This window comes from Inquilinus sp. 2KB_23 (assembly GCF_052115705.1).
In the GTDB taxonomy this organism is placed as follows: Bacteria; Pseudomonadota; Alphaproteobacteria; order DSM-16000; family Inquilinaceae; genus Inquilinus; species Inquilinus ginsengisoli_A.
Map to the genome: position 1 here is coordinate 113007 of NZ_JBFRHF010000012.1, position 55379 is coordinate 168385.

55 protein-coding genes (2 of these 55 cut by a window edge) are annotated in these 55379 nt (G+C 70.0%); 20 read left to right on the forward strand and 35 right to left on the reverse strand.

All coding sequences use genetic code 11. The features are described from left to right. A protein-coding gene (locus tag AB4112_RS17230) for a translocation/assembly module TamB domain-containing protein (protein ID WP_441721349.1) crosses the window boundary here: on the forward strand, positions 1-4262 show its 3' portion. 85 nt of this gene lie to the left of the window's left edge; the window shows 4262 of its 4347 coding nt (coding positions 86-4347); its start codon lies off the left edge, out of view; its stop codon occupies positions 4260-4262. A gap of 24 nt (positions 4263-4286) precedes the next feature. Here the strand turns inward: AB4112_RS17230 and AB4112_RS17235 are convergent, their stop codons facing one another. Beyond that, positions 4287-5261 (reverse strand): LysR substrate-binding domain-containing protein, encoded by a 975-nt coding sequence (locus AB4112_RS17235; protein WP_309791827.1) that lies wholly within the window; start codon positions 5259-5261, stop codon positions 4287-4289. Between the two features lie 135 nt (positions 5262-5396). On the opposite strand from AB4112_RS17235, the gene AB4112_RS17240 reads away from it, so the two are divergent. From AB4112_RS17240 to lepB, 3 genes are all read left to right on the forward strand, one after another. After that, positions 5397-5942 carry a peroxiredoxin gene (locus AB4112_RS17240; protein ID WP_441721352.1) on the forward strand — a complete coding sequence of 182 codons (546 nt, stop codon included), beginning with the start codon at positions 5397-5399 and terminating at the stop codon, positions 5940-5942. An 80-nt stretch (positions 5943-6022) separates the two neighbouring features. Then, positions 6023-6556, forward strand: a complete 534-nt coding sequence (locus AB4112_RS17245) for a carboxymuconolactone decarboxylase family protein (protein ID WP_309791826.1) — start codon at positions 6023-6025, stop codon at positions 6554-6556. A gap of 154 nt (positions 6557-6710) precedes the next feature. Continuing rightward, entirely contained in the window at positions 6711-7484 is a 774-nt protein-coding gene (gene lepB / locus AB4112_RS17250; RefSeq protein WP_309791824.1) for a signal peptidase I, read from the forward strand. A gap of 66 nt (positions 7485-7550) precedes the next feature. Here the strand turns inward: lepB and AB4112_RS17255 are convergent, their stop codons facing one another. The 10 genes from AB4112_RS17255 to AB4112_RS17300 all read right to left on the reverse strand — a co-directional run bounded on the left by AB4112_RS17255 (position 7551) and on the right by AB4112_RS17300 (position 17857). Next, positions 7551-7898, reverse strand: a complete 348-nt coding sequence (locus AB4112_RS17255) for a RidA family protein (protein WP_309791823.1) — start codon at positions 7896-7898, stop codon at positions 7551-7553. A gap of 29 nt (positions 7899-7927) precedes the next feature. Beyond that, positions 7928-8899 carry an adenosine deaminase gene (locus tag AB4112_RS17260; protein ID WP_441721357.1) on the reverse strand — a complete coding sequence of 324 codons (972 nt, stop codon included), beginning with the start codon at positions 8897-8899 and terminating at the stop codon, positions 7928-7930. A 28-nt stretch (positions 8900-8927) separates the two neighbouring features. Next, entirely contained in the window at positions 8928-9884 is a 957-nt protein-coding gene (locus tag AB4112_RS17265) for a DMT family transporter (RefSeq protein WP_309791821.1), read from the reverse strand. Between the two features lie 4 nt (positions 9885-9888). Beyond that, positions 9889-11214 (reverse strand): thymidine phosphorylase, encoded by a 1326-nt coding sequence (gene deoA, locus AB4112_RS17270; RefSeq protein ID WP_309791820.1) that lies wholly within the window; start codon positions 11212-11214, stop codon positions 9889-9891. Positions 11215-11369: 155 nt separating this feature from the next. Further along, positions 11370-11786: a cytidine deaminase gene (locus tag AB4112_RS17275; RefSeq protein WP_309791819.1), complete on the reverse strand. Its 417-nt coding sequence runs from the start codon at positions 11784-11786 to the stop codon at positions 11370-11372. A 4-nt stretch (positions 11787-11790) separates the two neighbouring features. Then, positions 11791-12759, reverse strand: coding sequence for an ABC transporter permease (locus tag AB4112_RS17280; protein ID WP_309791818.1), 969 nt, complete (start codon positions 12757-12759; stop codon positions 11791-11793). Then, positions 12756-13934 (reverse strand): ABC transporter permease, encoded by a 1179-nt coding sequence (locus AB4112_RS17285; RefSeq protein WP_309791817.1) that lies wholly within the window; start codon positions 13932-13934, stop codon positions 12756-12758. The genes AB4112_RS17280 and AB4112_RS17285 overlap by 4 nt, the downstream gene beginning before the upstream one ends. Then, entirely contained in the window at positions 13931-15514 is a 1584-nt protein-coding gene (locus AB4112_RS17290) for an ABC transporter ATP-binding protein (RefSeq protein ID WP_309791816.1), read from the reverse strand. The genes AB4112_RS17285 and AB4112_RS17290 overlap by 4 nt, the downstream gene beginning before the upstream one ends. 18 nt (positions 15515-15532) lie before the next feature. After that, positions 15533-16528: a BMP family lipoprotein gene (locus tag AB4112_RS17295; RefSeq protein ID WP_309791814.1), complete on the reverse strand. Its 996-nt coding sequence runs from the start codon at positions 16526-16528 to the stop codon at positions 15533-15535. A gap of 369 nt (positions 16529-16897) precedes the next feature. Beyond that, on the reverse strand, positions 16898-17857 hold the full coding sequence (locus AB4112_RS17300; RefSeq protein WP_309791813.1) for a transcriptional regulator GcvA: 960 nt from the start codon (positions 17855-17857) through the stop codon (positions 16898-16900). Between the two features lie 151 nt (positions 17858-18008). On the opposite strand from AB4112_RS17300, the gene AB4112_RS17305 reads away from it, so the two are divergent. After that, positions 18009-18221 carry a DUF1127 domain-containing protein gene (locus AB4112_RS17305; RefSeq protein WP_309791812.1) on the forward strand — a complete coding sequence of 71 codons (213 nt, stop codon included), beginning with the start codon at positions 18009-18011 and terminating at the stop codon, positions 18219-18221. Between the two features lie 142 nt (positions 18222-18363). Here AB4112_RS17305 and AB4112_RS17310 read toward each other — a convergent pair whose 3' ends face one another. Then, positions 18364-20274, reverse strand: coding sequence for a hypothetical protein (locus AB4112_RS17310; RefSeq protein WP_441721366.1), 1911 nt, complete (start codon positions 20272-20274; stop codon positions 18364-18366). A 571-nt stretch (positions 20275-20845) separates the two neighbouring features. On the opposite strand from AB4112_RS17310, the gene trhA reads away from it, so the two are divergent. Beyond that, entirely contained in the window at positions 20846-21502 is a 657-nt protein-coding gene (gene trhA, locus AB4112_RS17315) for a PAQR family membrane homeostasis protein TrhA (protein WP_309791810.1), read from the forward strand. Between the two features lie 79 nt (positions 21503-21581). After that, positions 21582-22646 (forward strand): DUF2333 family protein, encoded by a 1065-nt coding sequence (locus AB4112_RS17320; RefSeq protein ID WP_309791809.1) that lies wholly within the window; start codon positions 21582-21584, stop codon positions 22644-22646. A gap of 166 nt (positions 22647-22812) precedes the next feature. Here the strand turns inward: AB4112_RS17320 and AB4112_RS17325 are convergent, their stop codons facing one another. The 3 genes from AB4112_RS17325 to AB4112_RS17335 all read right to left on the reverse strand — a co-directional run bounded on the left by AB4112_RS17325 (position 22813) and on the right by AB4112_RS17335 (position 25473). After that, the gene (locus tag AB4112_RS17325) at positions 22813-23301 is read right to left on the reverse strand and encodes a hypothetical protein (protein WP_309791808.1); all 489 of its coding nucleotides are present in this window, start codon (positions 23299-23301) and stop codon (positions 22813-22815) included. A gap of 86 nt (positions 23302-23387) precedes the next feature. Then, positions 23388-24458: an FUSC family protein gene (locus AB4112_RS17330; RefSeq protein WP_309791807.1), complete on the reverse strand. Its 1071-nt coding sequence runs from the start codon at positions 24456-24458 to the stop codon at positions 23388-23390. A gap of 82 nt (positions 24459-24540) precedes the next feature. Then, the gene (locus AB4112_RS17335; protein ID WP_441721371.1) at positions 24541-25473 is read right to left on the reverse strand and encodes a LysR family transcriptional regulator; all 933 of its coding nucleotides are present in this window, start codon (positions 25471-25473) and stop codon (positions 24541-24543) included. A gap of 144 nt (positions 25474-25617) precedes the next feature. On the opposite strand from AB4112_RS17335, the gene AB4112_RS17340 reads away from it, so the two are divergent. From AB4112_RS17340 to AB4112_RS17350, 3 genes are all read left to right on the forward strand, one after another. Then, positions 25618-26667, forward strand: coding sequence for an aromatic ring-hydroxylating dioxygenase subunit alpha (locus AB4112_RS17340; RefSeq protein WP_441721374.1), 1050 nt, complete (start codon positions 25618-25620; stop codon positions 26665-26667). A 221-nt stretch (positions 26668-26888) separates the two neighbouring features. Beyond that, a complete protein-coding gene (locus AB4112_RS17345; RefSeq protein WP_441721377.1) occupies positions 26889-28136 on the forward strand; it encodes a molybdopterin-dependent oxidoreductase in 1248 nt (415 codons plus the stop codon). A gap of 14 nt (positions 28137-28150) precedes the next feature. Next, the gene (locus AB4112_RS17350; RefSeq protein WP_441721380.1) at positions 28151-28483 is read left to right on the forward strand and encodes a cytochrome c; all 333 of its coding nucleotides are present in this window, start codon (positions 28151-28153) and stop codon (positions 28481-28483) included. A gap of 56 nt (positions 28484-28539) precedes the next feature. Here AB4112_RS17350 and AB4112_RS17355 read toward each other — a convergent pair whose 3' ends face one another. Then, on the reverse strand, positions 28540-29493 hold the full coding sequence (locus AB4112_RS17355; protein ID WP_441721383.1) for a phytanoyl-CoA dioxygenase family protein: 954 nt from the start codon (positions 29491-29493) through the stop codon (positions 28540-28542). Between the two features lie 303 nt (positions 29494-29796). Here AB4112_RS17355 and AB4112_RS17360 point away from each other — a divergent pair, with 303 nt between their 5' ends. Then, entirely contained in the window at positions 29797-30660 is an 864-nt protein-coding gene (locus AB4112_RS17360) for a helix-turn-helix domain-containing protein (RefSeq protein WP_441721386.1), read from the forward strand. Positions 30661-30671: 11 nt separating this feature from the next. On the opposite strand, the gene AB4112_RS17365 is transcribed toward AB4112_RS17360, so the two are convergent. The 3 genes from AB4112_RS17365 to AB4112_RS17375 form a co-directional block, all read right to left on the reverse strand. Further along, the gene (locus AB4112_RS17365; RefSeq protein ID WP_441721389.1) at positions 30672-31760 is read right to left on the reverse strand and encodes a peptidoglycan-binding protein; all 1089 of its coding nucleotides are present in this window, start codon (positions 31758-31760) and stop codon (positions 30672-30674) included. A gap of 355 nt (positions 31761-32115) precedes the next feature. Further along, the gene (locus AB4112_RS17370) at positions 32116-32409 is read right to left on the reverse strand and encodes a GNAT family N-acetyltransferase (protein ID WP_441721392.1); all 294 of its coding nucleotides are present in this window, start codon (positions 32407-32409) and stop codon (positions 32116-32118) included. Positions 32410-32655: 246 nt separating this feature from the next. Further along, complete coding sequence (locus AB4112_RS17375; RefSeq protein WP_441721395.1) at positions 32656-33819, reverse strand: NADH:flavin oxidoreductase; 1164 nt, start codon at positions 33817-33819, stop codon at positions 32656-32658. Positions 33820-33875: 56 nt separating this feature from the next. On the opposite strand from AB4112_RS17375, the gene AB4112_RS17380 reads away from it, so the two are divergent. Next, the gene (locus AB4112_RS17380) at positions 33876-34286 is read left to right on the forward strand and encodes a winged helix-turn-helix transcriptional regulator (protein WP_309791796.1); all 411 of its coding nucleotides are present in this window, start codon (positions 33876-33878) and stop codon (positions 34284-34286) included. A 146-nt stretch (positions 34287-34432) separates the two neighbouring features. After that, positions 34433-35080, forward strand: a complete 648-nt coding sequence (locus AB4112_RS17385) for a glutathione S-transferase family protein (RefSeq protein WP_441721399.1) — start codon at positions 34433-34435, stop codon at positions 35078-35080. A gap of 39 nt (positions 35081-35119) precedes the next feature. Here the strand turns inward: AB4112_RS17385 and AB4112_RS17390 are convergent, their stop codons facing one another. After that, the gene (locus tag AB4112_RS17390) at positions 35120-35581 is read right to left on the reverse strand and encodes a GNAT family N-acetyltransferase (protein ID WP_441721402.1); all 462 of its coding nucleotides are present in this window, start codon (positions 35579-35581) and stop codon (positions 35120-35122) included. 151 nt (positions 35582-35732) lie between these two features. Here AB4112_RS17390 and AB4112_RS17395 point away from each other — a divergent pair, with 151 nt between their 5' ends. Then, the gene (locus AB4112_RS17395; RefSeq protein WP_441721404.1) at positions 35733-36872 is read left to right on the forward strand and encodes a hypothetical protein; all 1140 of its coding nucleotides are present in this window, start codon (positions 35733-35735) and stop codon (positions 36870-36872) included. Positions 36873-37017: 145 nt separating this feature from the next. Here AB4112_RS17395 and AB4112_RS17400 read toward each other — a convergent pair whose 3' ends face one another. Beyond that, positions 37018-37569, reverse strand: coding sequence for a PH domain-containing protein (locus tag AB4112_RS17400; protein ID WP_441721406.1), 552 nt, complete (start codon positions 37567-37569; stop codon positions 37018-37020). 108 nt (positions 37570-37677) lie between these two features. Here AB4112_RS17400 and AB4112_RS17405 point away from each other — a divergent pair, with 108 nt between their 5' ends. After that, positions 37678-38592, forward strand: a complete 915-nt coding sequence (locus AB4112_RS17405; protein WP_441721409.1) for a pirin family protein — start codon at positions 37678-37680, stop codon at positions 38590-38592. Positions 38593-38613: 21 nt separating this feature from the next. Here the strand turns inward: AB4112_RS17405 and AB4112_RS17410 are convergent, their stop codons facing one another. Continuing rightward, positions 38614-39123 carry a hypothetical protein gene (locus tag AB4112_RS17410; RefSeq protein ID WP_441721412.1) on the reverse strand — a complete coding sequence of 170 codons (510 nt, stop codon included), beginning with the start codon at positions 39121-39123 and terminating at the stop codon, positions 38614-38616. A gap of 93 nt (positions 39124-39216) precedes the next feature. After that, positions 39217-40131, reverse strand: a complete 915-nt coding sequence (locus AB4112_RS17415) for a LysR substrate-binding domain-containing protein (RefSeq protein ID WP_441721415.1) — start codon at positions 40129-40131, stop codon at positions 39217-39219. Between the two features lie 102 nt (positions 40132-40233). On the opposite strand from AB4112_RS17415, the gene AB4112_RS17420 reads away from it, so the two are divergent. Next, the gene (locus AB4112_RS17420) at positions 40234-40977 is read left to right on the forward strand and encodes a sulfite exporter TauE/SafE family protein (protein ID WP_441721417.1); all 744 of its coding nucleotides are present in this window, start codon (positions 40234-40236) and stop codon (positions 40975-40977) included. Here the strand turns inward: AB4112_RS17420 and AB4112_RS17425 are convergent, their stop codons facing one another. Both AB4112_RS17425 and AB4112_RS17430 read right to left on the reverse strand, forming a co-directional pair. Further along, positions 40978-41424 (reverse strand): hypothetical protein, encoded by a 447-nt coding sequence (locus AB4112_RS17425; RefSeq protein WP_441721418.1) that lies wholly within the window; start codon positions 41422-41424, stop codon positions 40978-40980. 67 nt (positions 41425-41491) lie between these two features. Continuing rightward, positions 41492-43024 (reverse strand): acyl-CoA carboxylase subunit beta, encoded by a 1533-nt coding sequence (locus AB4112_RS17430; RefSeq protein ID WP_309791783.1) that lies wholly within the window; start codon positions 43022-43024, stop codon positions 41492-41494. 135 nt (positions 43025-43159) lie between these two features. Here AB4112_RS17430 and AB4112_RS17435 point away from each other — a divergent pair, with 135 nt between their 5' ends. Then, positions 43160-44326 (forward strand): M20 aminoacylase family protein, encoded by a 1167-nt coding sequence (locus tag AB4112_RS17435; protein ID WP_441721420.1) that lies wholly within the window; start codon positions 43160-43162, stop codon positions 44324-44326. Between the two features lie 366 nt (positions 44327-44692). Here AB4112_RS17435 and AB4112_RS17440 read toward each other — a convergent pair whose 3' ends face one another. Further along, positions 44693-45388, reverse strand: a complete 696-nt coding sequence (locus AB4112_RS17440) for an ATP12 family chaperone protein (protein ID WP_441721422.1) — start codon at positions 45386-45388, stop codon at positions 44693-44695. Between the two features lie 153 nt (positions 45389-45541). Between AB4112_RS17440 and AB4112_RS17445 the strand changes: the two genes are divergently transcribed. Next, the gene (locus tag AB4112_RS17445; RefSeq protein ID WP_309791780.1) at positions 45542-45757 is read left to right on the forward strand and encodes a hypothetical protein; all 216 of its coding nucleotides are present in this window, start codon (positions 45542-45544) and stop codon (positions 45755-45757) included. Positions 45758-45930: 173 nt separating this feature from the next. Here the strand turns inward: AB4112_RS17445 and AB4112_RS17450 are convergent, their stop codons facing one another. Beyond that, positions 45931-46788: a 5'-nucleotidase, lipoprotein e(P4) family gene (locus AB4112_RS17450; RefSeq protein WP_441721425.1), complete on the reverse strand. Its 858-nt coding sequence runs from the start codon at positions 46786-46788 to the stop codon at positions 45931-45933. A 150-nt stretch (positions 46789-46938) separates the two neighbouring features. Here AB4112_RS17450 and AB4112_RS17455 point away from each other — a divergent pair, with 150 nt between their 5' ends. After that, on the forward strand, positions 46939-47559 hold the full coding sequence (locus AB4112_RS17455; protein ID WP_441721428.1) for a glutathione S-transferase family protein: 621 nt from the start codon (positions 46939-46941) through the stop codon (positions 47557-47559). Positions 47560-47619: 60 nt separating this feature from the next. Beyond that, entirely contained in the window at positions 47620-49314 is a 1695-nt protein-coding gene (locus AB4112_RS17460) for a dihydroxyacetone kinase family protein (RefSeq protein ID WP_441721431.1), read from the forward strand. A 197-nt stretch (positions 49315-49511) separates the two neighbouring features. Here AB4112_RS17460 and ureG read toward each other — a convergent pair whose 3' ends face one another. From ureG to urtE, 8 genes are all read right to left on the reverse strand, one after another. Beyond that, entirely contained in the window at positions 49512-50138 is a 627-nt protein-coding gene (gene ureG, locus AB4112_RS17465) for an urease accessory protein UreG (protein ID WP_441721434.1), read from the reverse strand. After that, a complete protein-coding gene (locus AB4112_RS17470) occupies positions 50135-50827 on the reverse strand; it encodes an urease accessory protein UreF (RefSeq protein ID WP_441721437.1) in 693 nt (230 codons plus the stop codon). Before AB4112_RS17470 ends, ureG begins: the two co-directional genes overlap by 4 nt. Next, the gene (locus AB4112_RS17475; RefSeq protein ID WP_441721440.1) at positions 50820-51281 is read right to left on the reverse strand and encodes an urease accessory protein UreE; all 462 of its coding nucleotides are present in this window, start codon (positions 51279-51281) and stop codon (positions 50820-50822) included. The genes AB4112_RS17470 and AB4112_RS17475 overlap by 8 nt, the downstream gene beginning before the upstream one ends. Positions 51282-51473: 192 nt before the next feature. Then, positions 51474-53183: an urease subunit alpha gene (gene ureC / locus AB4112_RS17480; RefSeq protein WP_441721443.1), complete on the reverse strand. Its 1710-nt coding sequence runs from the start codon at positions 53181-53183 to the stop codon at positions 51474-51476. A gap of 12 nt (positions 53184-53195) precedes the next feature. Then, on the reverse strand, positions 53196-53516 hold the full coding sequence (locus tag AB4112_RS17485) for an urease subunit beta (protein ID WP_309791771.1): 321 nt from the start codon (positions 53514-53516) through the stop codon (positions 53196-53198). Positions 53517-53526: 10 nt separating this feature from the next. Further along, entirely contained in the window at positions 53527-53829 is a 303-nt protein-coding gene (locus tag AB4112_RS17490) for an urease subunit gamma (RefSeq protein ID WP_309791770.1), read from the reverse strand. An 18-nt stretch (positions 53830-53847) separates the two neighbouring features. Next, positions 53848-54663 carry an urease accessory protein UreD gene (locus AB4112_RS17495; RefSeq protein ID WP_309791769.1) on the reverse strand — a complete coding sequence of 272 codons (816 nt, stop codon included), beginning with the start codon at positions 54661-54663 and terminating at the stop codon, positions 53848-53850. 28 nt (positions 54664-54691) lie between these two features. Further along, positions 54692-55379: the 3' portion of an urea ABC transporter ATP-binding subunit UrtE gene (gene urtE, locus AB4112_RS17500; RefSeq protein ID WP_309791768.1), read on the reverse strand. The gene runs 8 nt beyond the window's last position; only the last 688 of its 696 coding nucleotides appear in the window; its start codon lies beyond the right edge, outside the window; the stop codon is at positions 54692-54694.

The window sequence follows — 55379 nt, forward strand, 5'->3', positions numbered from 1 at the left end:
CCCAGACCGGCCCCGGCAAGCGCCTCATCGCCGACCAGGCCGGCGGGCTGGCCAGCACGCCCGAGATGCAGGTGTCGATCGGCGCGATCGAGGGGCTGGTGCCCTTCGACATGACGGTGCGCGACGTCGCCGTGTCCGACCCCGCGGGCCCGCTGGTCACCGTCGACCATGCCCGGCTGGCCTGGAGCCCGACGGCGCTGTTCGGCCGCGTGCTGCAGATCGATGCGGTGGAGGCTGGCACCATCACCGTCGACCGGCTGCCCGCCGGCGGCACCACCGAATCCGAGCCCAGCTCCGGCGGCTTCTCCCTGCCCCAGCTGCCGGTCGACATCCGCCTCGACCGGCTGCGGATCGACCAGATCGCGCTGGGCCCCGACGTGGCTGGGATGGCGGCGAAGCTGAGCGTGGCCGGCGACGCCAGGCTGGGCAGCCCGTCGCAGGGGCTGCGGGCCAATTTCGCCGTCCACCGCCTCGACGGCACCGCCGGCGATGTCACGGCGAAGCTGGCCTTCACCCCGTCGACCGAACAGCTCGATGTCGCGGTGTCGGTACAGGAGCCGCAGGGCGGCGTCATCGCCAGCATGGCCCAGCTGCCGGGGCAGCCACCGGTCGACCTCAAGCTCGACGGCACCGGCACCCTGTCCGACTGGCGTGCCACCCTGACCGGCCGCGCCGGCGACCTCGGCGGCATCGACGGCACCGCCCGGATCGAGCCGGGCCAGGGCAGCCGCCGCCTGACCCTGGACCTCAACGCCGATGCCGCCCGGCTGGTGCCGGCCAGCATCGCCCCGCTGCTGCAGGGCAGGACCACGCTGAAGGCCGAGGCCACGGTTGCCGATGCCGGACCGATCACGATCAGGCAGTTCGACGCCGCCACCGCGGCCGGCAGCGTCTCGGTCAACGGCAGCGCCAATCCCGTCGGCAACACGGTCGACCTGGCCTATCGCGTCCAGGCCGGCGCCGCCGCCGGCTTCACCGCCCTGCTGCCGCCCGGCACCGGCTGGGAATCGCTGACCGTCAGCGGCACCGCCAAAGGTGCGCTGGATGCACCAGTGGCCACCGCCGCGATCCAGGGCACCGGCCTGCGCCAGGGCGTCTACGGCGCCCAGACCGCCGCCTTCGACCTGACGGCGACGCCGCAGGGCAAGCTGTCCGACCCCGAAGCGCCGATCGGGCTCAGCGCCACCGGGTCGGTCGGCGGCATCGTGCTGGGCGACCCGCAGCTGGAGGCCGCCGCCGGCCGGACCGTCGACCTGCAGCTGGCCGGCAGTGCCACGCAATCGGGCAAGGTGGTGATCGACCGGCTGGAGACCAGGCTCGACGGCGCCGTGCTGACCGCCAGCGGCCAGGGCGACGCGATGGCGCCCGCCGGCGCCGGCACGCTGCACCTGAGCGCCATTGATCTCGGCCGCGTGTCCGGGCTGGTCGACCAGCAGATCTCAGGCACCCTCGACCTGACCGTCAAGCCGGCGCTGCAGGCGGATGGCTCCGGCAGCATGGAGTGGGCCGGCACCATCGGCGAACCCAATGCCGAGGCCACGCCGACCGCCGCCGTGCTGGGCAAGCAGGCGACGCTGAGCGGTCGGATCGAGCGCAGCGCCGCGGGCAAGATCACCATCTCCGATGTCAAGATCGACGGCGACAAGGCCTCGCTCGCCGCCTCCGGCACGCTGGACGGCGAGGCGATCACCGGCGCGATCAAGGCGTCGCTCGGCTCGATCGCCGCGGTGTCGCCCGGGGTCGAGGGCGCGGTGTCGGTCGACGCCATCCTGTCCGGCAGCATCGGCGCGCTGGGCGTCCGCGGCCAGGTCGTGGCCAAGGGGGTGAAGAGCGCCGGGCACACCATCGAGACCCTGACTGCCGACATCGACGCCACCGGCCTGCCCTCTGCCCCCGCCGGCACGCTGAAGCTGGCCGGCACGGTCGACGGCAAGCCGGCCACCGGCAACGCCACGCTGGGCCAACGGCCGGATGGCGGCTTCGACATCAAGGGCCTGGCGCTGGATGTCGCCGGCGTCAAGGCGGACGGCGACGCCACCATGGCGGCCAATGGCGGCCCGATCGGCGGCACCATCAAGCTCGCCGTCGCCGATCTTGGCGTCGTCGGCGCCTTCATCGGCCAGACCCTGCGCGGCCAGGTCGACGCCACCCTGGCGCTCGACCCCGCCAGCGGCGCCAGGATCGACCTGACCGCCCGGCGCGTCGCCTATGGCGCCACCGCCACGGTCGACGAAGCCCGGCTGACCGGGCTGGTGGTCGACCCGATGGCGGATGGGCGCCGCATCCAGGACGGCAAGCTGGTGATCACCGGCGCCAATGCCGGCGGCACCCCGATCAGCCGCGCCGAGTTGAATGTCGCCGGCACCATGCAGCAGCTGGCGCTGCAGCTGCAGGCCGCCACCGGATACGGCACCGCCGACATGGCCGCCGATGTCGGGCTGGGCGGGGCCGAGACGGTGGTCGGCCTGAAGCGCCTGACGGTCCGCCAGGCCGGTCAGTCGGTCACGCTGTCCAGGCCCGCCACCATCCGGGCCGGCGCCGCCGGCGTCGACCTCGGCACCATCGACCTCGCGGTCAGCGGCGGCGGCAGCGTCACCCTGTCGGGCAAGGCCGGCGACACGCTGGACCTGCGCGCCAGGATCGCCCGGCTGCCGCTCGGCCTGGCCGAGATCGCCAGCCCCGGCCTGGGCCTGCAGGGCCAGCTGAACGGCGATGCCACCATCACCGGCAGCGCCGCGGATCCCGAAGGCAAGTTCTCGCTGAAGGTCACCGGCGCCAGGATGGGCGGGTTGGACACCGCCGGGCTGCCGCCGGTGGACGCCACCGCCGACGGCACCATCGCCGGCCAGCGCGTCACCGTCACCAGCCGGGTCACCGCCGGAAAGGCGCGGCTGGACCTGCAGGGCGCGGTGCCGCTGGGCGGCGGCGCGATCTCGGCCTCGGCCAAGGGCCAGGTCGAGCTGGGGATGTTCAACGACCTCCTCGGCGCCGGTGCCGACCGTATCGGCGGGCCGCTGTCGCTCGACGTCAAGGTCGAGGGCACGGCCGACAAACCCCAGGCCTCCGGCACCATCACCCTGCGCAACGGCATCTACCAGAACTCGCAATACGGTGTGCGGCTGCAGAACATCGACGCCACCGTGACCGGCGCCGGCGACAGCTTCCGCCTGACCAGCCTGGCGGCGAAGACGCCGGGCGGCGGCACCATCAGCGGCAGCGGCAGCGTGACGCTGGGCCCCCGCGGCAGCCTGCCGGTCGACATCCGGCTGCAGACCAACAATGCCCTGCTGGTCTCCAGCGACCTCGCCACGGTCCATGCCGACAGCGATCTGACGATGTCCGGCGACCTGTCCGCCGACGCCCTGCTGAAGGGCTCGATCAAGATCCGCAATGCCATCCTGCAGATCCCGGACAGCTTCCCGGTGTCGGTGACGCCGATCCCGGTGCGCCAGATCAATGTGCCGCCGGAGATCGCCGCCCGGCTGAAGGCGAACGCGCCGGCCGCCCGGCCGGCGCCGAAGCGCACCTCAAACCAGCCGCAGCGGCCGCCGTCGCAGATCGCGTTGGACATCGCCGTCGACGCGCCGAACCAGATCTATGTCCGCGGCCAAGGCATCGATGCCGAGTTGCAGGGCCAGTTGCACATCGTCGGCACCACCTCGACCCCCGACATTCAGGGTGACTTCGAGATGAGGCGCGGCTACATCGCGAAATTCGGCCAGCGGCTGGATTTCGAGCATGGCCGCATCACCTTCGACGGCGGCGTGATGGACCCGCGGCTGGACTTCCTCGCCTCGTCCAAGGCCGGCGACGTCACCGCCCACATCCAGGTCGCCGGCTATGCCTCGAAGCCGGAGCTGACTCTGAGCTCGTCGCCCGAACTGCCGCAGGACGAGGTGCTGTCGCGGTTGCTGTTCGGCCAGGCCACCGGCCAGCTGAGCCCGACCCAGGCGATCCAGCTGGCCCAGGCGGCGGCGGAGCTGGCGGGCGTGGGCACGCCGGGCTCCGGCCTGCTCAGCGGCATCCAGAAGTCGCTCGGCCTCGACCAGCTCGACTTCAACACCAATGCCGCCGGCGCGTCCTCGGTCGGCATCGGCCGCTACTTGACCAAGGGCGTCCGCGTCGGGGTGGAGCAAGGCATCGATGCCGGCGACACCAAGGCCACCGTGACCCTCGACATCACCCCCAACATCAAGGCCCAGGCCGAGGCCGGCGGCCAGAGCGGCGGCGGCCTCGGCGTGACCATGGAGTGGGATTACTGACGGCTGGTGCGAACGGCAGCGGCCTCAGCCGGCCGCCGCCTTGCCGACCGCCAGTTCGGACAGATCCGGGGCATCCTCCCGCGCGATCGGCACGGCCCCTTCCGGCAGGTGCTGGCGCAGGAATTCGGCCAGCATCTCGATCTCGCCGCGCCGAGCGGCGCCGCGCCGCCAGACCAGGCCGATCCGCCGCGACGGCACCGGCGCGTCGAACGGCCGGACCGCGATGTCGCCGTCGGCCGTGGTCGGCGCAGTGCAGGCCAGCGCCGGCAGCAGCGTGATGCCGATCCGCCCGGCCACCATCTCGCGCAGGGTCGACAGGCTGGTGGCGCCGAAGGTGTCCGTCTCGGTTCGTGCTGCGCTGCGGCACACCTCCAGCGCCTGGTCGCGCAGGCAGTGTCCGTCCTCGAGCAGCAGCAGATGTTCGCCCGAGAGGTCGCCGGGCGTGACCCGGTTGGCCCGGGCCAGGCGGTGGCCGGTCGGCACCGCCAGCAGGAAGGGCTCGTCGAACACCGCCAGCGATTCCAGCTTGGGGTCGTCGGCCGGCAGGGCCAGCAGCGCCGCCTCCAGCTCGCCCCGGCGCAGCCTTTCGACCAGCCGGTCGGTCAGGTCCTCCCGCAGGTACAGCCGCAGGTCGGGATAGGTGCGGCGCAGCGCCTGCATCAGCCGCGGCAACAGGTAGGGGCCGAGCGTCGGGATGACGCCGAGCCGGAAATCCCCCGCCAGCGGCGCCGCCTGGTCGCGCGCGGCCAGCAGCAGGTCCTGGGTCTCGGCCAGGATGCGCCGGGCCCTGGCGACGATGGCCTCGCCCAGCGGGGTCAGGATGATGCGGCGCTTCGACCGTTCGAACAACGGCCCGCCCAGCATCTCCTCCAGCGCCTGGACCTGGGCGCTGAGCGAGGGCTGGCTGATATGGCAGGCCGTGGCGGCCCGGCCGAAATGGCGCGTGTCGGCGACGGCGACGACATAGCGGAGCTGCCTCAGGGTGATCGGCTGGTTCATAGGCTCAGCCTATCATAATTGTCAGAACAATCGATTTGATTGTCGGACTTAGGCTTGCTATCCCCTTGCTGCACTGCGGTAGCAACCCTGTTGCGCCGCACAAAAAATCCCACGAAGAACCCCACGGAGCTTCCCATGCCCATGCTCACCATTGGCGACACCTTCCCGGACTTCTCGCTCCAGGCCGTCGTCTCGACCAGCCCGAAGGACGCCTTCACGCAGATCGACCGCACGGCCAGCAAGGGCAAGTGGAAGATCGTGTTCTTCTGGCCGAAGGACTTCACCTTCGTCTGCCCGACCGAGATCGCGGCGTTCGGCAAGCTGGCCGGCGACTTCGCCGACCGCGACGCGCTGACCTACGGCGTGTCGACCGACAGCGAGTTCGTGCACCTGGCCTGGCGCCAGAACCACGCCGACCTGAAGGACCTGCCGATCCCGATGCTGGCCGACATCCGCAAGGATCTGAGCCGCGCCCTCGGCATCCTGGAGAAGAACGAGGAAGTGTGCCTGCGCGCCACCTTCATCGTCGACCCCGAGAACATCATCCGCTTCGTCTCGGTCAACGACATGTCGGTCGGCCGCAACCCGGCCGAGGTCCTGCGCGTGCTCGACGCGCTGCAGACCGACGAGCTGTGCCCCTGCAACTGGCAGAAGGGCGAGGAGACCCTCAAGGCCGCCTGATCCAGGCCCCTTGATCTTCTTCCCACGGCCGACCCGAAAGGGTCGGCCGCCTGTCTTTTCCCTGTCCGCCGGAGCACCCGATGTCGATTGACACGCTGAAGGCCGCCCTTCCCGACTACGCCAAGGACCTGAAGCTCAACCTGTCCTCGGTCCTGACCCCGCCCGGCGTGACCGCGCAGCAGATCTGGGGCACCGCGCTGGCCAGCGCCTTCGCCTCGCGCAACGTCACGGTGATCAAGGCGATCGCCGCCGAGGCGGCGCAGCATCTGTCGCCCGAGGCGCAGACCGCCGCGAAGACCGCCGCGGCGATCATGGGCATGAACAACATCTACTACCGCTTCACCCATCTGGTGTCCGAGAAGGATTACGCGACGCTGCCGGCGCGGCTGCGCATGAACGCGATCGCCAATCCCGGCATCGATCATGTCGATTTCGAGCTGTATTCGCTGGCGGTCTCGGCGATCAACGGCTGCGGCATGTGCATGGACAGCCATGAGCAGGTCGTGGCCAAGAAGGGCGTCGGCAAAGACGTGGTCCAGGCGATCATCCGCATCGCCTCGGTGGTCCACGCCGTGGCCGCCACGCTGGATGCCGAGGAGAAGCTGGCCGCCTGACGGCCCGGCTTTTCGGCACGGCACAAGGCCCGCCCCGGCGGGCCTTTTTGCTGTCCGGGCCTCGGCTGCGGCCAAAAGATCCTGTCCCATTCGTAACTTTACCGAAGCCGGGCGCGGCGCGAAGGTCGGGCGCTCGGCTTCGGAGGTGCGGGACATGGCGATCGACACGGCATCGCAGGACGGCGGATCGGCGCGGCGCTGGCTGCGCGGCATCGGTGAGCTGGCGGCGCTGCTGCTGCTCATCACCGCCGCCAAGACGGCGATCGCGGAGCCGTTCTACGTACCCTCCGGCTCGATGGAGCCGACCCTGCAGATCGGCGACGAGCTGATCGCCACGAAATATCCCTATGGCTACGGCACGGCGTCCCTGCCCTTCGGCCTGACCCTGGCCGGCGACGGCCGTATCTTCGGCCGGGTGCCGGCGCGCGGCGACGTCGTGGTGTTCCGCTGGCCCGGCGACCCCTCGCAGACCTGGGTCAAACGGGTGGTCGGCCTGCCCGGCGACCGCATCGCCATGCATTCCGGCCGCCTGTGGATCAATGGCGAGCCGGTCGGGCTGCGGCCGGACGGCGACGGCCGGGTCGAGCGCGAGAACGGCACCACCGGCCCCGCCGCCCGCTTCGTCGAGACCCTGCCGGGCGGGGTCAGCCACCCGATCCTCAAGCTGGCCGCACACGCGCCGCTGGACGAGATGCCGGAGGTCACGGTGCCGGTCGGCGACCTGTTCGTGATGGGCGACAACCGCGACGATTCCGCCGACAGCCGGCTGTCGGTCGCATCCGGCGGCGTCGGCTTCCTGCCGGTCGGCGACCTGGTCGGCAAGGCCGAGGCGGTGGTGGCGTCCTGGGACCTGGGCCGGCGGTCGCAGCCAGTCTGGACCTGGCCGTCCGGGCTGCGCCTCGACCGCTTCCTGTCGGCCATTGATTGACCGATCGATCGGTGAATTCAGCGGGTTGGGTTCCCTGTGGGAACCCAACCTCGCCTCAGAGCAAACTCAGATCGCCGCGGTGACCTGGATTTCGACCCGGTATTCCGGGCTGGCCAGCTTGCTTTCGACCGTGGCGCGGGCCGGGGTGTTGCCGGGCGACACCCACTTGTCCCAGGCCGCGTTCATCGCCGCGAAATCGGCGATGTCGGCCAGCCAGATGTTGGCGGTCAGCAGCTTGGTCTTGTCGGTGCCGGCCTCGGCCAGCAGCGCGTCGATCGTGGCCAGGATCTGGCGGGTCTGGTCGGTCACATCAGGGGTCGGCTTGTCGGCGACCTGGCCAGCGGTGAACACGCGGCCGTCATGGATGACGGCGGCGCTCATGCGCGGGCCGACGCCGATGCGCTTGATGGTCATGTCGGTTCTTCCTTCTTCCTCAGGGTTGATCAGGACTCCAGGCGGGCCAGCAGCCGCGCCCGGGTGGGTTCGTCGACGAAGGCGGCCTGCAGCGCGGTGCGGGTGACCTGCCGCAGCGCCGCGTCGTCGAGATCGAAATGCCGTTCCGCCACCGCATATTCATGGCCGATGGTGGTGGCGAAATAGGGCGGGTCGTCGCTGTTCAGCGTCACCTTCACCCCCGCCTCCATCAGCTTGCGCAAGGGGTGGGCGCGGTAGTCGGGATAGACCTTGGTGGCGATGTTGCTGGTGGGGCAGACCTCGAGCACGATACCGCGGTCGGCCAGTTCCGTCACCAGGGCGGGATCCTCGATCGAGCGCACGCCGTGGCCGATGCGGCCGACCGGCAGGCGCAGCGCCGCCCACACGCTTTCCGGCCCCGCCGCCTCGCCGGCGTGGACGTTGCAGGCCAGCCCGGCCTCGTCATGGGCGATGCGGTAGGTCTGGGCGAACAGCTGCGGCGGGAACCCGGCCTCGTCGCCGCCCATGCCGAAGCCGGTGACCAGCGGGTGCTGGTGCCGCACCGCGGCCTTGGCCACCTCGACCGCCCGCTCCGCCCCCAGATGGCGGACGCAGGTGACGATGATGCGGGATTCGATGCCGGTCTCGGCCCGCGCATCCTCGATGCCCTGGACGATGCCGTCGAGATGGCCCTGGTAGGACAGGCCGGCCGCCGCGGCATGGTCGGGCGACGACATCAGCTCGACATAGATCGCGCCTTCGGCGGCACAGGCCTTGAGGTATTCGTAGGTGACGTCGCGGTAGTCCTGCTCGGTCCGGATCACCGTGCTGGCGGCGTCATAGACCTTCAGGAAATGCAGGAAGGTGGTCCAGGCGAAGTCGCCCGCCGGCGTGAACAGATCCGCCGGCAGGGCCATGCCGTGCCGCGCCGCCAGGCGGCGGACCAGGTCCGGGCTGGCCGCCCCTTCCAGATGCAGGTGAAGCTCCGCCTTCGGCAGCATCGCCGTCTCCTTACTCACAATCCTGGGCTCATGACGCCGGCGCCCCGCTCTCGCCCGCCGGGTCGGCCGCGGCGCCGGCTGGCGAGGCCGGTGCCTTGTGCCGGGTCTCGCGGTGGACGATGTAGAGGCCGCTGGCGATGACGATGCCCGAGCCGACCCAGATCCACAGATCGGGCATGTCGCCCCAGATCAGGAAGCCCAAGCCCACGCCCCAGATCATGCCGGTGTATTCGAACGGCACCACGATCGACGGCGTGGCCACGCGATAGGCCTGCGCCATCATGATCGCGCCGATGCCGCCGAGCAGCCCGAGCACGGCCAGCAGGCCGGCATCCGCCCAGGTCGGCGTCACCCAGACGAAGGGCATCTGCACCCCGGCGACGGCGACGATGACGAGGGTGGCGTAGAAGATCAGCGAGGCGTTGCTCTCGGTCCGGCTGTAGAGGCGCACCAGCACCATCGACAGGGCGTAGGCCGCGGTGGCGAGCAACGCGATGGCGCCGCCGCCGCCGAAGGTTCCGCCGCCGCCCGGTCGGATCATGATCAGCACCCCGGCGAAGCCGACCAGCACCGCCAGCCAGCGCCGCGTCCCGACCTTCTCGCCCAGGATCGGCACCGACATCGCGGTGATGAACATCGGCGCGGCGAAGCCGATGGCGTAGGCGTCGGCCAGCGGCATCACCGCGAAGGCCCAGAAGAAGCCGAAGGTGCCGATGACGCCGACCAGGCCGCGCAGCAGATGGGCCCCGACCCGCTGGGTGCGCAGCGCCTGCAGCCCCGGCGGGCGCAGCAGCATGACCAGGGTCGGCACCAGCCCGATCGAGGCCCGGAAGAACACGATCTGGGCGATCGGATAATCCGCCGACAGCCATTTGATCATCGCGTCCATGATGCACAGGATGAACACGCCGCCGGCATAGAGGGCGATGCCCTGCGCCGCTGACTGCCGGGCGACCGGCTGGCGTGTCGGGGCCTGTGCGTTCATGGCTTCAGGCGATCCGTTCGGCGACCAGCGGCGGCTGCGCCGGCGCAATCTCGGCCACCGCCATGGCGGCGCGGATCGCCGCCTCGGCCCGGGCCGCCGACGCCTCGTCCCGCGCATGCAGCAGGGCCAGTGGCCGGCCGCCCGGCCCCACCGCCTCGCCGATCGCGGCGATCCCGGTCAGGCCGACGGCGTGATCGACGCCGTCCTCCGGCCGGGTGCGGCCGCCGCCCAGCGCCACGATGGCGACGCCGATGGCGCGGGCGTCGACCGCGGCGACCACGCCCGCGCGGTCCGCCAGGATCGGCCGGACCAGCGGCGCCGCGGGCAAATGGCGGTCGGCCCGCTCCAGGATGTCGACCGGGCCGCCCAGCGCCGCGACCATGCAGGCGAAGCGCTCCGCCGCAGCACCACTGGCCAGGGCATGCTCGACCTTGACCCGCGCCGCCGCAGTGTCGGCAGCCAGCCCGCCGATCACCAGCAGCTCGGCGGTCAGCTGCGCCGTGACCTCCCACAGCCGCTCGTCGCGGGGCCCGCCGGTCAGCAGCTCGATCGATTCCCGGACCTCGACCGCATTGCCGGCGGTGCGGCCCAGCGGCTGGTTCATGTCGGTCAGCAGCGCCGTGGTCGGCAGCCCGCCGCCGGTGGCGACGTCGACGATCGACCGGGCCAGGGCGCGGGCGTCATCGATGTCGCTCATGAAGGCGCCGGTGCCGAACTTGACGTCCATCACCAGCCCGTCCAGCCCGGCGGCCATCTTCTTCGACAGGATCGAGGCGGTGATCAGGTCGATCGATTCGACCGTGCCGGTGACGTCGCGGATGGCGTAGATGCGGCGGTCGGCCGGGGCGATGTCGCGGGTGGCGCCGACCACGGCGCAGCCCGCCGACCGCACCACCCGCTCCAGCTGCTCGGTCTCGGGCTGGCTGATATAGCCCGGGATCGCATCCATCTTGTCGAGCGTGCCGCCGGTGTGGCCCAGGCCGCGGCCGGAGATCATCGGCACGAAGCCGCCGCAGGCGGCGACGATCGGGGCCAGGATCAGGCTGGTCTTGTCGCCGATGCCGCCGGTCGAATGCTTGTCCAGCACCGGGCCGGGCAGGTTGGCGCCGGACCAGTCCAGCACCCGGCCGGACTGGGCCATGGCGCGGGTGAAGGCCACCCGTTCCGGCATGGTCATGCCGCGGAAGAACACGGCCATGGCGAAGGCGGCGATCTGGGCGTCGGTGACGCTGGCATCGACCGCGCCGCGCACCATCGCCTCGATCTCGGCGGCGTCCAGCTCGGCCCCGTCGCGCTTGCGGCGGATGATCTCCTGCGGCAGCAGCGCCATGTCAGCGGCACCCCGTCGACGGGGCCGCGGCAGGCCGGCGCAGGCGCCCGGCAAGGATCTGGGACATGGCGACACCCCTCGGGCGAATCCGCTTGGACGCGGTTGGTTTCTTACTAGGACGGGAACGGCGGGGACGCCAGCGCGCTTCTGAAACGTCAGTCCTGCAGGTTCTCCGGCCCGAAGGAATGCGGCAGCAGGGCGTCCAGGGTGGTGGTCAGGCGCAGGCCTTCCGGGCCGCAGACATGCACCGGCGTGTCGCCGCGGGCGAATTCGCGGATGCGCTGGCGGCAGCCGCCGCAGGGGGTGCACAGCAGCGTGTCGCCGGCCTCGCCGCCGATCACCACGATCTCGGCGATCGCCCGGTCGCCGGCCGCGACCATCACGCCGATCGCCGTCGCCTCGGCGCATTGGCTCTGCGGATAGGCGGCGTTCTCGACATTGCAGCCGGCATGGATGCGGCCGTCCGGGGTGCGGATCGCGGCACCGACCGGGAAGTGCGAATAGGGCACATGGGCATGCGCCCGCGCGGCGGTCGCCGCCTGGAACAGGGCCTCGAAGCCGGGATCGGACATGGGCTCAGCGTTCCTTGACATAGGGCACGCCGCTGGCCTTCGGCGCCGTCGCCCGGCCGATGAAGCCGGCGAGCAGGACGACCGTCAGGACATAGGGCAGCGCCTGGATGAGCTGGACCGGGACCTCGCCGAAGCCGGGGATGATGGTGCCCTGCAGCCGCGCCTCCAGCGCGTCGAGCAGGCCGAACAGCAGGCAGGTCAGCATCACCGGCCAGGGCTTCCACTTCGCGAAGATCAACGCGGCCAAGGCGAGATAGCCCTTGCCCGCCGTCATGTCGCGGCCGAAGGAGGCGTTCTGCGCCACCGACAGGTAGGTCCCGGCCATGCCGCAGAGCACGCCGGTCAGGATCATCGCCTGGTAGCGCAGCCGCGCCACCGAAATGCCGGCGGTGTCGACCGCGGCCGGGCTTTCGCCCACCGCGCGCAGCCGCAGGCCGAAGCGGGTGCGATAGACCACCCAGGCGGTCAGCGGCACCGCCAGGAAGGCGATATAGACCAGGATCGAATGGCCGGAGATCAGGTCCGACCAGATCGGCCCGACCACCGGCACGTCGCGCAGGGCGTCGGCGAATGGCAGGGTGATCTGCTGGAACCGGGCATCGCCCTCCAGCGGCGGGGTTTGGCCGCCCCGCTGGTACCAGGCGATGCCGAGCGTGACCGTCAGGCCCGAAGTCAGGATGTTGATGGCGAGGCCGGAGACCACCTGGTTGCCGCGATGGGTGATCGAGGCGTAGCCGTGCAGCAGGGCGAGCACGACCGAGACGACGACGCCCATGCCCAGCCCGGCCCAGGCCGAGCCGGAATAGGCGGCCATCGCCGCCGAGGCGAAGGCGGCGGCCAGCATCTTGCCTTCCAGCCCGATATCGACCAGCCCGGCCCGTTCGGCGAACAGCCCGGCCAGCGCGGCCAGCACCAGCGGCGTCGAGGTCCGGAGGGTGGCATCGAGCAGGGCGATGACGTCGAGCAGGGTCATCCGGCGCTTCCCCCTGCCGGCTGCAGCGCCGGCGTGCGCCGCCGGAACAGTGCCTCGATCTTCGGCCGGAACAGGTTCTCCAGCGCGCCGGCGAACAGGATCACCAGGCCCTGGATCACCACCACCATGTCACGGGTGATCTCCGGCATGTCGAAGTTCAGCTCGGCGCCGCCCTGGTACAGCGCGCCGAACAGCAGCGAGGCGAAGATGATGCCGAAGGGATGGTTGCGCCCCATCAGCGACACCGCGATGCCGACGAAGCCGGCCCCGGCGACGAAGTTCAGCAGGATGCGGCGCTGCACCCCCATGATCTCGTTCAGGGCGATGAAGCCGGACAGGGCGCCGGAGATGCACATCGCCAGGATGATCACGCCGGCGACCGAGATGCCGCCATAGACCGCCGCGCGGGGGTTCAGCCCCACCGTCCGCAGCGCATAGCCCCAGCGGGTGCGCCAGATGAAGATCCAGACGAACACGCAGCAGGCCAGCGACCACAGGAAAGAGAGGTTCAGCGGCAGGCGCCGCAGCTTCACCCCGAACCAGGCCATCACCTCGGTGATGGTCGGCAGCGTCGTGTTGGCGGCGAAGGCCCGGCTTTCCGGCGATTGCTGGCCCGGCGCGATCAGCACATGCACCAGCAGATAGACCATCAGCGACGCGGCGATGAAGTTGAACATGATCGTCGTGATGACGATGTGGCTGCCCCGCTTGGCCTGCAGATAGGCCGGAATGAAGGCCCAGGCGGCGCCGAACAGTGCGGCCGCGATGATCGCCAGCGGCAGCACCAGGACGAAAGGCAGGAAATCGAGGTACAGGCAGACCAGGCCGGCCCCGAGCCCGGCGATATAGGCCTGGCCCTCGACCCCGATGTTGAACAGCCCGGCATGGAAGGCCACGGCCACGGCCAGCCCGGCGAAGATGAAGTTGGTGGTGTAGTAGAGCGTGTAGCTCCAGTTCGGGAAGTTGCCGAAGGCGCCCTTCAGCAGCAGCCCGGCCGCCCGCACCGGGGTGTAGAGAAACTCCGCCCCGCTCAGCGTCCCGGCGGAATACTGGCCCCAGTAGATCAGCAGCACCACCAGCCCGGCGGCGATGAAGGCCAGCACCAGGTTGACCGCCGGGATCAGGCCGATCGACACCCAGCGCGGCACATCGGCCGGGCGACCGAGCACGCTCATTCCGCCGCCTCTTGCTGGACCCCGGCCATCATCAGGCCAAGGGATTGTTCGGAGGCGCCTTCGGCCGCGACCTCGCCGACGATCATGCCGTCGAACATCACCAGGATGCGGTCGGCCAGCGAGCGGATCTCGTCGAGCTCGACCGACACCAGCAGGATCGCCTTGCCGCTGTCGCGCAGCGCCACCAGGCGGCGGTGGATCGCCTCGATCGCGCCGATATCGACGCCGCGGGTCGGCTGGCCGACCAGCAGCACCTTGGGGTCGCGCTCGACCTCGCGGCCGACGATGATCTTCTGCTGGTTGCCGCCGGAGAAGTTGGCGGCCTTGAGATGCGGGTTCGGCGGCCGGACGTCGTAGTCCCGCATCAGCTGGCCGCAATTCTCGACCACCTTGCGGCCGTCGGTCAGGACCGCGCCGTTGAAGGCCGGGTCGTCGTGATGGCCGAGGATCGAGCATTCCGCCGCGCTGAAGGCGGTGACCAGCCCGTCGCGGTGCCGATCCTCCGGCACATGGCCGACGCCGAGGGACCGCAGGGTCCGGGCATCGACCCGGGGCAGACTGGAGAGCGCCTTGCCGCCGACCACGATGTCGCCCTTGGCCGGCTTGACCATGCCGGCGATCGCGGCCAGCAGCTCCGACTGGCCGTTGCCGGACACGCCGGCGATGCCGACGATCTCGCCGGCGCGCAGGGTCAGCGACACGTCCTTGACCCGCCGCACGCCCTGGCCGTCGACCACGTCGAGGTCGCGCACCTCCAGCAGGGTCTCGCCCGGCCGGGCCGGGGTCTTGTCGACGCGCAGCAGCACCTTGCGGCCGACCATCATCTCGGCCAGCTGCTCGCGGCTGGTCTCCCTGGTGGCGACGTTGGCGACGACGCGGCCCTGCCGCATCACCGTCACCGCATCGGTGATCGCCATGATCTCGCGCAGCTTGTGGGTGATCAGGATCACCGTCTTGCCCTGCGCCCGCAGCGCCGCGAGGATGCGGAACAGGTGGTCGGCCTCCTGCGGCGTCAGCACGCCGGTCGGCTCGTCCAGGATCAGGGTGTCGGCGCCGCGGTACAGCGCCTTCAGGATCTCGACCCGCTGCTGCAGCCCGACCGGCAGGTCGCCGACCACGGCGTCGACCGGCACTTCGAGCGTGTATTCGCGCTCCAGCCGCTGCAGCTCGGCCCGGGCCTTGGCCTTGCCGCCTGCCAAAAGGGCGCCGCCCTCGGCGCCCAGGATCACGTTCTCCAGCACGGTGAAGGGTTCGACCAGCATGAAGTGCTGGTGGACCATGCCGATGCCGGCGGCGATGGCGTCGCTGGACGAGGTGATCCGCTTCACCGCGCCGTTGACCAGGATCTCGCCGCTGTCGGCCTCGTAGAAGCCGTAGAGGATCGACATCAGCGTCGACTTGCCGGCGCCGTTCTCGCCGATGATGCCGTGGATCGTGCCGGGCGCGATGGTCAGCGACACGTCCTGGTTGGCCTTGACCGGGCCGAAGCTCTTGCTGATGCCGCGCAACTCGATGGCCGGCGGGGCCCCGTTGGGGGCTCCGCCTACCGTCGCGGCGCGGGTCACGCCATCATTGCTCATCGCGGTCGGATACCGCCGTCACATCGGGCAGGAGTTGTCGGTGCGGTAGTCGACGACCTTGATCGAGCCGTCGATGATGCCCTTCGACACCGTGTCGACCTTGGCCTTCATCTCCGGCGTGATCAGCTTGGCGTTGTTCTCGTCGGCGGCCCAGCCCACGCCGTCCTCCTTGAGGCCGAGCACGTTGACGCCGGGCTTGAACTTGCCGTCCTGGGCCGTCTTGAAGACGTTGTAGGCGGCGACGTCGACCCGCTTGACCATCGAGGTCAGGACCGAGCCGGGATGCAGCATGTTCTGGTTGCTGTCGACGCCGATCGACAGCTTCTTGGCGTCGGCCGCGGCCTGCAGCACGCCCAGGCCGGTGGCGCCCGCGGCGGCGTAGACCACGTCGGCGCCGCGATCGAACTGGCTGCGCGCCAGCTCGCCGCCCTTGGTCGGGTCGTTCCAGGCGGCCGGCGTGGTGCCGGTCATGTTCTGCAGCACGGTGATCTTCGGGTTGATGTAATGCGCACCCTGGACATAGCCGCAGCCGAAGGCGCGGATCAGCGGGATGTCCATGCCGCCGACGAAGCCGACCGAGCCGGTCTTCGACGCCATGGCGGCGAGCACGCCGACCAGGAACGAGCCCTCCTGCTCCTTGAACACGATCGACTGCACGTTCGGCTTCTCGACCACCGCGTCGATGATCGCGAACTTCACGTCGGGGAATTCGTCGGCCACGATCTCCAGCGCCGGGGCCTGGGCGAAGCCGACGGCGATCACGACATTGGCGCCGTTCTCGGCCATGCGGCGCAGCGCCTGCTCGCGCTGGGATTCGTTGGTCACCTCGAACTCGGCGATCTTGACGCCGGATTCGTCGGACCACTTCTTCGAGCCGTTGTAGATGCCTTCGTTGAAGGAGCGGTCGAACTTGCCGCCCATGTCGAAGACCACCGCCGGCTTCACCTCGTCGGCGAAGGCGGCACCGGCGACCAGCGCCGTGGAGAGGGCGAGGGCGGAAAGAAGGTTTTTCATTGTTGAACGACGCTCCCTGTCAAACCAAGTGTCAGAACATATCTGCCATGCGCATGGGGCGCCAGCGCCGTGAGCCGGTTGCGGCCTCGGCGGCACAGGACCGAATGCACAGGATGGAATGGATATGGAGAGGCCGCCCGGGCGGGCTGGCGGTCGCGGCGCCGCGACATCGGATGCCGTCGTCATCATGTCTCCCAGGGGCTCGATCCCGACAGCGTCGGAAGACGACGAACCGCAAGCCTTAGATCCCGTGGCGCCGCACCCGGGTTTCCGCCGGATTGAGAGCAGCGCCGCCTCTCCTGGGGACGAACCGTAACGAAAACCTGACCAAACGGTCAAAGCATATTTTCGCGCTGAAAATCAGTATTATTATCGCTCGGCCGCGGAGGCCGCGGCCGACGGCACGACGTCGCTGGAAATCCCCCCGGCCTCGGCCGCGGCGGCCACCAGCCAGTCGCGGAAGGCCCGGATCGCCGGCCGGTCGACCGCATCCGGCCGGCACAGCAGGTAATAGGCGTAGTCCGCCACCTGGACGTCCGGGAACGGCCGGACCAGGCGGCCGCGCACCAGGTCGTCGGCCATGATCGAGCTGCGGCCGAGCGCGATGCCTTCGCCCGCCACTGCCGCCTCCAGCATCATGTGGCTGTCGCTGTAGCGCGGCCCCCGCCGGTGGTCGACCTCGTCGAGGCCGAAATGCACCAGCCAGTGCTGCCAGGTCACCCACGGCTCGTCGTCGCCGGTCAGCACGTCGTGGATCAGGGTGTGGCGGCGCAAATCGTCCGGCCGGCGCAGCCCGTTCGGCCCCTCCAGCAGCGCCGGGCTGCACACCGGGAAGATCTCGTCGTCGAGGAAGCGTTCGACATGCAGGCCGGGCCAGCCGCCGCGGCCGTAGCGCAAGGCGATGTCGACCCGTTCGCGCCGGAAATCCACCGGCGTGTGCTGGGCCCGGACCTCGATCTCGACGCCGGGGTTGAGCCGGCGGAACGAGGGCAGCCGCGGCAGCAGCCAGCGTACGGCGAAGGACGGCAGCACGGTGACCGAGACCACGGTCTGCAGCCCGTCGCCGCGGGTGCGCGCCACCGCCTCGGCCAACCGGTCGAAGCCGCGGGTCAGCTGCGGCGCCAGCACCTTCGCCTGTTCGGTCAGCACCAGGCCGCGCGGCAGGCGCTGGAACAAAGCGAGGCCGAGATGCGCCTCCAGCGCCTTGACCTGGTGGCTGATCGCCGCCGGGGTGACCGCGAGCTCGTCCGCCGCATCGACGAAGCTGAGGTGGCGCGCGGCCGCTTCGAAGGCGCGGAGGGCGTTGAGCGGAGGCAGGCGGCGCGCCATCGGTTCGGCTCCCTCACGCGATAGATTTTCTAAGTCTTAGCACGAGAAAGCGTCATTTGTCGAAGCCGGACCGAAAGCACACTTATGAACGTGAGGCAGGACGCAACCCACGCAGAAATGTCCCGCCTCAGAGAACTGAAGGAGACCTGTCATGTCCGTCATCGGAGTTCCGCTCACCGCTTCCCGCCGCGACCTTCCCGCCCCGGGCCTGGTCATGCGTCTGGTCGACCGGCTGCTGGACTGGCAGGACCGTGAGCGGCAGCGCCGCCACCTCTCCAGCCTCGACGACCATATCCTGGCCGATGTCGGCCTGACTCATGGCGATGTCGAGGAAGAGTCCCGCAAGCCGTTCTGGCGCGCCTGACCTTCGGGCGGCTTTCCGAACACCGTCATTGCGAGCGCAGCGAAGCAATCCATGCATCCGCTCATGCGGACCGATGGATTGCTTCGTCGGCTTCGCCTCCTCGCAATGACGGCGAGGGAACGGGCCTTCTGAAAAGATCTCGCTAGAGCTTGATGATCTGCAGGCCGCCCGTCCCTGTGAACACGAACAGCCGGCGACCCGGCATCACCCGCAGCCGGTTGGCCTGGGCCGGAAGCTGATATCGATTCAGCGAGGTCGGCTGGCGCGGATTGCGCACATCGACCTCCTCGACATCGCCGTCCGCCGCGACGAACACCGATCCAGAGCCGAGCGCGATCGCCCGGTCACCCCCGCCGGCCGCGTAGAAGCCGAGGCGGACCGGCCGGCTCGGCTGGCTTACATCCAGGATGTGCAGGCCGGTCGAGCAGCGCAGATGGACGGTCCGGGCGTCGTCGCTGAGGGCCAGGTCGCTGGCGAATTCGCAATCGTCGCTGTAGCGCCCGACCTCCCGGATCTGCGAGGGGTTGCCGACATCGAAGATGCGCAAGCCCCCCGGAGGACCTCCCGCGCTGTCCGCCGCGGTGGCCGCGAACAGGAACCGTCCGGCCAGTTGCAGCCGCTCGACCCGGGTGTCCACCGCAACCGCGTTGCGCACCACCGGGCGGGCCGGGTTCGACACGTCGACCGACGTCACCGACCCGCCATTGGTGGCCGTGCCGAGATAGACCTGCCGGCCCTTCCCCGCGATCGCCGAGGAGAATTCAGCCGGCAGGCGCCCCAGCTCGCGCGGCGCCGACGGGTTGCTGAGATCGGCGATGATCAGCCCGTAGCCCCAGGCCGCCAGATAGGCCCGCCGGCCGTCGACCGCCATGTCCTCGAAGGCGCGGGCCTGCTTGGCCTTCGGCAGGTCGGCGTCGAACCGTCCCGTCGGCGTCAGGTCGGCGTCATCGGCCGCGCTCAGCCCATAGCCGTTCTGCAGCAGGACCAGGCTGCGGTCGATCAGGGCCGCGTCCCGGACATCGGCACCGCCCGGGGTGTCGACGACGCTGGCCAGGCGCGGGGAGGCCGCTTTGCCGGTGTCGAACAGCGCCAGCTGGTCGGTGGTGGTGGCCACCCAGCCGAGCTGGCCATGCACCGTGGTGGTCTCCGCGGCGAAGGCGTTGGCGAAGTCGGCGCGACCGACCCGGCGGACCGGAACGCGCAGGCTCCAGACGCTGACGCCGGAGGCCCCGAAGCCATAGGCCTTGTCGCCGGCGACGAAGCCGTTGAACAGGGCCTCGTCCGGCCCCGCGCTGCCCCACAGCAGCGGCGGACCGCCCCAGGGCGGCAGGTAGTACAGGTTGACGCTCAGTCCGAACCCGACCGCGAGCGGCCAGGCGAATTGCAGGCGGAAATTCTCGAACCCGTCCAGATTCGCGCTGGTCACCCTCTTGGGCAGATTCTTCCGGCTGTTGTCGAACACCTGCAGCAGGGTGTCGTCGATCATCGTCCGGGCAGAGGTGAAGATGCGGCCACCGGAAATGCCGACCACATCGGCGGGGCCGCTCTCGACCACCCGGATGGCCCGGGGGTACAGCGGATCGGCCAGGGAGTGGACGACCAGCCCGCGCGCGTTGTCGAACGCGTAGAGGAAATCGCCGTCGATCGCGATCGCCGAGATGTCTTCGGCCGCCGCGTTCTTCCGCAGGGTGCCGCCATCGATCAGGCGCGGGCGCGCCGGATCGAGCAGGGAATAGATCGCCAGGCCGGAGGTGCCGTCCTGTCGTCGCCAGCCGGCGTAGAGATACCGGCCGCGCGACGCGATCGAGCTGATCACGCCGGCCAGCGGCTGCCGGCGCGTGTCGCCCGCCAGCCGCGGCGCCTCTGGGTTCCGGTAGTCCCAGGCCGTGACGGTGGATCCGGCCGAGAGATAGACGAAGTCGCCCTGCTTGAGGGGGACGCCGATCCGGCCGCCAAAGGCCGTCTGGTTGGCCCGCGTCGCCAGGTCCTGCGCCAGATCCTGCGAATGGGCGAGGCCCACGCCGGAGATCGCGAGGGCCAGCGCCAGCGCCAATTGCTTTGAATACCGAAGTGTCGTCTGCCGCACGCGCTCCGATAATCTCGTCGTTGCAGATGTTCTCACGACCGACTCCTTTTTGATTGGGTTGGCTTTCGGCACGTCTGTCGAGGACAGGGGTCGCGTCGTCGATCCGGTCTCAGGACGGAATCGGCGACGTCCCGGTCTTTCCCGGACGAAATCTCAAGGGGAGGCGGACGAACTCACGAAGGACATGCTGCACGATCGACGCAGGCATGGATGCAAGTTCGCCTCCCCTGGACTATTCGATCTCGGAAACATCGAAATCTATGGATCCTGCGGCGAAGCGCCGATCCTAAGATTCGAATCTGATCTTTACCATCACAAATGAAACGAAATCTGACAAGCGGATTTGCTGGATCAAAAAACGACATATTGAGATCTATTCAATATTGTTCGAAATTAGATTCGTTTGCTTCCGATCATCACTCTTGTTTTCCTTGTCCGGCAGCTTGCCGAAGGGCGGGGGGCTCGCCGCGGCGATCGACGCGTCTCATGGCGGATCGCGCCCCGTGGCGACGGCGGGATCCGATGCTAGATTGATGCCATGACCGAAGGGATCACTGCCCACACCGAGACCCTGGCCGAGGAGATCGCCAATGCGGTCACCCATGGCATCGGCGCCGCCCTGGCCGTGGCCGGGCTGGTGGTGCTGCTGGTCCTGGCCAGCCTCTATGGCGGCGCGCTCGAGATCGTCAGCCTCGCGATCTACGGCGCGACTTTGGTGCTGACCTATGTCGCCTCCACCCTGCTGCATGCGGCGCGCTCCCCCGGCTTCAAGCACGCCTGCAACCTGCTGGACCACGCCTCGATCTACCTGCTGATCGCCGGCACCTACACGCCGTTCCTGCTGCTCGGCGTCAGCGGCCCCTGGGGCTGGACGCTGTTCGGCGTGATCTGGGTCCTGGCGATATCGGGGGTGGCGCTGCGCCTGACCTATCGCGGCTATGGCAAGCGCATCGCGGTGCCGCTGTATCTCGCCATGGGCTGGCTGATCCTGGTCGCGATCGGCCCGGTCTGGAGCGCGCTGGGCGGCGCCGGGGTCGGCTGGATCCTGGCCGGCGGCCTGGCCTACACCGCCGGCGTGGCCTTCTATGTCTGGGAGCGGCTGCCGTTCAACCACATGATCTGGCACCTGTTCGTGCTGGCCGGCAGCGCCCTGCACTTCACCGGCATCCTGGTGACGGTTACTCCGGGGGGATGACGCCAGACAGCGGGGGGCTGGCACCAAAGCGTCGCCATCGCCATTCTGTCGCATGGGATCACCAAGCGATGAGGCGAATGTGAGTCAGAAGCCGGAGGACACGTTCCAGGAGGATCTCGCCGCATCCGGCGTCGCGCCGGCGCGGCGCGGCTGGGGCGCCCGGCTGGGTGGCCTGTTCCGGCGCCGCGCGCCTGCGGCCGCCCCGCCCCCCGTCGGTGGCGGCGGGCGCTGGCGCCGCACCATCCTGCTGGGCGTCGGCGGCCTGGTGATCCTGTTCGTGCTGTACATGGCGGTCGGCGCCTTCGTGGTGCACACGGTCGACGACGATCCGGACTTCGCCGTGGCCTCGCCCCTGGCCAATGGCAGCAAGGCGGTCGAGATCGCCGCGGCGCTGATCGAGCGCGAGACCGGCGACGCCCATCGCTGGACCGCCAACGACCCGTTCTTCCTGCCGGGATCACTGCTGGACAACATGCCGAACTACCAGCAGGGCATCATCTACGCCCTGTCGCGCTTCACCGCCGAGATGGGCGACCAGATCGGCCGGTCCCGCGGCTCGTCACAGGTGGACCCGGACCTCGACCGCGCCACCGGCCTGCTGCGCTATCCCGGCACCATCTGGCTGTTCGACCTCAGCACCTCCTGGGCGCCGACCGCGTCGTCGGAATCGCAGTACCGCGCCGCCGCCCGGGCGCTGCGCAGCTACAACGAGCGGGTCGCCGCCGGCACCGCGCCGTTCGAACGGCGGGCCGACAACCTGCTGCAGACGGTCGACCGCTTCGCCGCCGACCTCGGCTCGCAATCCTCGGTCATCGCCGACCATATCGAGGCCAGCCGCGGCTGGCTGATCGACACCCGGGCCGATGACATCTTCTATTCCACCAAGGGAAGGCTCTACGCCTATTTCCTGGTGATGCGCGCGCTGGGGCAGGATTTCGACGGCGTCCTCGCCCAGTCCGGCGCCACCAAGATCTGGGCCGAGATGGTCGACAACCTGCGCGAGGCGGCGGAGCTGCAGCCGCTGGTGGTGATGAATGGCCGCGCCGACGCCATGTTCCAGCCCAACCACCTGGCGGCCCAGGGTTTCTTCCTGCTGCGGGCCCGCACTCAGATGCGCGAGCTGTCCAACGTGCTGCGGAATTAGACGTAGCGCAGCCCGAAGGCGGATGATTTTGGGTCAAGTCCCACCGGAAGGACCAAATCACGCGTTGCCTCTCCCGCCAGGCGGGAGAGGCAATCTATGACGCTGACTGTCAGCGCGGTCCCAACGGCCCCAGCGTCGCGACACACAACCGGGCGGACAGGCCCGGTCAGCGCCCCAGGGTGATGACGACAGCGTCGCCGCCGAGGCTGAGCATCAGCCCGGTGCGCTTGGCCATCAGGTGCAGGATCACGCCCTTGTCGTTCTTCAGCCACAGCTGGCCGCCGCTCTTGTCGCCGAAGGCGAAGCCGTAGCGGCCCTGGACATAGGCGCCTGAGAGGTCCTCGACCTTCTTGAGGCCGTAGACCTCGCCATTCGCCTCGATCGTCGACACCCCGATGCCGCCGATCCCCAGCCCGCCGACCTTGAACGGGTAGCTGCGGCCCTGGTAGCGCAGGGTGCCGCTGCCGGCGTCGCCGCTGCCGATGAACGCGGCCTGGACCTGGTGCATCTCGACCGTGCCGTCCGGCTTCTGGCCGTCGACCACCGCGTTCGGGTTGTCGGCGGTCTGCATGCGGCCGCCGCAGGCGGCGAGCAGCAGCATCAATCCGGCGGTCGCCATGCGGGCGGGCCGGCGCATCCAATGGGTGTGGTTCAAAACCCCTCCTGAAACCGATGACGATCAATGCGGCGAGCGTGTCGCCGATCGTGCCGGGACGCAATCGGGGAAACGCCCACCGGCCGTCATTCCTTGGCCGCGCCCTCCCCCGCCTGCTCGCGCAGCCGCTCCGCCAGATCGGCGAGGTTGTCGCGGATCTGGGCGAAGGTGAAGGCGATGGCGAAGGCCTGGCCGAATTCGTGCCCGTCCAGGTCGCCGCCGGCGCCGCGCAGGGCGTCGACGCTGCTCTGCAGCGCCGCGACGGCGTGGTCGAGCGCGGCGCCGTCGCCCAGCGTCGCCTTCGCCTCCACCGCCGCCGCCAGCGCCGTCATCCGCTTGGTCGCCGCCGTCACCGCCTGGTCCAGCGTCGCCCCCAGCGCCGCCTTGACCGGGGCCGAAAGCGGCGCCTCCGAGGCGCGGCCCAGGATGATCTCGCTGTGCCACAGGCGGCGGACCGACCGGATGATCGGCGCCGGGTCGGCCGGGCCGATCAGGGTGCCGACGCGTTCGCGCCGGGCCTCGCCGATCTGGGTGTCCGCCTTGGCCAGTGTCTTGCGCAGGCGCAGGTTCAGGGCCGCGGGGTCGGCGCCCGACCCGCCGAGCCGCCCGGCCAGCAGGGTCAGCAGGGCGGCGCAGTCGCCCAGCGCCTCGGCGGCGCTGTCGCGCAGATGGTCGCCGGCCCGGGCCGGCAGCACCAGCAGCGCCGCCAGCACGCCGACCACGCCGCCCAGCCCGATCTCCGACACCCGCTGGAAGGCGGCGCCCAGCGGGTCGGCATGGGTGGGGTCGGCCAGCATGACGATGGCGGCCGAGACCGGCCCCAGCCGCAGGTTGGGCTTGCGCGCGCCGATGTAGACGGTGACCAGCATGACCACCAGCAGCACCGCGCCGGTGCGGATCGGCGACGGGCCCGACAGCATCGCGCCCCCGATCCCGAGCACGGCGCCGAGCAGCGTGCCGAGCAGCCGGTCGAAGGCCGCGCCCAGCGTGGCGCCCAGGCTGGCCTGCATGACGATGACCGTGGTCAGCACCGACCAGTAGCCTTTGGACAGGCCCAGCGCATCGGCCAGGGCATAGGCCACGACGGCGGCAATGGCGGCCCGCGCCGCCTGGCGCAGATGGATCGGGTCAAGCGCAATGCGCGGCAGGCGGATCATGGCGACTCCGGTGCGACGGCGACAGCATGCCAGAGACCACATGACGGTCGCAGCCTCGGCATGCGCCTCCCGCGCGATCGCGTCAGGTGGTCGCGGCCGGTGGGGCGGACAGCACCCCCTGCCGTTTCGCGATCGAGACGATCCAGGACCGGAATTCGGGGCCGAAGGGCTTGGCCAGGACGGCGCGGTCCCAGGCAAGGAAATAGGGGAAGGGCAGCCGGATGCGGTGGTCCACCGGGATCACCAGCCGGCCCGCCGCAACGTCGTCGGCGATCATCGCCAGCTGGCCCAGCACCACGCCACGGCCGCTGACCGCCGCGTCGATCGCCGATCCCGACAGCGAATAGGTCAGGTCGCTGCGGGCCTCGACCGCCTCCAGCCCGGCGCTGCGCGCCCAGTCCGGCCAGGCCGGCAGGGCATCGGGCGACAGGTCCCAGTCGATGCCGAGCAGCGGCAGCGCCAGGACGTCCGCCGGACTCTTGATGACCCGGCCCGCCAGCAGGGCCGGGGCGCAGGCCGGCACGATCCAGTCGGTGAACAGCTCGGCGTAGTGGTCGAAGCGCCGGACCTGGTCGCCATAGGTGATGCGGAAATCGGTCTGGTCGGCGCCGATGCGCGGCTCGACCTCGGTGCCGATCAGGTGGATCGGCGCGCCGGGATGGCGGTCCTGCCAGTCGAACAGCTGGTGGCCCAGCCATTTGCTGGCGACCGAGGGCAGGCAGCTGACCACCAGGCCGCTCCGGGTCCGCGCCCGGGTCAGGGTCTCCTGCGCGGCCCGCAGCCGGTCGAAGCCCTGCACGATCTCGCCATGGTACAGCCGGCCCCAATGGGTCAGCTCGACGCCCTTGCCGCTGCGTTCGAGCAGCCGCACCCCGAGCGCATCCTCGATCCGCCGGATCTGCTGGCTGACGGCCCCGGGGGAGACCGCGAGTTCGGCCGCGGCGTCGGTGACGCTGCCGCGCCGGCCGACCGCCTCGAACGCCTGCAGGGCCCGCAAGGGCGGCAGCTTTTCCACGCGTATCCACCCGGTGATATCGCGGCGACATTTTAGTTTTCCTAAATCAGAACGCAAGCGAAGCCGGCTTGTCCCGGCCCTGCAGAGGCTCACAATCGGGCAGCTCAAAAAGCCGCCACGGGCCATGCCCGGAAGGGGAACACCATGTATCTGCGCAACGCCTGGTACGTCGCCGCCTGGGACCACGAGGTCGGGCGCGACCTCACCCCCGTCACCCTCCTCGGCGAGGGGGTGGTGCTGTACCGCCGGCAGGACGGGGCGGTGGCGGCGCTGGAGGACGCCTGCCCGCACCGCAAGCTGCCGCTGTCGATGGGCCGCCTCAAGGGCGACGAGGTCGAATGCGGCTATCACGGGCTGACCTTCGACTGCAGCGGCGCCTGCACCCGGGTACCCGGCGCCGAGCGCATCCCGCACGTCGCCCGCGTCCGGTCCTATCCGGTCGAGGAGCTCTACGGCCTGGTTTGGATCTGGATGGGCGAGGCGGCGAAGGCCGACCCGGCGCTGATCGTTCAGGTCGAGCATTACGGCGACCCAGCCTGGGGGCTGAACCGCGGCGAGTCGATGATGCTGGAATGCCACTACCTCTATATGACCGACAACCTGCTCGATCCGTCGCACGTCGCCTGGGTGCACCAGGGTTCCTTCGCCGGCGCGGGCTGCGAGGAGACGCCGCTGCAGACCACGGTCGGCGCGGACGGGGTCACGGTGTGGCGCTGGCTGCTGGATGCCGAGCCCGCCCCGTTCTACGCGCCCTTCCTGAAGTTCCAGGGCCACTGCGACCGCAAGCAGCATTACGAGGTGCGCTATCCCGGCCATGCCATCATCCGGGCGGTGTTCACCCCGGCCGGCACCGGCGGCGAGGGCCGGCCGGCGCATCCCGACGTCTTCCTGATGGACAGCTACAACTTCATGACCCCGATCGACGAGAACCGGACCCGCTATACCTGGTTCCAGATGCGGAACTTCGCCCCCGACGACGTCGAGGTCTCGCGCCAATTCGCGGCCTCGGTGCGCGGCGCCTTCGAGGAGGACGCGGCCGTGCTGCAGGCGGTGCATCGCGGCATGGCGACCAAACGCACGCCCAATCTCGACCTCAAGATCGATGCCGGGCCGACGCGCTTCCGCCGCCGCTTGGCCAAGCTGATCGCGGCCGAGGGGGAAGCTGCCGGCGGGCGAGCCGCGGCGGCGGAATGACCACGGGCTTCCCCCGGCTGACGATAACCTCGTTGGGCTCCGAACATCGATCGCCTCGTGCGATCGGAACAATCGAATCAATCCGTTGGACCGATGGATGGTCCGCCTGTCATCGTTCCCGACGATCACCGATGACTGTCAGACACGTCTCCGATCGGCCCAGGCGTGCCGCGCACCACCGGATGACGTGAGATGATCACCGCGGACCATGGAGGTCGACGATGCCTGCGAAGCTGGAAGACGAACCGCATCGGCACGCGATGACGCGCCGGCGCCTGCTCGGCTCCGCGGGGCTGGGCGGCCTGGCCATGATGTCCGCCCCCGCCTGGGCGCAGGCGATGGTCGATCTGCCCCTGCCCGGTGGGCCGCAGGCGCGATCGATCACGACCGGGTTTCCCCAGAAGGGACCCATGATCCTGCAGCGGACGCGACCGCCGCTGCTGGAGACCCCTTGGGAGGTCTTCGACAAGGGCGTGTTCACGCCCAATGACCAGTTCTACGTGCGCTGGCATTGGGCCGTCATCCCGACGGCGATCGATGTCGGCACGTTCACGCTCGCGGTGCGGGGCCACGTCAATCAGACACTGTCCTTGTCGCTGAGCGACCTGCTCCATGGCCTGCCGCGGGTCGAACTCGCCGCGGTCAACCAGTGCTCCGGCAATTCCCGCGGCTTCTACCAGCCGCGCGTGCCGGGGGCGCAATGGGCGAACGGCGCCATGGGCAACGCAGTGTGGGCCGGCGTGCGGCTGAAGGACGTGCTGGACCGGGCCGGGGTGAAGCCCGGGGCGGTGCAGGTGCGCCTGCGTGGCCTGGACGAGCCGGTGGTCGACGACGCGCCGCACTTCATGAAGTCGCTCGACATCGATCACGCGCGGGACGGCGAGGTGATGATCGCCTACGCCATGAATGGCGAGCAGCTGCCGCTGGTGAACGGCTTCCCGCTGCGGCTGGTCGTGCCCGGCTGGTACGCGACCTACTGGGTCAAGATGCTGAGCGACATCGAGGTGCTGGACCAGCCCGACACCAACTACTGGACCAAGACCGCCTACACCATCCCCGACACGCCGCGCGCTGACGTCAAGCCGGGCCAGACCGGCGTGCCGGTGGTCCCGATCAACCGCATGGTGCCGCGGTCCTTCGTCACCAGCATCGCCGCCGGCGCCGCCGTGCCGGCCGGCAAGCCGGTGCCGCTGCGCGGCATCGCCTTCGGCGGCGATTGCGGCGTCTCGGCCGTGGATGTCTCGATCGACGGCGGCGGCAGCTGGCAACCGGCAAAGCTGGGCCCCGACCAGGGCCAGTACGGCTTCCGGCAGTGGGAGGCGGAGATCACGCCGCCGGCGCCGGGGAAATGCACCGTGTCGGTGCGCTGCACCAACAGCCGCGGCCTGGCCCAGCCGGATACGTCCAACTGGAACCCGTCCGGCTTCATGCGCAACGTCATCGAGACGACCGACCTCGTGGCGGCCTGAGGGGGATCGCAGCCATGCTTCGCACCCTGTCCACCGCCGCCGGCCTGCTGGGCCTCGCCCTCGTTGCCTGGTCCGCCCATGCGGCGCCGCCCTTCGAGCTGAAATCGGTCTCGGTCGACCTGCCGGACAGCGACCGGATGTTTCCGGGCGGCCCGGAGGCGGACGCGATCAACAACAACTGCCTGGCCTGCCATTCCGCCGGCATGGTGCTGACCCAGCCCACCCTGTCCGAAGCCGCCTGGACGGCGGAGGTCAACAAGATGATCAACACCTACAAGGCCCCGGTGGCGCCTGAGGATGTCGGCGCGATCATCGCCTATCTGACCAAGCTGCCGGCCGCGAAGTAAGGCCGGCCGCCGGGCGGGGCGACGGCCCAGCTGACGCGCCGCGCGGCGGTTCGGGCCTACTCTTCCCAGGAGGCCAGGCCGAGCAGCTTCTCGCCCAGCGGGGTCAGCGTGGCGCGGTCGTAGCGGGTCTTCTCCCATTCGCGCGGGTCGCCGGGGAAGGCGTAGCCCTGCGGCGGCTCGCGGTCGCGCCAGGATTGGATGCGCCAGTCGCGCAGCTGGGCGTTGCCCTCGTCGGCCGGGGTCATCGAGATGTACTGCGCCATCCGCACCCGGTCCTGCGACCGGTTCGGCCGGATGCCGTGCGCCAGCAGGCTGTTGAAGATCAGCAGGTCCCCGGCCTTCATCGAGATGTTCTTGATCTCGAAGCCGGCGGTGTCGGGCGCCCAGGGGTTGCGGTCGGCCGGCTGGGTCTTCCGCCACTCCTCCAGCGTCCGGAACAGCTCGGGCACACATTGGAAGCCGCCGGTGTCGGCATCGGTGTCGACCAGCGACAGCACGCCCTGGCAGTTCACCGGCAGCGGCGTCAGCGAGGTGTCGGCGTCCCAGTGGATGAAGCCGTTGAAGCCGCGCGCCTGCCGGTTGGGCGGGTTCAGATTGGCGCGGTCGATGGTGACCCACAGCCGCTCGGTGTCCCAGATGTCGACGAAGGCGTCGTAGATCCGCGGGTGCTGGCGGTTGTCCCACAGCCGCTGGTGATTGTAGATCTCGACCATGCCGCTGTTGTTCAGCTCCTTCATCGCATGGTCGCGCAGCTGCGGCTTGTGCCAGCTCTCCGGGTCGGTCCGGTCCAGCTCCTGGAACTCCCACAGCAGGTCGACCGTGCGCTCGACATTCTCAGCGGGCACTGCGTTGGGGACGACGACATAGCCCCACGTGATCCAGTGTCGCCAATCGGCCTCGGACAGCACGCGCAGCGGCCGCGTCTTCTCGATGTCCTTGAGCTGGGTGTCGAAGGTATAGGAGACCGAGGCGTTGCCCGGCCGGTTGTCCCCGTACTGAAAGCGGTCCATCTCGGCGTCTTCCCCTTGAGTCTGGCCCGAACTTCGCCCCGACGGCCACCTGACGCGGTTTCTGTGCTTCCGGTGCTCACGGACTCAAACGTCCGCTGCGCTCCGGTTCTCGAAAACCACGCCATCTGACTCGTCGGAACGAACTTCGAGCCAGACTCTTTGATCGGCGCGGCGGCGTTCGGCCGTCGATGGATGAGACTCTACCCCGGCTTTCGCCCGCCATGTTGCCGCCGGCTGCCGAAAACTGATACTAGAGTCGCGTCTGGTGGCAGAGCAGCCGCCCTTGAGCATCAGTTTCGGGCCATGCAGCCGATCTTCGAGAAGGTCACGGTGCCGGGGGACGCGTCCTGGACGCTCCTGAACCGCCGGCTGGACGACGCCATCCCGTTCGAATGGCACTACCACCCGGAATTCGAGCTGACGCTGACCCTGAACAGCCGTGGCCAGCGCCATGTCGGCGACCACCTCGGCCACTACGACGACGGCGATCTGGTGCTGGTCGGCCCCAACCTGCCCCACACCTGGTGCTCGCGCGAGCGGATCGACCCGGCCCGGCCGCATGTCGCGCTGGTGATGTGGTTCTCGCCGGACTGGGCGGCGCGGCTGGTCGAGCCCCTGGCCGAGCTGCGCCCGGTCGGCCGCCTGCTGGCCGAGTCCGGCCGTGGCGTCGCCTTCTCCGCCACCGCCGCGGCTGCGGTGCGCCCGGCGATCGAGGCGATGCCGGGCCTGGACCCGGCGGCCCGGCTGCTGCGGCTGATCGGGGTGCTGTCGGCCCTGGCGCGGGACGACGGCCGGGCGCCGCTGGCCGCCCCGGCCCCCCTGCCCGCCACGCTGTCGGCGCCGGAGCAGCAGCGCATCGACCGGGTGCTGAACCATATCCACGCGCATTACCGCGACGAGATCCCGATCGCGGCGCTGACCGGCCTGGCCTGCCTCAGCGCGTCCGCCTTCCACCGCTTCTTCCGCCGGCACACCCGGCTGACGGTGTCGCGCTACGTCGCCCAGCTGCGCATCGGCCAAGCCTGCTCGCTGCTGATCAACAGCGACCGGCCGATCGCCCATGTCGCGGACGAGGTCGGCTATCCCAACATCGCCAACTTCAACCGCCAGTTCCGCGGCCTGAAGGCGATGACCCCGCGCGAGTTCCGCCGCAGTTTTCGGGGATAGGACAAGCCCCGTCAATCGAAGCGAGGCACCACGGTGGCGGAGCGGAGCGCCTCCAGCACCTCAGCTGAGGGCTGGCCCGTGACCGGCAGTCCCTGGCTCCGCTGGAAGGTGGCGATGGCGAGCTGGGTCTTGGGCCGTAGCCGGCCATCGGTTTGGCCCGGATCGAGGTTCAGGCTCGTCAGCAGTTGCTGGATCTCCCTGATCTCAGCCTCCGTCGCCGGCTGCTCGGGTATCGCTGCGGACTGCACGGCGGGCACATTCGATGGCGCTGCGGCCCTCGGCGGCGTCGCGCGGCTGGCGACACTCCGATTCGGGCTGGACGGGGCCCGGCTGGTCTGAGCGGACACCGTCGGCGCACCGGCGCCCGGGGCCGCCTGCAGTTTCGCCAGCGCCTCCTTGGCCGGTTCGTCACCGCCATTGGCAGCGATCCGGTACCAGCCGGCGGCGATGCGCGGATTGGGCGGCCCGAGCTGACCGACCTCATAGAGACGACCGACCTCATACGCGCCGTGCGGCCTGCCGGCGAGGCTCGCCTTGCGGAACCAGGTCATCGCCTCCCGCGCGTCGGCCGTTACGCCGATGCCGTCGCGGTAGGCAACGCCCAGGGCATAAAGCGCGTCGGGATTGCCCCGGTCGGCGGCGCGGCGGTACCAATACGCGGCGCGTTCCGGGCTTTGCGGCAGTTCCGTGCCGTTTGCGAAGCGGGAGCCCAGCCCATATTCGGCGAGCGCATCGCCGGCCTCAGCCCTCCGAACCAGCTCGCGCAGCTCGGCCGAGGCGCCGTCCGGCAGCGGAACCTGCGCGGCCGGATCGTCGTCCGCCGTGACGCCGGCGGTGCCGGACCCTTCCGGCGTCACGGTGGCAACCATAACGGCGGGCACCGCGACCGCGGGTCCGGGTGGCGGGGCCAGGACGGTGGAGACAGATGCGGCCGGCGCATCGGCTTGGGTCGACTTGCCCCAGCCGATGCCCAGATCGTCCAAGGTCGAGCAGCCGGCCACAGCGCATGCCAGCAGCGCCGCGGCGGCGCAACGGACGGCGCCCCGGGCATCGATCAGCCCGCCATGGCGCCACGTCACCTCGTTGGCCAGAGAGTTCACCCGACCTCCTCGCCGGCTTCCCGGATCTTTCGCGCTACGAATCCGTCTCTCCGGCGCCCGGTCCGGGTGCAACCGGCTTGATCCAATGCCGCGCGGCGGGATGCCTCCATCCGGAGCGCGCGATCGTCCGACAATGTTCGGCAGGGAATATTAGCGGCGGACCACCGGACCATGACTCATTGCCCGGATGATCGCGACTGGCCCAATGGGAGAGCCTTCGCACGGGCCGTCCGCCCGATATCCGACTCAGCCTCCCCTTTCCGGATGGCCATACGTCCTTCGAGGTATTCGCAAGCCGGAACCCCGGAATGGTCCTGGGACAGCCAACTGCGAGAGCGCTACCGCGTGCCGGGCCTCACCCGATCGCCTTCGTCATCTCCACCCAGGTCGGCCGGTCATAGCCCGGATGAGCATGCAGTGCGCCATCGGTGAAGCCGAGCGAGCGGAAGAAGCGGCGGTTGCCATCCAGCGCCAAGCGGACGCCGAGCGTCAGCCGCGCCCCGCCCAGCCGCGCCTCATCCTCGGCTGCCGCCATCAGCGCCCGGCCAACGCCGCCGCAGCAATGCGCGCCGGCCACCGCCACCCGGCCGACATAGATGTCGCCGCGCTTGCGCCGCTGCAGAAACAGGCAGCCACTACGGTGGGCCATTACGGTGACAGTGCACTTTTAGCGAGCTCTATCATTGCCCGCCATGAAGTAAGGTCTGGTCGCCAACCAATTCGTGCACTGTCACCGTAATTCACACCGCAATTCAATAAGGCGACATTGGGCCGGCCCCTCGCAAGCGGACGTCGCGCAAAGCGGCGTCAATCTGGATTGACCATGATCCTGGACCATTCACCACCGCCGGTTCGACGACCGGCGGTGGTATTGTCGCGCTGCTGGCGGAGCCCGTCAGACGAGTTCGGCCATCGCGGAAGCCTCGAAGCCGTGCAGGGCGTCCGAGTTGCCCTTGCGCACCTTCGCCGCCCATTGCGGATCGCTGAGGAGCGCCCGCCCGACTGCGATCAGGTCGAACTCGTCGCGCTCCATCCGTGCGACCAGCCGGTCCAGGCCTGCCTTCGTCGCACCCTCTCCGCCAAAGGCGGCCATGAAGTCTCCAGACAGGCCGACCGAGCCCACGCTGATTGTCGCAGCCCCTGTCAGCTTCTTTGCCCATCCCGCGAAGTTGAGGCCGTGTTCGCCGTCGACCTCAGGGAATTCCGGCTCCCAGAAACGGCGCTGCGAGCAGTGCAGCGCATCGGCGCCAGCCTCGACCAGGGGCCGGAGCCAGGCCGCCATCTCATCAGGCGTTTCCGCCAGGCGGGCGGTGAAATCCTGCTGCTTCCACTGGCTGAGCCGGATGATGATCGGAAAGTCGGGCCCGACCGCGGCGCGAACCGCCCCAATGACCTCGGCGGCGAAGCGCGACCGCTCGCCTATGGTGGCACCGCCATAGCGGTCCGCGCGGCGGTTGGTGCCCGCCCAGAAGAACTGGTCGATCAGATAGCCATGGGCGCCGTGCAGTTCGATCGTGTCGAAGCCGAGCCGCTTGGCCTCGGCCGCCGCCTTCGCAAAGGCTGCAATCGTGTCGGCGATCGCCGCATCGCTCATCGCGACGCCGCGTTCCACGCCGGGCGCATCGAGGCCGGATGGGCTCTCGACCGGGGCGTCGGCCGTCCAGTCCGCGAGGAAGCTCTTGACCGCGCCGGTGTGCCACAGCTGCGGGCCCATCCGGCCGCCGGCGTCATGCACTGCGTCGATCACGCCCCGCCAACCGGCAAGGGCAGCTTCGCCATGGAAGAAGGGAATGCCGGGGTCGTTTCGCGATGCCGGGCGATCGACCACCGTCCCTTCGGACAGGATGAGGCCGACGCCGCCTTCGGCGCGCCGGCGATAATAGGCAGCATTGGCTGGGCCGGGCACGCCGCCGGGGGCGAATGAGCGCGTCATCGGCGCCATGACGATCCGGTTCGGCAACGCGAGCGACCCCAGCTTGAAGGGCCGGAACAGGACATCGGGGGAGGAGGTAGACATGCAAAGCAGCTCCGTTGTCGTCGGAGCCGGATAGGTATACATCGTAAACTTAGCGTCAATTACGCACCTTGAGTCGCCTAGGTATAGTCGAGGAAACCATGTCCGGTGAGCGTCAGCGTTTTGCGGTCGACTGTCCCAGCCGCCTGCTGTTCGATCAGATCGCCGACAAATGGTCGGTGATGGTCCTGACGGTGCTCGACCCCGGGCCGATGCGCTTCAATGCGATCAAGCGCCAGCTCGAGGGGGTGACGCAAAAGGCGCTCACGCAGTGCCTGCGACGGCTCGAGCGCAACGGACTGGTATTGCGCCGCGTGATCCCCGTCTCGCCGGTGGCGGTGGAGTATGAGATCACCCCACTCGGGCGTTCGCTCCAACACCCGTTCAAAGCGCTTTACGCTTGGACGCTCGAACATCTCGGCGAGGTCGACGAGGCGCGCAGGATCTTCGATTCGCGTAGCTCGCCAAGTCCCCAGGCGGACGCTCGGATGTCAATCCCGGCGGTCGCCTGAACCTGCCGAAGGCCGCGCCGGCATCGTTTCGCCTGCTGCATCCTGTCGGCTGGATTTGCACGGACCGGGAGAATTATCTCGAGCATGGGTGTCGGGCCTGCGTCTGGCCGATCGTCTTCCAGGCAGACACGCTGTGGAGGACACCCATGACGATCACGATCACCGCCTTTGAACGCTCTCCCGATCGCGGCAATGGGCTGGCGCGTGACATGCGGGTTCGCTGGGCGCTGGAAGAAGCGGGCCTGCCCTACGAGGTTCGCCTGGTTTCGTTCAAGACGATGAAGGAACCCGCGCATCTCGCGCTGCAGCCTTTCGGGCAGATTCCGACTTACGAGGACGGCGATCTCGCCCTGTTCGAGTCGGGGGCGATCGTGTTCCACATCGCCGAGCGCCATGGGGGCCTGCTGCCGGACGATGCTGCTGCCCGGGCGCGCGCGGTCGCGTGGATGTTCGCGGCGCTCAACACGGTGGAGCCGCCGGTCTTCGACCGCGCCCTCGCCAGGATCCTCGAGCGCGACGAGCCCTGGTACGAGCAGCGCCTGCGCGCCCTCGAGGACAGCATCCGGAAACGGTTGGACGGCCTTTCCCGCCGGCTCGGCGATGCCGACTGGCTCGACGGCGGGTTCAGCGCCGGTGACCTGCTGATGGTGACGGTGCTGCTCCGGTTGCGGGGATCGGATCTGCTGGACGCGTATCCCAACATCTCCGCCTATGTCGCCCGCGGCGAAGCGCGGCCCGCCTACCAGCGGGCTTTCGCTGCCCAACTGGCGGTGTTCAACGCATCGGCCGGCTGACGAAGACCCGCCCCGCTTGAGCCGAGGACCAGCCACCCCTCACCCGAGCGGCTTCGCCATCTCGACCCAGGTCGGCCTGTCGTAGCCGGGATGGGCGTGCAGCGCGCCTTCGGTGAAGCCGAGGCTCGCGAAGAAGCGGCGGTTGCCGTCGAGCGCCAGCCGCACCCCGAGCGTCAGCCGCACGCCGCCCAGCCGCCGCGCCTCGGCCTCGGCCGCCGCCATCAGCGCCCGGCCGACGCCGCTGCGGCGATGGCCGGCGGTGACCGCGACCCGGCCGACATAGACGTCGCCGCGCTCGCGCCGCTGCAGGAACAGGCAGCCGACGGCGATGCCGTCCCCGGCCTCGGCCACCAGCCCGTGCTCGCGGCCCAGCAGTTCGGCGATGCTCTCGGGCGTCTCGCCCACCGCGCTGGGCGGCGGGTCGAGCCGGCCGACATAGCCGGCGAAGGCGCCGCGGACCAGCGCCACCACCGCCGCGATCTCGGCCGCGTCACGACGCATCGGCCGGACCGTCAGCCCGCTTTTTGTGGTTTCGTCGCCGCCCTGTCCCCGCTTCGCCATCAAAATGCCCTGAGATCGCCCCCCATACTGTGGTGCCAGAACAGAGGCGGCGAAGACAGCCCGACCCGTCGATATTTCCAAGGGGGAGACCATGAACCAACGCATGACCGCGAGCGCCTTGACCGTTGCCGCCATTCTCGCGGCCACGCCGGCGCTGGCCCAGAGCACCAACCGCGGCCTGCAGACGGTGGCGGACGGGGCCAAGGTCACCGGCCATATGACCATCGACTTCAATTCACGCAGCGTCCGCAACACCAACGGCCTCGACGTCTACACCATCGAGACTCTGACGGTGGCGGACCTGATGGCCTATTCCGGCTCGGCCCAGCGCAAGCCGGAGGACACCATCACCTACAGCCTGAGGATGGACGTCAACAACCCGCAGAACCCCAGCCAGGTGGCCAAGGAAGTGGCGATCCTGCGCGGCGAGACGCCGATCGACGAGGGCGGGCGCTACCAGCCGGAGGCCGGCAACCTGCGCCTCGACATCGTCAAGGGCCAGCAGTCGAGCGGCAAGTTCGGCGGCATCATCCAGGGCCGCGAGGTGACGCGGTGGTGGGAACTGGGCGAGCAGATCAGCCGCGCCTCGAAGGCGGCGGACAAGCTGTATTCCCGCACCGTCAACGGCAAGGTCGTGACCATCCAGGTCAAGAACCCGGACCCGCTGTCCTTCCAGGGCCTGACCCTGGCGGCCGGGCCGCTGTCCTTCCTGCCGCAGGCCCGGGTCACGGGCAATCTCGACTATGACTACGAGCTCGGCAACTGGCTGACCGACAACAACGGCATCAGCTTCCAGTATGCCATCGGCAACCAGGCCTACACCGACAAGGTCACCGGCTCGATCCGCTATGTCGAGGAAGAGGGCAGCTTCACCGACGCCAAGGGGCAGGCCCGCAACTACACCGGCTATTACGACTACAACCTGCGCTTCAACGAGCCGGTGGTGAAGCCGGAGGAGGCGTTCTTCGGCGGCGAGAACAACGACGCCGATGTCGATGCCTTCTTCGGCACGGTCGAGCAGAACCAGGCCGGTCTGTACGGCCGGATCTACTACGCCGACAGCGAGGATGGCTGCAAACGCGAGAAGGACGAATCCGGCCAGATGAAGTGCGTCGGCCCGACCAAGTCCGAGGTCTATTGGGACCTGAAGCCGGTGAAGCTGACCTACAGCCAGCTCGGCAACTGGTTCAAGCTCGAGCCGCTGATGATCGGGCCGTTCAACGACGAGTAAGCTTGAGGATGCATCTCCCCTTTTCTGTCATTGCCCGGCTTGACCGGGCAATCCAGGGGCCATCGAGAGCCGCTCTGGCCGCCCCTGGATGCCACGGTCAAGCCGTGGCATGACAGATAGGGAGTTTGCCTCCCTATGACCCTCCCTACCCCGGCAGCGGCCCGGCGCCGTGGCCGCCGTGATCGCCATGGCCGTCATGCTGCTCGTCCCCGGCCGAGGACACCTCGACCTCGCGGAAACGCACCCGGTTCTGCCGCGCCACGGTGGCGCGGCGCAGCTCGTCCAGCTTGGCGTCGGCGCCGGCGATCGGCCCGATGATGATGTTCGGCGCCGACTGGTCGCGCGTGGTCAGCCCGACCGTCCCCAGCCCCAGCACCATCCATTGCAGCGGCCGCGACATCGAGAAGTCGCGCACCCGGAACAGCTCGACCTCCTCGCGCTTCCGCACCAGGAAGCCGGAGCGGATGATCAGCCGCTCGCTGGTCAGCTCGTAGCTGGTCAGGGCACGCCAGGCGGTCCAGGCCAGCGCCAGCACGATCGGCACCGCGGCCAGCGGCCCCGCGACCAGGCCGAGCAGCACCGCCAGCACGATGGCGAGGATCCAGCCATAGGCGCTGGCCCGCAGCGCGGTGCGGATCTTCCAGATCGTGGTCTCGCCGGCGGCCCCGGCCGCGGTGTCCTGGGTGGTGTCGGCCATCGTCTCTCCCCCTTGGCTGTGCCGGGGCCGAAGGGTACGGTCGAACCGGGCGCCCGTCCATGGCGACCGGTGGCGCGCCGGAGGATTCGTGGCCCGGGATTCGAGACGATGAGCTGGCAACCCACCCCCGACCCTACTGCCGGCGAGACGCCCGGCCCCCTGATCGAGACCGTGGTGATCCCGCGCACCGCCGACATCGGCGGCTTCGAGGTGCGGCGCGCCGTGCCGTCGATGCAGAAGCGGTCGGTCGGGCCCTTCGTCTTCGTCGACGAGTTCGGGCCGACCCTGTTCGGCGCCGGCGACGGCATCGACGTGCCGCCGCACCCGCATATCGGCCTGGCCACCGTGACCTACCTGTTCGCCGGCGAGCAGACCCATCGCGACAGCCTGGGCACCCGCCAGCTGATCCGCCCCGGCGACGTCAACTGGATGACCGCAGGGCGCGGCATCGCCCATTCCGAACGCACCCCGCCGGCCGCGCGCGCCACCGGGTCGACCCTGTTCGGGGTGCAGACCTGGGTGGCCCTGCCCGCCCCGTATGAGGAGGTGGCGCCGAGCTTCGCCCATCACGGCGTCGACGCCCTGCCGGTGATCGAGGATGCCGGCAAGACCGTGCGGCTGATCGTCGGGTCGGCCTATGGCGCCCGGTCGCCGGTCGCGACCTTCTCCGAGACCCTGTACCTCGACGCCGCGCTGCAGGCCGGCGCGGTGCTGCCGCTGCCGCCGGAGCATGAGGAGCGGGCGGTCTATGTCATCTCCGGCAGCATCCGCATCGGCGGCGACGATTTCGCGCCGCAGCGGCTGCTGGTGCTGCGGCCGGGCGAGGCGGTCGATGTCGAGGCGCTGGAGGAGACCCGCCTGCTGGTGTTCGGCGGCGAGCCGCTGGATGGCCCGCGCCGGCTGTGGTGGAACTTCGTCGCCCGCAGCCGCGAGCGCATCGAGCAGGCCAAGCAGGACTGGCGCGAGGGCCGCTTCGGCGAGATCCCCGACGAGACCGAGAGGCTGCCGCTGCCGGAGCGGTAGAGGCACTGCCGCCGGGTGATGTCACGGCTTCGGCCAGGGCACGGTGCTGCAATCGATCTTCTCGCCCGGGGAATAGCGGGTGAAGTCGTAGGAAGTGACCGTCCCGCCCCGGTTCAGGGTGAAGACGACGCTGCACCACCACACCGCGACATGCGCCGGGATATAGTCGCCGTCGACATAGTAGGTCTCCGTCTCGGTGGACTGGTAATAGTCCTTCGCGTCCTTGACCTTGACCCTCTGGCAGGAGGGCGGCCTCGGTTCGTACGAGCAGTCGACAGGCCTCTGCTGCGCGACCTTTTCATAGGCACCGTCAACATGGACGGAGCCGCTGCTGTAGAAGGTCAGCCGCCGTGCGCCCGCGGCGTCCGTTTCTTCGGTCAGGGGCGTGCCGAACCTGGCCTCGACGGCGGCGCGCGTCGTTCCGACATAGCCCGCCAATTGCCGGTCGACCTTGCGATCGGGTCCTCCGCAGGCGGCGACCAGCGCGACGCCGACGCAGGACAGGATGGCTGCGACCCTCCTTCGACGCACGGCATGCCCCCCGTTCCATGGACCTCATGCCGGATAGCGCCGCAATATGGCGCCAATGCCTTCGAAACCTGATGTCTTTGTGGCGGCGCAGACTCACGGCGCCGGCGGCGCGTCCTTGGCCAGGTGTTCGACCAGCCGCCTTGCGTGGGCCGGCAGCGCGTCGAGGCGGCGGACGCAGACCGTCAGCTGCCGCAGCGCCCAGGGGTCGGACAGCGACACCGCCCGGATCGCCATCGAGCGGCGGCAGCGTCGGACCGCGGTCTCCGGCACCACCGCCAGCCCCACCCCCTGCTCCACCATCCGACACACCGCGTCGAACCCACCGAGCCGCACCCGCAGCTTGAGCGCCCGCCCGGCCCGGGCGGCGTGGCGGCCGAGATGCTCCTGCAGCGCGCTGCCGGGTCCGAGCCCGACGAAGTCCTCGTCCAGCACCTCGGCGAAGGCGATGCGCCGCCGCCGGGCCAGCGGATGGCCGCGCGGCACCGCCAGCACCAGCCGGTCGATCCGGAACGGAAGGGTTTCGAGCCCGCCCTGGCTGACCCCGCCGCCATCGGCGGCATCGGCGACGATGCCGAAATCGGCCAGCCCGGCGGCCACCGCCTCGACGATGGCGTGGCTCGGCCGCTCCTCCAGGTCGATATCGATGCGGGGATGGGCGGCCAGCCATTCGGCCAGCGGCTCGGGCAGGAATTCGGTCAGGGCGGCGGTGTTGCCGAGGATGCGGACATGGCCCTTGAGGCCCTGGGCGTAGTCGCCGAGTTCGCCGCGCATCCGCTGCATCTGCTGCAGCACCAGCCGGGCGTGGTGCAGCACCGCCTGGCCGGCCGGGGTCGGCGTCACGCCGCGCCGGCCGCGCTGCAGCAGCGCGGTGCCCGCCGCCTCCTCCATGCCGCGGATGCGGGCGCTGGCCGAGGCCAGGGCCAGGTTGGCCCGCGCGGCGCCGCCGGTGATGCTTTCCGCCTCGGCAACCTCCAGGAACAGGCGCAGATCGGTCAGGTCGAAGCGCATCGGGGCGGCCCTCGCCAATGCGGACCAGCCTTCGGTTCAGCCGAAGGCTGGCTCCGGGCCTTCCACATTGTCGCTGTGGCGGGGCGCGGGCAAGTTCCTGCCATGTCCGACCTCATCTTTCTGCTGCCGATCGCCCTCACCTTCCTGCTCGCCGGCTTCGTCAAGGGCGTGCTCGGGCTCGGCCTGCCGACGGTGGCGATGGGGCTGCTCGGCCTGGCCATGGCGCCGGCCCAGGCGGCGGCGCTGCTGGTGGTGCCGTCGCTGGTGACCAACCTGTGGCAGTTGTTCGCCGGGCCGCGCTTCGGCGGGCTGCTGCGCCGGCTGTGGGCGATGATGGCCGGGATCTGCCTGGGCACCTGGGCCGGCGCCGGGCTGCTGACCGGGGCCCTCGCCGGCCGTGCCGCCATCGGCCTCGGCGCGGCGCTGGTGCTCTACGCCCTGATCGGCCTCGCCGGCCCGCGCTTCGCGGTGCCACCGCGGGCCGAGCGCTGGCTGTCACCGCTGGTCGGCGCCGCCACCGGCCTGGTCACCGGCGCCACCGGGGTCTTCGTCATCCCGGCGGTGCCCTATCTGCAGGCGCTGGGGCTGGAGAAGGAGGATTTGATCCAGGCGCTGGGCCTGTCCTTCACCGTGTCGACCCTGGCGCTGGCGGCCGGGCTGGCCCAGGGCGGCGCCTTCCCGCTGGCCACCGCCGGCACCTCGTTGCTGGCCCTGGCCCCCGCGCTGCTCGGCATGGCGGCCGGGCAGTGGCTGCGGCTCAGGGTGCGGCCGGAGCTGTTCCGGCGCTGGTTCTTCCTCGGGCTGCTCGCCCTCGGCCTCGACCTGGCGCTGCGGCCGCTGCTGTGATCAGTCCGGCGCGACGGCGACGCAGCCCTCGCCGGCATAGGCGTAGTTGGCGACCCGGTTGGCGGGGTTGAAGTAGAAGGTGGTCAGGCAGCGCCGGTCGATCGCGTAGGGCGGCACGTATTGCTGGTCATAGACCGTCCGCGTTTCCTTGTAGCGGTGCTTGTCGCCGTCGTCGTCGCGATAGGTGCCGCGGACAGTCTCGGTGCGGGGAATGCTGTTGACGTAGCCGCCGCCGGTCTCGACCCAGGACAGGTTGAACTGGGCATAGCGCCGCCCGTCCTCGGTGGTGCCCTCATAGATCGGCGGGCCGTAGCGCACGACCAGCTGGTCCTTCGGCTGGCCGATCAGCTGGTCGAGCCCCTTGCGGAACCCCGCCTCGGTGGCACAGCCGGCAAGCAGAAGCGCCCCGGCCAGAAGGGTCGTCAGGGCGCGAAAACGCGTCGTCATTCCAGTCTCGGTATCGGTCTCTCCCGACAAGGAGAGCACCATCCGGCCGTGGCGGAATAAAGGCGGCCTACAACGGCAGGTTGTCGTGCTTCTTCCAGGGATTCTCGAGCGTCTTGCCGGCCAGCATCGCCAGCGCCTTGCAGATCCGCCGCCGGGTGTTGTGCGGCATGATCACGTCGTCGACATAGCCGCGCGCCGCGGCGACGAAGGGGTTGGCGAATTTCTCGCGGTACTCCTCGGTCCGCGCCGCGATCTTCTCGGCGTCGCCGATGTCGGCGCGGAAGATGATCTCGACCGCGCCCTTCGGGCCCATCACCGCGATCTCCGCCGTCGGCCAGGCATAGTTGACGTCGCCGCGCAGATGCTTGGACGCCATCACGTCATAGGCCCCGCCATAGGCCTTGCGGGTGATCAGCGTGACCTTCGGCACCGTCGCCTCGGCATAGGCGAACAGCAGCTTGGCGCCGTGCTTGATGATGCCGCCGTATTCCTGGCTGGTGCCCGGCAGGAAGCCCGGCACGTCGACGAAGGTGACGATCGGGATGTTGAAGGCGTCGCAGAAGCGGACGAAGCGCGCCGCCTTGCGGCTGGAATCGATGTCCAGGCACCCGGCCAGCACCATCGGCTGGTTGGCGACGATGCCGACGGTGCGGCCCTGCATCCGGGCCAGCCCGATCAGGATGTTGCCGGCGAAGGCGGGCTGCAGCTCGAAGAAATCGCCCTCGTCCACCACCTTCCCGATCAGCTCCTTCATGTCGTAGGGCTTGTTCGGGTTGGCCGGGATCAGGGTGTCGAGCGACATCTCCGGCCGGTCGGCCGGGTCGTCGGTCGGGCGGATCGGCGCCGGCGAGCGGTTCGACGACGGCAGGAAGCCGACGAAGTCGCGCAGCCGCAGCAGCGCCTCGACATCGTCCTCGAAGGCCAAATCGGCGACGCCGGATTTGGTGGTGTGGGTGATGGCGCCGCCGAGATCCTCGGCCGTCACCACCTCATGCGTCACCGTCTTCACCACGTCCGGGCCGGTGACGAACATGTAGGAGCTGTCCTTCACCATGAAGATGAAGTCGGTCATGGCCGGGGAATAGACCGCGCCGCCGGCGCAGGGGCCCATGATCAGCGAGATCTGCGGCACCACGCCGGAGGCCAGGACGTTGCGCTGGAACACCTCGGCATAGCCGCCGAGCGAGGCCACGCCCTCCTGGATCCGGGCGCCGCCCGAATCGTTCAGGCCGATCACCGGGGCGCCGACCTTCATCGCCTGGTCCATGACCTTGCAGATCTTCTCGGCATGCGCCTCGGACAGCGAGCCGCCGAACACCGTGAAGTCCTGGCTGAAGATGAAGACCAGCTTGCCGTCGACGGTGCCAAAGCCGGTGACCACGCCGTCACCCGGCACCTTCTGCTCGGCCATGCCGAAATCCGGCGAGCGGTGCTCGACGAACATGTCCCATTCCTCGAAGGAGCCGGGATCGAGGAAGACGTCGATGCGCTCGCGCGCCGACAGCTTGCCCTTGGCATGCTGGGCCGCGATGCGCTTTTCGCCACCGCCGAGACGCGCTGCCGCGCGCTTCTTCTCAAGCACCTCAAGGATCTCGCGCATTCTCTCCCCGCGGCTGTCCGCAAAGCGTCATCCGCCTGCAATAGCACGCGGCGCAAGGCTGGGCGAGATCGGGGCTTGCCAGCCCGGTGGGCATTGGGTCCTGATATCGTCCGACGTTCCCGCGAAGGACCCGCCATGAAGATCGAACCCGTGATCGCCGGTTTCGCCGACGAGCTGACCGCATGGCGGCAGGACATCCACGCCCATCCCGAGCTGGGGTTCGAGGAGCACCGGACCAGCGCCCTGGTGGCGGAGCGGCTGCGCAGTTTCGGCTGCGAGGTCGCGACCGGCATCGGCCAGACCGGCGTGGTCGGCACCCTCAGGGTCGGCAACAACCCGAAGGCGATCGCGCTGCGCGCCGATATGGACGCGCTGCCGATGCAGGAGGCGAACGGCTTCGGCCACCGGTCGCAGACCGCGAACACCATGCATGCCTGCGGCCATGACGGCCACACCACCATGCTGCTGGGCGCCGCCCGCTACCTCGCGGCGACCCGGAACTTCGAAGGCACCGTGCATTTCATCTTCCAGCCGGCCGAGGAGGGCCGCGGCGGGGCCCAGGCGATGATCGCCGACGGGCTGTTCGACCAGTTCCCGTGCGAGGCGGTGTTCGGCATGCACAACTTCCACACGCTGGATGCCGGCCGGGTGATGGTCCGGCCCGGTCCGACGATGTCCGGCGGCGGCATCTTCGACATCGAGATCTCCGGCCGCGGCGCCCATGGCGCGCTGCCCGAGACCGGAATCGACCCGGTGCTGATCGCCGCCCATGTGGTCACGGCCCTGCAGAGCGTGGTGGCCCGCAACGTCGCCGCCCTCGACTCCGCGGTGGTCAGCGTCACCCAGATCCATGCCGGCGACGCCTACAACATCATCCCGGACACGGCGGTGCTGCGCGGCACCTTCCGCGCGCTGAAGGTGCCGGTGCTGGAGGCGATGAAGGCCCGGATCGAGACGGTCGCCCGCGACGTCGCCAGCGCCTTCGGCGGCCGGGCCGACCCCAATGTGCGGATCACGGTGATCCCCGTGATCAACAATGACACCGAGACGGCCTGGGTGGCCGAGGCCGCGGCGGAGGCGCTGGGCGCCGACGCGGTCGACAGCAACGGCGCCATCGTCATGGCGTCGGAGGATTTCGCCTTCATGCTGGCGGAGAAGCCCGGCGCCTTCCTGTTCATCGGCAACGGCCTGGGCAGCGTGCCGGTGCACAACCCGCATTACGACTTCAACGACGAGATCCTGCCGGTCGGCGCCACGCTGTGGTCGCGGCTGGTGGAGACCCGGCTGAAGAAGGCGGGGTGATCACGCTCCGCAGGGATTCGACATGGGCACGGGACCCGCTATGATCACGTGCCATTCCATGCTGGAGAAACCTATGTCTGCAGACCGGTCGCTACGCTAGCCCCGCAATAGGGCGGGGCCGCGCCGGGACCGAGTGGCATGGGAAAGAACAAGGGGCGCGCCTATCGTCGCGTCCAGCGTCGGCGTCTGGTCGCCAAAGCCCGCAAGCTGTATCCAGGGATGAAGTGTCCGGCCGTGCTGGCCGATCACCTTGCGGCGTGCTCCTGCTGGATGTGCGGAAATCCCCGACGATGGCTGAGGGAAGTCACCCTGCAAGAGCGGCGGGCCGCCTCACGAGCCGGCGACACCGATACAGCGGACTGACAATCAGCGCGCGGCGAGGTCGACCAGCCGCGCCGCGGCCTGCAGTTCGTCCCGCAGCGCCGCCCGGCGGGCGGTGGATTCGGCGTCCTCGCCCCAGCGCTCGATCTGGAAGCTGGCATCCAGCTCCGCCGCCTCGAAGGCGGCGTCGGCATCGATCCGGCCGGCCAGCAGCGCCAGGCCGATGACCAGCGACCCGGTCAGCGCCGTGGCCTGGTGCAGCGCCGTCAGCCGCCAGTGGTCCTGCGCCGCCACCACCGCGCGCAGCGCCGCCAGCGATGCCGCCGGCTGGGTCTTGTGGACGATGCCCGCGGTCACGATCAGCGGCGCGTCATGCGCCGTCATCGCCCAGTCGAGCAGCGGCTGCCACACCGCGTGCTGGCGCTGGACCAGCGCCGCCGGCGCCTCGGCCCGGTAGCACAGCAGGTCGGTGCCGCCATAGGGGGCGATGGTGTCGATGATCAGGTCGCGGTTCGGCGCCACCTTGTCGATCGCAGTCGCGGCCAGCTGCATCAGCGGCATGGCGGACGGCACCACCGCCTCGGCCTGCGCGTCCCACTCCGCCGCCACCGCCTCGGCCAAAGCGCGGCTGGGCAGCACGAAGGCGGCCTTGGCCGGGCTCTTGATCGGCTTGCCGTCGAGCATGACGCCGAACCCGTCCCCGGCCGGCACCGCCGTCACGATCTTGTAGAAGCGCTTCATCACCCGACCCCGTCAGCATCCGCCGCGCCGATATCGGCAATCGCGGCCGCGGATGCAACCCGCATGTCGAGTCTCGCTCGCAGGGAGCAACCGGCGCTTCCATTTCCGCCCGCCCGGATGCTACCGCAGGGCCTGCGCGTCGCAGAGGCTGAGATGTTCGACCTGACCACCACCATCATCATCCTCGCCGCGGCCCTGGCGGTGGTCGCGGCCATGGTGGTGCTCGACTGGCGCAAGCCGCCGCCGGGCGAGGTGCGCCTGTTCCCAGTGATCCCGGTGATGATGGTGGCGGCGCTGGTGGTGATCCTGATGCTGGCGCACCTGGTGTCACTGGTGACGGGCCACCCGTTCCAGGGCCGCGGCTTCTGAGGACCTGTCTGATAATGCTACTGGTGCGGCCGCCTGATGGCGGACTCGAAGCTTCCGGTGCTCACGGACTCAAACGTCCGCTGCGCGCCGGTTCTCGACACCACCACCACCAGCCGACTCACACCAGCGCATTCTCAAACAGGCCCTGACCCACCGCGGCCCCGGCGGCGGTGCTACTGCCCGTTCCAGGGCTGCAGCGCCTCGATCTTCAGCTTGCGCTGCTCCTCCGCCGGCAGCTTGTAGTCGCCCTTGTACGGCGCCGATTCGAACGAGCCATAGGTCGGGTTGGCGATGGCGATCCAGTCGCGGCCCCAATGGTCCTTGGCCGCCTCGAACGCCGCCTGCCGCTCCGCCACCGTGCCCTTGTAGGCGTCGGTGAAGTCGCCGAAATTGTCACCGAGCAGCAGCAGGATCCGGTAGTCCTTGGCGATGAAGGCGCGGCGCGTGCTCTTGGCCGAGGTCCAGTCCGGCTGCTCCTTGGCGCTGAGGAAGGTGTCGACATTGTCGCCCATCGGGAAGCCCAGCGCCTTCATGTGCTCGACCGTCGGCCCCTCCTCCTCCTTGGTGCGGTTGGTGACGTAGAACACCTTCACCCCCTTCGACGCGGCGTATTGGGTGAATTCGACCGCGCCGGGAATCGGGGTGTCGATCTTGGCCTTGACGTACTGGGTCCAGGTCTTCGGATCGAAGCCGCTGCCTTCCGCCACGTTGCGGGCCTGGTAGGGCGAGGTGTTCAGCACGGTGTCGTCGACGTCGAGCACGACGGCCGGCGGGAAGGTCTTGAAGTCGCCGGTCTGTTCGGCCGGCGCCGCGGTGCGCGACGCGTCGGTCAGCGCCTCGTCCAGCCGGATCCGGGCCAGCGCGTAGGCTCCGAGCGCATTGGCCTGGAATTCGACCGAGGTCTGGTCCCACAGCACCGCGTTCAGGTTGTCGTTCTGCCCCGGGCCCTGCTGCGCCTGGGCCGAGCCTGCCGCCGCCGGAAGGGCCAGCGCCAGCAGGGTGAGGGCCGAGACCGAACCGTATCGCGCCATCCAAAGCCTCCAATGTTACAGTTTCTTGACGGCATTTGAGCAAGGCGGCGGGGGTGACGGCAACCCTGTTCCTGCGCACCGCTCTCGCCGATGTCGCGACCCGTCCCGCCGTGTTAGGAGTGCTGGGGCCGCGACGAAGGGATGGAAACGATGTACACGCTCTACGCCACGCCGGGCACCGGCTCCGCGCTCAGCGAGATCATGCTGGCGATCGCCGGCGTGCCCTATGCGGTCAAGTCGGTCGATGTCTGGGAAAGCCCGACCGACCGCGAGCTGCTGCAGCGCCTCAATCCGCTGACCCAGGTGCCGGTCCTGGTGCTGCCCGACGGCACTGTCATGACCGAGAGCGCGGCGATCACCCTGCATCTGGCCGATGTGGCGCCGGAGGCCGGGCTGGCCCCGCCGCCGGGCCATCCGGGCCGGGCCGTGTTCCTGCGCCGCCTGGTGTTCATCGTCGCCGCGCTGTACCCGACCTGGACCTTCGGCGACGACCCCGGCCGCTGGGTCTCCGGCGACGCCGCCAAGGCCGAGCTGCGGGCCTCGACCGACGCGCACCGCAAGATGCTGTGGCGGCAGATGGAGGCGGTGACCGGCGCGCCCTGGTTCCTGGGCGACACCCGGTCGGCCATCGACGTCTATATCGCGGTGATGAACGGCTGGCGTCCGCGCGCCGAATGGTTCAGCGCCGAATGCCCGAAGCTGGCCGCCATCGCCGGAACGCTGCGCGCCGACCCGGCGCTGGCCAAGGTCTGGGAACGCAACCAGGGCTGATCCACCGTTGGTTTAGATTCGGCTGATTTCGACCCACCCGATGCCGCAAGGGGCTTTGACATGAAGAAGCTCATCAACAATCCACGCCATGTCCTCCGCGAGATGCTGGAGGGGTTCGTCGACCTGCATCCCGGCCTGGCCCTGCTGGAGGAGGAGGCCGTGGTGGTCCGCGCCGAGCTGCCGGTGCCGGCCTCGCGGCCCGTCGCCCTGCTGTCCGGCGGCGGCAGCGGGCATGAGCCGGCCCATGCCGGCTATGTCGGCCCCGGCATGCTGACCGCCGCCGTCGCCGGCGACGTCTTCACCTCGCCCAGCACCGACGCCGTGCTGGCCGGCATCCGCGCCGCCGCCGGCCCGGCCGGGGCGGTGCTGGTGGTCAAGAACTACACCGGCGACCGGCTGAACTTCGGCTTGGCGGCGGAGCTGGCGCATGACGAGGGCATCCCGGTCGAGATCGTGGTGGTGGCCGACGACGTGGCGCTGCGCGACACGGTCGAGGTGGCGCGCCGCCGCGGCATCGCCGGCACCGTGCTGATCCACAAGCTGGCCGGCGCCGCCATCGCGGCCGGCAAGCCCCTGGCCGAGGTCGCCGAGATCGCCCGCGCCGCCGCCGCCGACCTCGGCAGCATGGGCGTGGCGCTGGGCGCCTGCACCGTGCCGACCGCCGGCAAGCCTGGCTTCACCCTGGGCGACAACGAGATCGAGCTGGGCCTGGGCATCCATGGCGAGGCCGGGGTGCGGCGCGGGCCGATGCAGCCGGCCGACACGCTGGTGGCCGAGATGCTGGACGCCATCGTGTCGGACCGCAGCCTCGGCCGCGGCGACCGGTTGGCGCTGCTGGTCAACGGCCTGGGCGCCACCCCGCCGTTGGAGCTGTCGATCGTCGCCCGCGCCGCCTTGGCCGACCTCGCGGCCCGCGGCATCGTGGTGGAGCGGGCCTGGGCCGGCAACTTCCTGACCGCGCTGGACATGCCGGGCTGCTCGCTCAGCCTGCTCAGGCTCGACGATGCGCGGCTGGCCCTGCTGGACGCGGCTGCGAGCGCCCCGGCCTGGCCGGGCGGCGGCCGGATCGGGCCGAAGCGCCGGATCGCGGCGCCGGTCCCGGCACCGACCGCCGAGGTCGTGGTGATACCCTCACCCCTCGCCGACGCGCTGAAGGCCGCCGGGCTGGCGGTGGCGGGCGCGTTCGAGAAGGCCGAGCCGCATCTGACCGACCTGGATTCCCGGGCCGGCGACGGCGACCTCGGCGCCAGCATGGTCCGCGCGGCCGAGGCGATCCGCGCCCTGCCCGGCACCGCCTGGGCGACGCCGGCGATCGCCCTGAAATCCGTCGGCGACGCGCTGCGCCGGGCGATCGGCGGCAGCTCCGGCCCGTTCTACGCCACCGCCCTGCTGCGCGCATCGCGGCGCCTGTCCGGCGTTGCGACACCCACCCCCGCCGCCTGGGGCGAAGCCTTCACCACGGCGGTGCAGGCCATTGCCGATCTCGGCGGCGCCAAGCCGGGCGACCGCACCATGCTGGATGCGCTGCACCCGGCCACCGAGGCCTTCGCCGCCGCGGTGGCTGCGGGCAAGTCCCCGGCCGAGGCCTGGACCGCCTGCGTCGCGGCGGCGATGGCCGGCACCGACGCCACGGCGCGGATGCGGCCGCGGCTGGGCCGCGCCAGCTATCTCGGCGACCGCGCCATCGGCGTGCCGGACGCCGGCGCCGCCGCCGTCCTGGTCTGGCTGCAGGCGCTGAAGCCGATTATCCGATAGACGGTCGCTTCACCTCTCCGCTTGGCGAGGCATCTCGGAATGCCTTCCCCAAACCGTCATTGCGAGGAGGCGAAGCCGACGAAGCAATCCATGGGCCCGCACGAGCGGCCCGATGGATTGCTTCGCTGCGCTCGCAATGACGATGTTGGATTTCTGAAAAGGTCTCTCGGGTGGGAGAGGTCACGCGCTGATCCTGCTTACGCGCGCGGAACCAGCCCGCCCGCCGTCTCGATGAAGCTGGCGATGTCCGCCACCCCGTCGCCGCTGCGCACCCGGGCGAAGACGAAGGGCCGTTCGCCGCGCATCTTGCGGGAGTCCCGGTCCATCACCTCGAGCGAGGCGCCGACCAGCGGCGCCAGGTCGGTCTTGTTGATCACCAAGAGGTCGGACCGGGTGATGCCCGGGCCGCCCTTGCGCGGGATCTTGTCGCCGGCCGAGACGTCGATGACGTAGATGGTGAGGTCCGCCAGCTCCGGGCTGAAGGTGGCGGCCAGGTTGTCGCCGCCGGATTCGATCAGCACCAGGTCGAGGCCGGGGAAGCGGCGCCGCATCTCCGCCACCGCCGCCAGGTTGATCGAGGCGTCCTCGCGGATCGCGGTGTGCGGGCAGCCGCCGGTCTCGACCCCGATGATGCGGTCGGTGGACAGCGACCCCGCTCGGTTCAGGAACTCCGCATCCTCCTTGGTGTAGATGTCGTTGGTGATGGCGGCGATGTCGTAGCGGTCGCGGAACGCCTTGCAGAGGGCGTCCATCAGCGCCGTCTTGCCGGAGCCGACGGGGCCGCCGATGCCGACGCGGAGCGGGCCGTTCTGGGTGCGGGTCATGTGCGGAACAACCTCGTGTACTGGGTCTCGTGCTGCATCGATGCGATGTCGGAGGCGACAGCAAGGCCGCCGCAGTGGCGGAACGGATCGCCGTCCGGCAGGGCCAGCGCCCGCGCGCCGGCGGCCTCGACCGCCGGCATCAGCGCGGCGATGGCGCGCTGGCCGTCGGTCTGGCCCAGCGGCACCAGCCGCTGCGCCGCCGACACCAGATTGGCGGCCAGCGCGTGCAGGAAGGCGGTGAGCGACGGCGCCAGCGCGATGCCGTGGCCGGCGGCGCAGGCGGCGACCGCGACCGGATAGGCCACGGTCTCGCCGATGCGCGCGGCCAGCCGCTCCAGCCCGGGCGCCGGCCAGCTGGACCGCGAGATGGTCAGGAAGGCGGTACCCTGGGCCATGGTCTCGACCTGGCGCTCGCGCGAGGCGGCCAGGGCGGTGGCGAGGTCGGCGATCTCGGCCAGCCGGTCGTCGTCCCCGGCCATGGCGGCGCGGTGGGCGTGGGTGAACAGCACGGCGTCGTTCCAGCCGGCACCATGCGCCAGCGCATCCTCGATCCAGGCCACGAGCCCCGCCCGGTCGACCACCCAGCCCATTTCGACCGCCCATTCCAGGCCGCTGGAATGGCTGAAAGCGCCGACCGGGTAGGATGGCGACAGCCAGGCCATCAGCCGGTACAGCGCGCCGTCAGCCATGGGAATGCCCCTGCACGGCGCCATGACCGTAGGCGCCGCCCTCCGGGTCGAACGGCGCCTCGATCGCGATGACCGTGCCGCCGAGGCCGCGCACCATCTCCTCGATCACATGGTCGGCGCGGATGCGCAGCGCGTCCGGCAGCAGCTGGGTCGGCAGGTGGCGATTGCCGAGGTGCCAGGCGATGCGGATCAACTCGGCCTGGCTGTCGGCCTGGATCTCGACCAGGCTCTCCGGCGCCGCCGCGACCAGGACGATACTGTCATCCTCGGCCACCAGGCCGTCGCCGTGGCGCAGATGGACGGCCGCGGACAGGTCGAGCAGGACCACGGTCCCGGCCTCGCCATACAGCACGATGCGGCGGCGGTGCCGGGAGTCGAAGTCGAGGACCACGCGGTCGGAGACGGCAGCCGGGTCGAAGCGCCCGGCCGGGACGACGGCGGTGAAGCGCTTCATGGTTGGCCCCTTTTTCCTTGTCCCCCCTCCCCTTGCGGGAGGGGGGTAGGGGGAGGGGTCTGCGCGCGTCCGCGCGCGAATGGCCTGGGACACCCGCGCAAACCGAGAGAACCCCCTCCCCCTACCCCCCTCCCGCAAGGGGAGGGGGGACTCAGGAGAGCGGGCTCGGCTTTCATCACGATCACAGCCATCTCAGAACAGAAAGTACCGCTGCGCCAGCGGCAGCTCGGCGGCGGGTTCGCAGGTCAGCAACTCGCCGTCGGCGCGCACCTCGTAGGTCTCGGGGTCGACCTCGATCACCGGCGTCGCGGAATTGTGCACCATGTCGGCCTTGCCGATGCCCCGCGTGCCTTCGACCGCCACCACCTCGCGCGCCAGGCGCAGCCGCTGGCCGATGCCGTCCTCCAGCGCCGCCTTGGACACGAAGGTGACGGCCGAGGCCGCCATCGTCCGGCCGAAGCTGCCGAACATCGGCCGGTAATGCACCGGCTGCGGCGTCGGGATCGAGGCGTTGGGGTCGCCCATCAGCGCCACCGAGATGGTGCCGGCCTTCAGCACCATGTCCGGCTTCACCCCGAAGAAGGCCGGGTCCCACAGCACGAGGTCGGCCAGCTTGCCCACCGCGATCGAGCCGACATGGCGGCTGAGCCCCTGCACGATCGCCGGGTTGATGGTGTATTTGGCGACGTAGCGCTTGACCCTGGCGTTGTCGTTGTCGCCGGTCTCCTGCGCCAGCCTTCCGCGCTGGACCTTCATCTTGTGCGCGGTCTGCCAGGTGCGCAGGATCACCTCGCCGATCCGGCCCATCGCCTGGCTGTCCGACGAGATGATCGAGAAGGCACCGAGGTCGTGCAGGATATCCTCGGCCGCGATGGTCTCGCGCCGGATCCGGCTTTCGGCGAAGGCGACATCCTCCGGGATCCCGGCATCGAGGTGATGGCACACCATCAGCATGTCGAGATGCTCGTCGAGCGTGTTGACGGTGAAGGGCCGGGTCGGGTTGGTCGAGGACGGGATGACGTTGGCGAGGCTCGCCACCCGGATGATGTCGGGCGCATGGCCGCCGCCCGCGCCTTCGGTGTGGAAGGCGTGGATGGTGCGGCCCTTGAAGGCGGCGATGGTGTCCTCGACGAAGCCGGATTCGTTCAGCGTGTCGGTGTGGATCATCACCTGCACGTCCATCGCGTCGGCGACGCCGAGGCAGCAGTCGATCGCCGCCGGGGTGGTGCCCCAATCCTCATGCAGCTTGAGCGATGAGGCGCCGGCGCGGATCTGTTCGATCAGCGCGTCCGGCCGGCTGGCGTTGCCCTTGCCGGAGATGGCGAGGTTGACCGGCAGCCCTTCCGCCGCCTGCAGCATGCGGGCGATGTGCCAGGGGCCGGGGGTGCAGGTGGTGGCCTTGGTGCCGGTGGAGGGGCCGGTGCCGCCGCCGACCAGGGTGGTGATGCCGCTGGCGATCGCCTCCTCCACCTGCTGCGGGCAGATGAAGTGGATGTGGCAGTCGATGCCGCCGGCGGTCAGGATCTTGCCCTCGCCGGCGATCACCTCGGTCCCCGGGCCGATGACGATGTCGACGCCCGGCTGGATGTCGGGGTTGCCGGCCTTGCCGATGGCGGCGATGCGGCCGTCATGGATCGCGACATCGGCCTTGACGATGCCCCAGTGGTCCAGGATCACGGCGTTGGTGATGACGGTGTCGACGGCGCCTTCGGCCCGGGTCGCCTGGCCCTGGCCCTGGCCGTCGCGGATCACCTTGCCGCCTCCGAACTTGACCTCTTCGCCATAGACCGTGTGGTCGCGCTCGATCTCGATCACCAGGTCGGTGTCGGCCAGGCGCAGCCGGTCGCCGGTGGTCGGGCCGAACATGTCGGCATAGGCGGCGCGGGAGATGGAAACGGGCATGGATGGCCTCCCCTAGCCCTGGACCGGATCGAGCGGCCCCATGACCGCCTGGCGGAAGCCGATCGCGATGCGGGCGCCGGCCAGCGCCACCAGCCGCACCTCGCGGCTCTGCCCCGGTTCGAACCGCACCGCGGTGCCGGAGGCGATGTCGAGCCGCCGGCCCCGTGCCGCCGCCCGGTCGAACGACAGGGCCGGGTTGGTCTCGAAGAAGTGATAGTGGCTGCCGACCTGGATCGGCCGGTCGCCGGTGTTGGCCACGGTCAGCACGATGCTGTCCCGCCCGGCATTGAGCAGGATCTCGCCCGCCGCCGGCATCAGTTCGCCCGGGATCATGTGGATGTCCTCATCGGATCGGCTGGTGGACGGTCACCAGCTTGGTGCCGTCGGGGAAGGTGGCCTCGACCTGGACGTCGTGGATCATCTCCGCCACCCCGGACATCACCTGGTCGCGGGTCAGCACCGCCGCCCCTTCCGCCATCAGCGCGGCGACCGAGCGGCCGTCGCGGGCGCCTTCGGTGACGAAGTCGGAGATCAGCGCGATCGCTTCGGGATAATTCAGCTTCACGCCGCGTTCCAGCCGCCGGCGCGCCACCATCGCGGCCATGGCGATCAGCAGCTTGTCCTTCTCCCGTGGGGTCAGGTTCACGGAGACTCCTCCCAGCCTTCAACATTGCCAGACGCGCGGCAGCGGGCGCCCGGCCCGCAGGACGCCGAGCGCCGAGATCAGGTCACGCCGCAGCGCGGCGCCGTCGGGGGCGGCGAAGCGGGCGACAAGCAGGCCGTTCCAGGCGCTGGCCCCGGCAAGGCCCTGCACCTCCGCCAGCGCCGCGCGCAGCGGGTCGATCAGGGCGGCCGCGGCCGGCGCGACGAAGAGCAGGGTCGCCACCGCCCGCGCGCCGCGGCCGAGCCCCGGCCGGTCCAGCGCCGCCGCCGGATCGCCGTCGACCGCCAGCGCGTCGGCGTAGAGCAGGCGCCCATCCCGCCGGATGCGCCAGGCATCGCGCAGGACGCCCTGCCGCACCGTCTCGCCCATCGCCGTCCGACCGAACACGATCGCTTCGACCCCGAGGAACTCGGCATCGCCGTGCAGGTCGATCTGCAGGTCGCGGTCAAGCCGGGCGCGGTCGAACAGGATGGTTTCCTGCGGCAGCCATTCCGCCGTGGCGCCGGCCTCGACCGCCAGCCGGGTCGTGATGACCGCGGCTTCGCCGAGCGAGCGGTAGATGCGTTCCGCCGCCTGTCCCGCCACCGTCGCCGCGGTGCCGTCGCCCCAGCGGACGGACTGGATCAGCCGGTCGCCGCCGGTCAGCCCGCCGGCTGTGTTCAGCAGCACCGCGCCGGCCAGCGCCCCGGCCTCCTGCCGCGGGAAGCGCGCCTTGGCGCAGCCCTCCTGGAACAGGACATCGAGCACCGTCTCCGCCCCCCGCCGCTTGAAGGCAAGGTTCAGCCGGCCGCGGGCACGCGCCAAGGGGACGGCCACGGCCGCCGGCGCCGCGAGGGCTGGCGGGTCAGACCGTAAGGTGACGACGGACGCTGTCTTCATCGAGCGCTGTCTTGTCCCCGTCCACCACGACTTCGCCGCGATCCAGCACCACCAGCCGCTGCCCCAGCGCGTGGGCAAAGTCGAAATACTGTTCGACCAGCAGGATCGCCATGGTGCCGCGTTCGCGCAGCATCGCGATGACGCGCCCGATGTCCTTGATGATCGAAGGCTGGATCCCCTCGGTCGGCTCATCGAGGATCAGCAGTCGCGGCCGGGTCACCAGCGCCCGGCCGATCGCCAGCTGCTGCTGCTGCCCGCCCGAGAGGTCGCCGCCGCGCCGGCCGAGCATGGTTTTCAGCACCGGGAACAGCTCGAAGATCTCTTCCGGGATGCGGCGCTCGCGCCGCGGCAGCACGGCGAAGCCGGTCTCCAGGTTCTCCTTCACCGTCAGCAGGGGAAAGATCTCGCGGCCCTGGGGCACGAAGGCGATGCCGCGCCGCGCCCGTTCCGCCGTCGGCAGCCGGGAGATGTCCTGCCCCTCCCACAGGATCCTGCCGGAGGCGACCGGCTGCTGGCCGACGATGGCGCGCAGGCAGCTGGTCTTGCCGACGCCGTTGCGGCCGAGCAGGCAAGTCACCTGGCCGGTCTCGACCCCGAGCGAGACCCGGCGCAGCGCCTGGGCGGCGCCGTAGAACAGGTCGATGGCTTCGACG

Coding starts and splice junctions, on each gene's coding strand:
- AB4112_RS17235 (WP_309791827.1), bottom strand. CDS start 5,261: ATGAACCAGCCGATCACCCTGAGGCAGCTCCGCTATGTCGTCGCCGTC.
- AB4112_RS17470 (WP_441721437.1), bottom strand. CDS start 50,827: ATGGCTGACGGCGCGCTGTACCGGCTGATGGCCTGGCTGTCGCCATCC.
- lepB (WP_309791824.1), top strand. CDS start 6,711: ATGGCGATCGACACGGCATCGCAGGACGGCGGATCGGCGCGGCGCTGG.
- AB4112_RS17350 (WP_441721380.1), top strand. CDS start 28,151: ATGCTTCGCACCCTGTCCACCGCCGCCGGCCTGCTGGGCCTCGCCCTC.
- AB4112_RS17485 (WP_309791771.1), bottom strand. CDS start 53,516: ATGATCCCGGGCGAACTGATGCCGGCGGCGGGCGAGATCCTGCTCAAT.
- AB4112_RS17430 (WP_309791783.1), bottom strand. CDS start 43,024: ATGCGCGAGATCCTTGAGGTGCTTGAGAAGAAGCGCGCGGCAGCGCGT.
- AB4112_RS17240 (WP_441721352.1), top strand. CDS start 5,397: ATGCCCATGCTCACCATTGGCGACACCTTCCCGGACTTCTCGCTCCAG.
- AB4112_RS17245 (WP_309791826.1), top strand. CDS start 6,023: ATGTCGATTGACACGCTGAAGGCCGCCCTTCCCGACTACGCCAAGGAC.
- deoA (WP_309791820.1), bottom strand. CDS start 11,214: ATGGCGCTGCTGCCGCAGGAGATCATCCGCCGCAAGCGCGACGGGGCC.
- ureG (WP_441721434.1), bottom strand. CDS start 50,138: ATGACCCGCACCCAGAACGGCCCGCTCCGCGTCGGCATCGGCGGCCCC.
- AB4112_RS17420 (WP_441721417.1), top strand. CDS start 40,234: ATGTCCGACCTCATCTTTCTGCTGCCGATCGCCCTCACCTTCCTGCTC.
- AB4112_RS17280 (WP_309791818.1), bottom strand. CDS start 12,759: ATGACCCTGCTCGACGTCATCGCCCTGCTCGATGCCACCCTCCGGACC.
- AB4112_RS17435 (WP_441721420.1), top strand. CDS start 43,160: ATGAAGATCGAACCCGTGATCGCCGGTTTCGCCGACGAGCTGACCGCA.
- AB4112_RS17380 (WP_309791796.1), top strand. CDS start 33,876: ATGTCCGGTGAGCGTCAGCGTTTTGCGGTCGACTGTCCCAGCCGCCTG.
- AB4112_RS17390 (WP_441721402.1), bottom strand. CDS start 35,581: ATGCGTCGTGACGCGGCCGAGATCGCGGCGGTGGTGGCGCTGGTCCGC.
- AB4112_RS17355 (WP_441721383.1), bottom strand. CDS start 29,493: ATGGACCGCTTTCAGTACGGGGACAACCGGCCGGGCAACGCCTCGGTC.
- AB4112_RS17375 (WP_441721395.1), bottom strand. CDS start 33,819: ATGTATACCTATCCGGCTCCGACGACAACGGAGCTGCTTTGCATGTCT.
- AB4112_RS17395 (WP_441721404.1), top strand. CDS start 35,733: ATGAACCAACGCATGACCGCGAGCGCCTTGACCGTTGCCGCCATTCTC.
- ureC (WP_441721443.1), bottom strand. CDS start 53,183: ATGCCCGTTTCCATCTCCCGCGCCGCCTATGCCGACATGTTCGGCCCG.
- AB4112_RS17455 (WP_441721428.1), top strand. CDS start 46,939: ATGTACACGCTCTACGCCACGCCGGGCACCGGCTCCGCGCTCAGCGAG.
- AB4112_RS17445 (WP_309791780.1), top strand. CDS start 45,542: ATGTTCGACCTGACCACCACCATCATCATCCTCGCCGCGGCCCTGGCG.
- AB4112_RS17370 (WP_441721392.1), bottom strand. CDS start 32,409: ATGGCCCACCGTAGTGGCTGCCTGTTTCTGCAGCGGCGCAAGCGCGGC.
- AB4112_RS17345 (WP_441721377.1), top strand. CDS start 26,889: ATGCCTGCGAAGCTGGAAGACGAACCGCATCGGCACGCGATGACGCGC.
- AB4112_RS17425 (WP_441721418.1), bottom strand. CDS start 41,424: ATGACGACGCGTTTTCGCGCCCTGACGACCCTTCTGGCCGGGGCGCTT.
- AB4112_RS17285 (WP_309791817.1), bottom strand. CDS start 13,934: ATGAGCGTGCTCGGTCGCCCGGCCGATGTGCCGCGCTGGGTGTCGATC.
- trhA (WP_309791810.1), top strand. CDS start 20,846: ATGACCGAAGGGATCACTGCCCACACCGAGACCCTGGCCGAGGAGATC.
- AB4112_RS17290 (WP_309791816.1), bottom strand. CDS start 15,514: ATGAGCAATGATGGCGTGACCCGCGCCGCGACGGTAGGCGGAGCCCCC.
- AB4112_RS17415 (WP_441721415.1), bottom strand. CDS start 40,131: ATGCGCTTCGACCTGACCGATCTGCGCCTGTTCCTGGAGGTTGCCGAG.
- AB4112_RS17400 (WP_441721406.1), bottom strand. CDS start 37,569: ATGGCCGACACCACCCAGGACACCGCGGCCGGGGCCGCCGGCGAGACC.
- AB4112_RS17300 (WP_309791813.1), bottom strand. CDS start 17,857: ATGGCGCGCCGCCTGCCTCCGCTCAACGCCCTCCGCGCCTTCGAAGCG.
- AB4112_RS17265 (WP_309791821.1), bottom strand. CDS start 9,884: ATGAACGCACAGGCCCCGACACGCCAGCCGGTCGCCCGGCAGTCAGCG.
- AB4112_RS17405 (WP_441721409.1), top strand. CDS start 37,678: ATGAGCTGGCAACCCACCCCCGACCCTACTGCCGGCGAGACGCCCGGC.
- AB4112_RS17330 (WP_309791807.1), bottom strand. CDS start 24,458: ATGATCCGCCTGCCGCGCATTGCGCTTGACCCGATCCATCTGCGCCAG.
- AB4112_RS17305 (WP_309791812.1), top strand. CDS start 18,009: ATGTCCGTCATCGGAGTTCCGCTCACCGCTTCCCGCCGCGACCTTCCC.
- AB4112_RS17260 (WP_441721357.1), bottom strand. CDS start 8,899: ATGCTGCCGAAGGCGGAGCTTCACCTGCATCTGGAAGGGGCGGCCAGC.
- AB4112_RS17275 (WP_309791819.1), bottom strand. CDS start 11,786: ATGTCCGATCCCGGCTTCGAGGCCCTGTTCCAGGCGGCGACCGCCGCG.
- AB4112_RS17295 (WP_309791814.1), bottom strand. CDS start 16,528: ATGAAAAACCTTCTTTCCGCCCTCGCCCTCTCCACGGCGCTGGTCGCC.
- AB4112_RS17475 (WP_441721440.1), bottom strand. CDS start 51,281: ATGAAGCGCTTCACCGCCGTCGTCCCGGCCGGGCGCTTCGACCCGGCT.
- AB4112_RS17360 (WP_441721386.1), top strand. CDS start 29,797: ATGCAGCCGATCTTCGAGAAGGTCACGGTGCCGGGGGACGCGTCCTGG.
- AB4112_RS17450 (WP_441721425.1), bottom strand. CDS start 46,788: ATGGCGCGATACGGTTCGGTCTCGGCCCTCACCCTGCTGGCGCTGGCC.
- AB4112_RS17255 (WP_309791823.1), bottom strand. CDS start 7,898: ATGACCATCAAGCGCATCGGCGTCGGCCCGCGCATGAGCGCCGCCGTC.
- AB4112_RS17460 (WP_441721431.1), top strand. CDS start 47,620: ATGAAGAAGCTCATCAACAATCCACGCCATGTCCTCCGCGAGATGCTG.
- AB4112_RS17440 (WP_441721422.1), bottom strand. CDS start 45,388: ATGAAGCGCTTCTACAAGATCGTGACGGCGGTGCCGGCCGGGGACGGG.
- AB4112_RS17385 (WP_441721399.1), top strand. CDS start 34,433: ATGACGATCACGATCACCGCCTTTGAACGCTCTCCCGATCGCGGCAAT.
- AB4112_RS17340 (WP_441721374.1), top strand. CDS start 25,618: ATGTATCTGCGCAACGCCTGGTACGTCGCCGCCTGGGACCACGAGGTC.